We start from the raw sequence: 51,552 nt of genomic DNA, 5'->3' as shown, positions 1-51,552 counted from the left end.
TTCCGGGTCGTTAGCCGACTATGACGATGACGCTCTGGACGCCCTATTGCGGACCCGCGCCCGATCCCGTGGATGTGCTGGGACGCTGGAACGGCGATCCGGTGCTTCTGGCGGCGCTGGGCCTTTTCATCGCGGCCGGTGGGTTCCTGACGATGAGGCGGCGCCCCGGATCGCCCTTCTTGCTGGGCGCGGCGGGGGTGCTGGTTCTCGTCTTCATCTCGCCGCTGTGCGCGTTGAGTTCAGCCCTGTTTACGGCCCGTACGCTGCATCATCTGTTGCTCCTGCTCGCTGCGGCGCCTTTGCTGGCTCTGGGGCCGCCCAGGCTCAGGGCGCCGCGACTGGCCTTGGCGACGGCTGTCCAGGCCGTCGTCTTCTGGGCCTGGCACGCGCCTGATCTCTATGCTGCGGCCCTGTCGAACGACCTGGTCTATTGGGTCATGCAGCTGACCATCCTGGGCAGCGCCGTCTGGTTCTGGGCGGCTGTGCGCGCGTCGAACGCCGCAGCGGCGGTGGCGGGCCTGCTGGCGGCCATGCTGTTGATGGGCTTGCTGGGGGCGTTGATCGTCTTTGCGGGTCAGCCGCTCTATTCGCCTCACTTCGCCACGACCCTGGCCTGGGGCATGACCCCGTTGGAGGATCAGCAGGCGGCGGGCCTGATCATGTGGGCGCCGGCGGCGGCGGCCTATCTTCTGGTCGCCCTGTGGCGGGTCGCCGGCCTGTTCCAGAGGCGCGAGACGGCGCGGCCGGCATGATCGACCGGCTGATCGCGCAGGCGCTGGAATGGGCGGCCGGCCATCATGACGAAGGCCGCTATTCGCCGGTCGCCATCGTCTTCCACTGGACCATGGCGGGCCTGGTGGTCTTCCAGCTCGGGTGGGGATGGTGGATGGGGCGGCTGCCGGTCGGCGGCGCGAAGGCGGCGGCCTATGAAGTCCATTTCGCCATCGGTTTGCTGATGCTGGTGCTCGTCATCGGCCGGCTGTCGTGGCGGCTGTTCGCCCCGAATCTGGTCAATGACGCGGACAAGCCGGGTTGGGAGGGCACGGCGGCGCACGTCACCCACTATGTCTTCTACATCTGCCTGTTCGGCCTCCCCCTGTCGGGCTGGGCCATGATTTCCGCCACCGCGCGAGACACGCCGCTCGCGGCGGCGGGGGTCATCCCCTGGCCCCTGCTGCCGACGCAGGATGTCTCGAACACCCGGCTATGGGCGATCGAGGCCGGCGCGGAATGGATGCACTGGGCCATGGTGGCGGCCTTGCTGCTGATGATCCCGATCCACGCCGGGGCGGCGCTCAAGCACCATCTGATCGATCGGGACGACGTGTTTCACGCGATGCTGCCGGTCGCGCCGCAGCTGAAGCCGAGACGGACGCGCTGGCAGAGGCGCTGGCGGGCGCTGGAGAAGCGGGTTGGCCGGACAGCCACCGGGCTATGGCGCGCGCTTCTGCGTCCGTCAGTCTCTGGACGGCGGCGGCCATGACGCCGCGTGGATCGTTGCGGCGCTTGCCCGACTTCCAGCGGTCGATCTGCTCCAGCGTATAGGCGGCGGGCTGGCCCGCGATGGCCGGCTGGCCTTCGCCCGCGCCTTGGCCAGCGGCGCCGTGGCAGGCGGAGCAGGCGGTGATCCCGCGGCTCGCATCTCCGGAGAACCAGATGGGCGGGGGCGAGGCGGGGGGCGCAGGCCGCGCCTTGTCGTCTGCGGGCAGACCGGCGTACCAGGCCGCCACTGCATGACGGCTGTCGGCGTCGAGACCCTTGGCGATGCGCCTCATCACGTCGTCGGGCCGCAGGCCGCTGGCGTAGTCCTCCATCTGTTTCTGCAGATAGCCCGCATCCAGCCCCGCCAGTCGCGGCGTCGAGACGCCGTCGCCCTGACCCTGCAGTCCATGGCAGGTGAAGCAGGCGTTCGCCGCTCCGCCCGCGCCGCCGCCCATGGCGATGACCTGGCCGGATGCGGAGAAGGCGCGGTCGGTCTCGCCGGGCGTGGCGTCGCACGCGACAAGCCCGGGGCTGGCGAGAATGAGTCCGAGAAGAGCGAAGGAAGGGAGGGCGCGCACCCTGTCCCAACACCGCCTTATGGTCCCGGTTCCAGACGGGGAACCCCTCCGGCTGCGAAGGATTGGGTCCTGGTGAAGCTGGGAGGGGCGGGATGGGATCATGTACGAACGATGCGGACCATAGGGGCCTTGCGGCTGTCGATGGCACTGTGCTTCGCCACGACGGCCTGCGCAGACAAGACGAATGCGCCGCGTCCGCTGGCCCAGGCGGACGCCGCCGAAGGGCTGAGGCTGATCGAGCGTCATGGATGCGGGGCCTGCCACGCCATCCCGGGAGTCCGGTGGCCCCAGGGGCGAACCGGCGGGGATCTCGCGGGTGTGGCGGCGCGACCGATGATCGCGGGACGACTGCCCAATCAGCCGGCGGTGATGGCGGCCTTCGTTCGGGACGCGCCGGCCCTGCTGCCCGACACGGGAATGCCGCCCATGCCCCTGACCGACGCCGAAGCCCGCGACGTGGCGGCCTATCTCTATACGCTCGATGACGATTGAGACGCCCGTCGTTCTGAGCGGCTGGCCGCCGCCTGTGCTGGACCCGGCCGGCCCCTTCGCAGGGCCGGTGACGACGGTCGCCTGGGTCCTGTTCGTCATGGGCGCCATGGTGCTGACCCTGGTGCTGGTCGCGCTCGGCCTCGCCCTGTTCGGCCCGCGTCGGTGGAAGCGCCGCGTCGCGGGCGAGAAGCTGGTGTGGATCGGCGGCCTGGCCTTTCCCGTCGTCGTTTTGACCGGCTTGTTGATCTACGGCCTGAGCGTGACGGCCCGCGTGGCCGACGCGCCGCGTCCGGGCGAGATGCGGATCCGCGTCACCGGCGAGATGTGGTGGTGGCGGGTGGCCTACTTGGATGATCGGGGACGCGAAATCGTTCAGGACGCCAATGAGGTCCATATACCCGCCGGTCGTCCGGTGGTGCTGGAGCTTGAAAGCGCGGATGTGATCCACAGCGTCTGGATCCCGCGTCTGGGCGGCAAGACGGACATGATTCCCGGCCGGCGAAACTTCATGCGTCTGCAGGCAGACGCGCCGGGGGTCTATGCGGGCCAGTGCGCAGAATACTGCGGCGGACCCCACGCCCTGATGGGACTGGTGGTGGTGGCCCATTCGCCGGCTGATTTTGCGGCGTGGCGTCTCAGACAGGCTGCTCCAGCGGCGATGTCGGGCCTGCCCGGCGCCGCGGTGTTCACCGCCTCGGGCTGCGGCGCTTGCCACACGATCCGGGGGACGGAGGCCAATGGTCTGGCCGGGCCGGACCTGACCCATGTGGGGTCGCGGCAGACGCTGGGGGCGGGCATCCTGCCCAATAACCAGGGCACGATGGCGGGTTGGATCGCGGACAGCCAGGGCATCAAGCCCGGCAACCGCATGCCCTCCTATTCCGTCCTGGGCGGACAGGAGCTGCGTGACGTGTCCGCCTATCTGGAAAGCCTGAAATGACGTCGGAAACCGGCTTCGACGTCGACAGGTACGACCGCTTTCCGACCAAGGAGCCCCGGCCCGAGGGAGAGCTGGAGCAGCTGGAACAGGCCTGGTGCGGACCGCGGTCGCCGTGGGAATGGATCACGGCGACCAACAACAACATCATCGGCGTCTACTATGTCGGCGCCGCCATGCTCTTCTTCGTACTGGCCGGGGTTCTAGCCCTGCTGATGCGGACCCAGCTGGCCCTGCCGATGACCGGCTTCCTCGCCCAGGAGACCTACAACCAGATCTTCACCATGCACGGCACGGTGATGATGTTCCTGTTCGCCGTCCCGGCGGTGGAGGCCCTCGGCGTCCTGCTCTTGCCGCAGATGCTGGGCGCGCGCGACCTGCCGTTCCCGCGCCTGGGGGCCTACGCCTTCTGGGCCTATCTGATCGGGGGACTGGCCTTTTTCTGCTCGCTTTTCTTCGGCCTGGCGCCGGACGGGGGCTGGTTCATGTATCCGCCCCTGACCAGCATGACCTATTCGCCCGGCATCAACGCCGACTTCTGGCTGCTGGGCATCGGCTTCATCGAGATCTCGGCCATCGCCGGCGCCATCGAGATCATTGTCGGGGTGCTGAAGACGCGCGCGCCCGGGATGACCCTCGACAAGCTGCCGGTCTTCGCCTGGGCCATGCTGATCTTCGCCTGCATGATCATCATCGCCTTCCCCTCCATCATCCTGGCGACACTGCTGCTGGAGCTGGAAAGAGCGCTCGGATGGCCCTTCTTCGATCCGCTCAAGGGCGGCGATCCCGTGCTGTGGCAGCACCTCTTCTGGTTCTTCGGACACCCGGAGGTCTACATCATCTTCCTGCCGGCGGCGGGGGCCATGTCGACCATCATTCCGGCCATGGCGCGCACGCCTCTGGTCGGACATCCCCTGGTGGTCATGGCCATGCTGGCGACGGGCTTCATCAGCTTCGGCGTCTGGGCCCACCACATGTTCACCACGGGCATGCCGCAGATCAGCATCAACTATTTCAGCGCGGCCTCCATGGCGGTCAGCGTGCCGGCCGGGGTTCAGGTCTTCGCCTGGATCGCGACCATGGCGGCGGGCAGGATGCGGTTTTCGACGCCGGGCCTGTTCGCCGTCGGCGGCATGGTTATCTTCGTCATGGGCGGGCTGACAGGCGTCATGGTCGCCATGGTGCCCTTCGACTGGCAGGCCCACGACAGCTATTTTATCGTCGCCCACCTGCACTACGTCCTGATCGGCGGCATGGTCTTCCCCCTGTTCGCGGCCATCTACTACTGGCTGCCCATGTCCAGCGCGCGGCCCCTGAGCGAACCTTGGGGGAAGTGGATCTTCTGGCTCATGTTCGCCGGGCACAACCTGGCCTTCATGCCCATGCACCTGACCGGGCTGATGGGCATGCCGAGGCGGGTCTACACCTACCTGCCGGGGAGAGGCTGGGATCTGCCCAACTTCATCTCGACCATCGGCGCCTTCATGTTCGGGCTGGCGGTGCTGCTGTGGGGCATCGACATGATCCGCAACTTCCGGCCCTTTGGTCCGCGCGAGGCCGGCAACATCCACGACGGCCCTGGCCTGGAGTGGCTGCCCAGCGGATTCTATTCGGTCCGGTCGATCCCGGTGGTGAAGAGCCTCTATCCCTTGTGGGACCAGAGGGGGCTGGCCAGGGACGTGGCGGCGGGCCGCTACCTCCTGCCGGGCGCGGCCCGGGGCGAGCGCCAGACCCTGGTCACCAGTCCGCTGAACGCCGAGCCGCAGTATGTGCTGCGGATCCCCAGACCATCGGCCTGGCATGTGTTCGGGGCGGTCTTCACGGCGGGCTTCTTCCTGATCCTGACCATCCAGGCCTATGCGGCCGCCGTCGTCAGCGGCGTGCTGGCCGTCTACTGCATCATGCGCTGGTGCTGGTTCCTGGACGCGCCTCACGCCCGCAAGACGACCGACATCGGGGCGTCGATCCGCGTGCCCAACTATGTGTCAGGTCCGTCCAGCCACGGATGGTGGGCCATGGTGATCGTCCTGGTCGTCGGCGCCATGGTCTGCCTGCTGGCTGCATTCTCCTATGTCTTCCTGTGGAGCCGACGGCCGGACCTGTGGCAGGCCCCGCCGGCCATCAGCTCGTTCATGGCGTCCGTCAGCCTGCTGGTCGTGGCCGGGCTTTGCGCCGGCGCAGCGCCGCGGGCCGTGCGATTGGCGCGAGAAAGAGCGGTGACGGCCGCAGCCGGCTTGCTGGTGCTGGCCTCCGCCGCGGCGATCGCAGCGACGATCCTGGAGGGAAGGGCGTGGTGGGCGACCGGATTGCGGCCGGAGGCTTCCAGCCAAGGGGCTTCGGTCTACGCCCTGCTCAGCTGGGCCGGGACCTTCGCGGCCATCGGCGGCTTGATGGGGGTCTATGTCATGCTGAGGCGCCTGTTCGGCCGTCTGGCCGCTGAACGCCCTGCGACGGTGGACCTGATCAGCCTCTTCCTGGCCTTCACCGCAGCCCAGGCTATCGGGGTGATCCTCCTGGCCCGCCTCTTCCCGGGCGGTGCGACATGACCCGCTGGCTGAGGATGACCGGCGGCCTGCTGATCTGGGCCGCGCACTTCGTCGGGGTCTATCTGATTTCCAGCGCCGCCGACGTCTGGTCGTCAAGCGAGGCCGGGAGCGCGCGCTGGATAGGGCTGGCCTTCAGCATGGGCTGTCTGTTCGCCATCATCGCCACGGCGGTGTGGCTCTGGAGAGGGCGAGGCGATGTCTCCGGTCCGGTGGCATGGGAACAGCGGGTGGGCCTGATGGGGGTTCTGGTCGCCGGGATCGGCGTTCTCTGGCAGACGGCGCCGCTGGCATTCTAAAGCTCACGGCCACGGCGGCCCGTATCGACGACCAACGGGCGCGCCGGCTGGACTGGCGCGTCTGGGCGCGGCCGGATCGGGGTGAGCGGGGAGGGAGAAAGGCTGTCGCCCTGCCGACGCTCCATCCCTCCTATGTCTTCGGGCTGGTTGATCCAGAGGCGTGTCAGCGTACGCGGGCGACCCTTGCGGAAGACATGCGGAGCTCAGGCGGCCGCGACCCCCGCATCCCGTCAGTCTCCTGCGCCCCCGGGCGCCCGTCTGCGTATAGCAACGGGCAGAATTATACGTACGGCATGCCTCTGGATCACGTGCGTACAGATCATCAGATATCGCCGCCTTCGAGTCGCGCGACGCGAGATCCGAGGCGCCTGTCGCGGACAGTCGAGGTCTCAATGTCCGCGTCTGCCTGCCGGCGCCAAGGGCTTCGAACTTTCCACACCGCCGAGAACTGCAAACGGCGTCGTTATGTGGCTGGCGCCTGCCTGGACAAGCCGTCTCGCCAACCTGGAGCCGTCCGGATCGTACCGTGAAGATCGACCAGTCAAGCTGGGACTGGACGCTACCTGCCTATATCCCATCCTCAATCACCTAAACGGAGGCGATCATTCATGGCTGGCGGCTGGACCCGGGACGGCGCTGTCCTCGACCAGATTCACGACACCGTGGTCGACGGCGTCCTCACCGCTCGCGCGCGCATGCCCGCCGGACCCGGCAGGGCGTTCTGTCTTGAATGCGGCGACCCCATTCCAGAAGCTCGCCGGCGGGCCATGCCGGGCGCGGTGACCTGTATTTCCTGCCAGTCCGGTCGGGACGGGCGAATTGTGACTGGAGGCGTCAATCGGCGTGGAAGCAAGGACAGCCAGCTGCGCTAGGGGCGCTTGTCACGCCGTCAACGCTCGGACAGTCGGGCGTCGGTGGCCGCTATGGGCGGTCGGCGGCTGTGTCCGGTATCGGCCACTTGCGACCGGGGCGGCCTTCCAGACGTAGATGCCTCCATGGCGACCTATGATTTCATCCTAAGCGGCGTGGACCCGGAGATGGCCCTTCAGGGCGCGGCGTCCACGGATGCTGAAGCCTGGCGGGAGGCCGTCCTCTTCCTTTCGGAGATCCTGCGCGAAAAGCCAGCCCGGGAGGGCGGCGTCTTCTCGCTCGAGGTCGTCGTTCGTCAGGAAGGGCGGGAAGTGTGCCGGGTCGGGGCGTCTTCCTATTGAAATCCGGCTGAGCGACGGCGGGAAGAAGACGGCCGGTTACGCCAAAGGGGGCTATCACGAAGCCGGCCGTCTGCCGATCTTCCCGAGAAGAATCCGCATTCACACAACGTCGGCTTCGGGGCGCTCGCTCCTTCAGTCGGGTTCCGGACTTTGCGGCGCCGATCAAGGTGTTTGGAGGGCCCGGACGGAGCGGGGCGAGGGGCGTGGCGTTGCTTCTGGGTTGCAAGGAGCAGGACCATGAGCATGCACGACCAGACCTTCCGGACCGTGGAACTCCCGGCGCTTCCCGGAAAGCTGGGCGAGATCGACGCCCTTCTGCAGGCGGCGAGATCGTCCGGAACGACAGGGGGCGAACGGGCCGTCCTGGATGAAATATCCCGGATCATAGCCCGGTCCGCCGAAGGCGAGATCTACCAGAAGCCGCTCGGCTGAGATCGTTGTTGCGCCTGCGCGGGCGGACGATTTCAACCCGCGCGGCAAGCCCTCTATTCCGGCGCGGATCCAGGCCGAGCCCGACGCTCGCCCGTCAGGAAAACCGCCGTCGCCGCGGGCCACCTGCGTCTCCCTTTGTCGACGATCGCCAGTGTCGTCCAGACGACAGTCTCGGCCACAACGCCGGTCGCGACGTTATGGGCTCTGAAAGGCTGGAGACATGGGCGTCGTCGTTTCTTTTCCCACCAAGGGCCGGGCAGTGGGCAGGCGTCGCGCCTGGATCCTGGCGGCCGCCGGGGCGGGCGCGGCTTTCCTGACTGCTATCGGCGTCGTGCTGGCCGGCCAGGATCTTCTGCGCGGCGCCCAAGCTGACCCGCCGCTCGAGGCGGAGGGACGTCTTTCAAGGCCCGTCGCCGCGTCCCCTGATCAGGCGGCCGTATCCTGGAGGGGCGCGTCGCGCGCGATCCAGCTGGGGGACTCCGCCGGACGCAGTGAGGCGGTCGTCGCAACTGGGGCGGACGCTCCCTGATCGCCGCAGCCGCAGGAAGCGGCCCGCAGTCCGGCCAGATTCAGAATCTGAACCTTTCCGCGACCGAAGCGCACGAGACCCTGGGCCTGGAGCCGTCCCGCGGCGGCGTTGACGCTGGTCCTCTGGACGCCGAGCATGGCGCCGAAATCGGCCTGGGTCAGGCGGAGAGGCGCGCCGTTGGCCCCGCAATGCAGCCGGACCAGCCATTTGGCCAGCCGCTGCTGAACCAGATGGGAGGCGTTGCAAGCCGCTTCGGCGGCCAGTCCGCTCAGGCGACCGGATGACTGCCGGGCGACCAGACGAGTCAGCCAGTCGCGGCCGAGGTTCTCGACAACGCAGTCGGCGGGCACGCGGCAAAGGGTGGTGTCGATCAGGGCGCGGGCCAGGGGGCGGTCGCCGTCGGGTTCCAGGGCCTGATCCCAACCGTGGACGGACCCGGCGACAATGGTCGCGACGCAGATGCCGTCGCCATTGGGGAAGAGACCCAGAACACCCGCCAGAACAAAGGAGAGAAAGCCGTCTTCCTCCAGGGGCTGGCCGGCAGGCAGGCGCGTGAGGTTGCGCCGGGCCAGAGCGGCGGATTGAAAGCGGTCGGGAAGCGCCTGGAAGACAGGGTGGTCGTGCAGGTCCAGGTGCGGACGATGAAGACCGCAGCCTGTATTGGCGAGGCTGATCATAGTTTGCATGTCGGACTCCTGAGGACAAGGTGACGCCCCGGGCGCGAACCGCACTTACATGGGTTAGGAAAAGCGAGAGGAGTCTGGAAAGACGCTTGCAGCCCGCGGCCTGTTTGCGGTCAGAGTCCGGCTCTGTGCACAAGGAACGACGGGCGAGACGCCGAATTGAGCTTCCGGAACAGGAGGCGACATGGCCCTTTACACCGTCTGCTACAGCGCACGCGGGACTGGCGTGCTGAGAACCGAGACCGTCGTCGCCGATGAGGCGCAGGCGGCCGTCGCACAGGTGAAGCGCCGTCTGGGCGGGAGCCGGACATTCCAGGAGGCCCGGGTCTTCGAGGACGGGGAACTGCGCTTCAACGTCTCGTCGGACGCCAGGGGCGTCGCGCCGGCGGGGGGAGAGATCAGCCCGAGACACTGAGAGACAGCCGGTCCCGTCACGGAACGCGTCTCCCGCCCGGGGCTTATACAGGCGCGCCATGCACCGAGGAGACCGTCCTGATCAGCCCCCTGATCCAGAAGCTGTCGCGTCGCGATGAACTCTCCGGGCGAGAGGAGGAGGTTCTGGAAGGGCTTCTCCAGCCTCCGATCGTCATACCGGCGGGGCGGGACATCGTCAGGCAGCATTCGTCGCCGGGGGTCAGCACCCTCGTCCTCGACGGCTTCGCCGCCCGCTATGTCATGCTGACGAACGGCGCAAGGCAGATCACGGAACTGAACGTGCCAGGCGACTTCGTCGATCTTCACAGTCTGATGATGAGCCCCATGGATCATGGAGTGGTCGCTCTTACGCGTTGTACGGTCGCCCAGTCTCCGCACGACGGCCTGCGTCGGCTGACGGAGAACCAACCCCATCTCACCCGCCTGCTCTGGCTGGACACCCTGATCGACGCCGCCGTGCACCGGCAATGGGTCGCAGGCCTGGGGCGCCGGACCGCGGTGGCGCGGCTCGCCCATCTGCTGTGCGAACTCTACCTCCGCCTGGAGATCGTCCATCGCGCAGGAGGCGGCAGAATGGAGGTGCCGCTCAGCCAGGCCGTGCTCGCGGACGTCCTCGGTCTGTCCGACGTCCACGTCAACCGGTCCATCGCCCAGCTTCGTAGTGCGGGACTGATCAGGTGGGCGGGACGCGTCGTCGAGATCGGCGACTGGGACGCCCTGGTCAGGCAGGCGGAGTTCGATCCTGCCTATCTGAGGCTGACGAGGGCGCCGGTCTAGGCCTGGTCGAACTCGAGGCCGTCGAGGACGAGGCCCGAAGGGCGGCGGTGGTTGCGGAATTTCCACAGGGAGACCGGCTCCGGAACCGGCACGTCCGAAAGACCGTCCAGCCCGGCCAGCCGTTCTTTCAGGTCGGTTTCGCCATAGTCGTCGCGAGGGAGGGAGCCTAGCCGCTCAAGCGGGCCGTTCGGAGCCTCCTCGAGGGCGGCGTGGTCCCGCCATAGACGCCGCCATTGCCGGATCCAGGCGCGGGTCGCCAGAATCTCGGACGGCGTCGCGGTCTCCACCTCGCCTGCGATGACCCGCATCAAGTCCATGATCGCGATCAGGTCGTCCACGACCGGGCGGTCGATATCGACATAGCGGGGGTAAAGCAGTTCCTCGCGGATGATGGAGACCATGGCGAACAGCCGGCAGAGTTCGGCAGGGCGTTCAGCGCCCGTTTCTGATTCAAGATGGTCCTTGAACCGACTGTCGAGATAGCGGAGCCCGGCGAGCATGATCAAACCTCCTTCTTTGCGGCGCAGGGACGGGACTGAAAGCCCCTCGTCCGGGCCGCGGCGCCCAGAGTCCGCTTTTGGTCACTGGCGCGAAAAGAGATCAGGCGGACCCCATGAAGCCGGGCCGTCAGGCGCGGCGCCGGTCCTTTCGCAACCCCTGCAGGAGGCGGGGATTGTTTCAGGATGCAGAACCAGATCGTCATCGTGGGCGGGGGCGCGGGCGGCCTGGAGCTGGCCGCTCTCCTTGGGCGCCGGCTGGGCCCTCGCGAAGGGCCGCGGAGGGTGCTCCTCATAGACCGGGCGGTCTTCCACCTTTGGAAGCCCTCCCTTCATGAAGTCGCGGCAGGCTCGCTGGACTCGAGACAGGAAGGTCTCGACTATCTGATGCTCGCGCGCCGAAACCACTTCAGGTTCGTGCTGGGCGAGCTTGAAGGTCTCGATCTCGCGGCGCGCCGCCTTCACCTGGCCGAAACCCGGGACGCCGACGGCGGCCTCCTGATCGGGGCGCGGTCGCTGGACTTCGAGCGCCTGGTCCTGGCGACGGGCGCCGGCAGCCATCTGTTCGACACGCCGGGCGCGGCGGAACACGCCTGTCTGCTGGAGGATGTGGCGGATGCGGAGGCCTTTCATCGTCGGCTCGCCGCGCTCTTCCTTTCATCGGCCTATGACGGTCGCCGCCTGCTCCGGATCGCCATTGTCGGCGCCGGGGCGACGGGGGTCGAACTCGCCACCGAGCTTCTGGAAGGACATGCGGTCCTGTCGGCGGCGCTCGACCCGACCGAGCGATTCACGCTCGAGGTGACGGTGGCGGAGGCCGCGCCGCGCATACTCGGCGGTCTTCCCGAGACGGTCGCCGACAAGGCGGCCCGCGCCTTGCGGGCGCGCGGCGTCCGGCTCGTCGTCGGGGCGCGGGTGACGCGCGTCCGGGCCGACGGGCTGGAGACCAGCGCCGGCGACATTCCGGCCGACCTGATCGTCTGGGCCGCCGGGGTCAAGGCGGCCGAGATCAACAGGCGGCTCGGCCTGGCCACGGGGCGCCTCAACCAGTTCATCGTGGACGATCGGCTCCGCGCCTCCTCGCCGGGCGTCTACGCCATGGGCGACTGCGCCGAGGCGCCCGGCCCCGACGGGCGCGCGGTGCCGGCAAGGGCCCAGGCCGCCTCGCAGGAGGCCGCCTATCTGGCAAGGGCGCTCACGCGCCCGGGTGATCCCGGGCCCTATCATTACCGCGACAGGGGATCCCTCATCTCCCTCGGCCCAGGCCACGGGCTGGGCTCCCTCATGGGCGGACTCGCCGGGCCTGACTTCCTGATCGAGGGCCTTATCGCCCGTTGGGCCTATATGGCCCTGCACCTCCAGCACCACCACGTCGTCGTGGGCCTGCGCAGGACCGTCCTGCTGGCTCTGAGCCGATTGTTCCATCGCCGGGTTTCGGGACGGCTCAAGCTTCATTGACGACAGGACGACGGACTGAGAGGCGCTCAGCCGCGCCGGGTTGGAGCCGGTCGCCGGGGCGCCGCTTGACGCCGGGCCCCGCCCGAGCGTCGCATCAGCGGCGTACCGCCCAAGAAGAAGGCCAGCAACCGGCCAAGAAGGCCGCCGCGCCTTTTCGTTCCGGATCCCGCTCTGGACATGTAGCCATCCTGGCCCTGGGTGCAGGGGCGCCCAACAACATGGGTTAGGAAGACGGGTCTCCCTCAGCGCGGGGAGTCCACCCTTGCCGCAGGGAAAAAGCGAGCCCGCCCCGATGTCGCCAGTGTCCCACGATTTGGGCCCGGGTGCGGAGGCACCGCGCCGATGCATGGTCGGGGACCGCAGGCGGCGCAATCTAGGTTCGGGTCGAGGCCGCCGCGGAACGGGTGTCGCCGCCCGCGTTCTGTCCGGCGCGGAAGATCTTGATGGGCTTGTTTTCCTCCAGACCGTCGGTCCGTCCGTCGGTCCGGGCCGGCGCGGTTACCGTAGGGTCGGTGTTCTCCTCGGGGTCGGGTCGGGTCGGCTTGTCAGGGTTTCGGGTCATGGCGTCCTCGCGAGCGGGCTTGAGGTTCAACCTCTCCTCGACCGGCGGGTTCCCGCCGCGCGGGCCTCATACGGCCGAGGGAATGAGCGGCCCGCAGACCGCGCTGAGATTGGCCGCCTGGACGAGACCGGGCAGGTCCTGCAGCAGGGTGCGTCCCGTGCGATAGTCGACGAGGACGTCGCGCCGGAGTTGCTGGAGCGTGCGGTTCATGTGGACCGTGCTCAGGCCGAGGATGTCGGCGAGCACGTCCTGGGTCAGGGGAAGGTGGAGGGCGCCGCCGTGCGCCGTTCCCAGGCGCACCTGGCGTTCGTGCATTTCCAGCAGCAGGTGGGCCGTGCGTTCGTAGGCGTTGAGCCGGCCGAGCCGGACGACCTGGCGCGCCATGCGCAGCCGCTCGGCCGTCCGGCAGCGCCGCCAGGCCTCGCTCAGGGAGGAGGCCTGGGCGCCGGGTTCGGAAAGCGTGTTCCAGAAGGCGGTGGCGTCCACCGTGACGACGTCGGTCAGGGCCCAGACCAGGAGATCGGCGTCTACCGATCCCGAGGCCACGATCACGTCGCCGGGGAGGCTGAGACCGATGATCTGGCGTCGCCCGTCGTTCAGCATGGCGCCGCGCGCGATCCAGCCGCTCGCCACCAGCCTGGCCTGGTCACGTTCGGGATCCATGAGAACGGCGGCGCCCGACGGCTGGTGCTGGGGCGCGCCGGTGAAGCTGCGACGGATCAGGTCCCTGCCTTCAACTCCTACCGGAGCGAAGCTGGCCAGCATAAGCTCCAGGGGGGCGGTGAGCCGCGCTTCAGGACCTGTATCCGACTGATTCTTCATGGCCTTCGACCAACAGCACGGCTTCGGCGTCCAGTTCTTCACATAGGTTGGTTTTCGCGCATTTCGCCCGAGCCCGTGGAGGAAATCAGGCGTGGTTCGAAGCGCCGCCGGTCCAGAAGGCGGCGTCGAGGTCGGCCGCGGGGCGGGTGTCGGCGCCCAGGCCTTCCGAAAGGATCTCCAGCGCCGGCGCCAGCCGTCCGGGACGGGAGGGCACCAGAGCGTCGCGAGGCGTCCAGAGGTCGTAGGACCGCATGTGGGCGTCGGCGGCCGTAAACAGGACGCAGAGATCCGCGGCGAGACCCACCAGGACCAGGCGGGTGGCGCCGAGGGAGGGCAGGAGCACCGGCAGACCTGTGCCGTAGAAGCCCGACTGCTGGGGTTTGATGACGAAGACATCGTCGTCGGCGGGGGCCAGCCGGCGGGAGATCGACGCCCCCCGCGCCCCGGCGCGGCAGGCCCGCTCGACGATCTGGCGGCGGTCTTCGGACCAGCGGTCGAAGTTGTCATTGACGTAGACGACGGGCGCGCCGCAGCGACGGGCGGTCGCACGAAGGTCGTGGATGACGAGGCTCGCGGCTTCGGCCTGGTCCAGGATCGCCGCGGCGCCGTCGAATTCCAGGTCGTTGATCATGTCTATGATCAGCAGGGCGGGACGGTCCCCCGCGGGATGTCCGCGATCCGTGGACGACATCAAGGGTCAGCCGCCCACATAGCGGTCGAACTCCTGAAGATAGCGCATCTTCAGTCGCTCCTGATCCCCGGCATGGGCCTTCAGATGGAGAAACCAGCCGTGCTCCTCCTCGTACATATGGGTCAGGACGGCGCCTTCGACATGCTCCCACTTGTTGAGCCAAGCTTGGGAGTCCGGCGGGATGGTCTCGAGTTCCGCCATCTGCAACTTGGCGGCGGTCTGCTCGCCATAGGCCAGACCGGCCTGGCCCTTTTGTCCGTGGCGGGCCATGGCCGGATAGAGCACCAGTTCCTCCGCCAGGCTGTGGCCGTTGAGGACGAGGGCGAGGGCGTCCCGCGCCGCCAGACGCTCCTCGCCCGGAGCCGCCTCTCGTCCGGACCGGAACGCCGCCCGGATCGCCTCATGATGATCCAGGGCCGCGGACAGCCAGTCTCCGGGTGCGGCGGCCTCCCGCGCGGCCGCCGTGGCCTCGGCCCGCTTTTCCGCCGAGGGCGCGGGCGTGATGGCGGCGAGCGCCTTGTCGATGACGGACATGCCTTTCTTCTCCCTGTGACGTCGGTCAGGTCCTAACGTTCCGCGGACAGGTCGGCCGGTTGAGACCGGAAGCCGACACAGAGGCCTGGCCGCGGATCAGACCGCGATCACCGCGCCGACGGCGGCGATGCGTTCGACCTCGGCGTAGGAGGGGCGGGCGAGGCTGGCGCCGAAGACGTCAGGATCAATCTCCTCATAAACCAGCCGGGCGCCGCGCCGGCGGGTCAGGTCGGCGAGGGCGGCGCGCACCAGGTCTTCGCCCGCCACGACCGGGGCCCCGGTGTAGAGCACGAAGCGTCCGCCGGGCGCGAGACGGGACAGAGCTTCGCGCGCCCAGTCCAGCGCGACCGCCGCCCCGTGCAGGCCGCCGCCGTCGCGGTACAGCCGCCCGCCGCGGCCTTCCATATAGGGCGGATTGGCCGTGATGAGGTCCCAGGCGCCGTCCGCGGGAAAGCCGCCGAGGCGAAGATCGATCGCGAGACCGGCGTGCCGGGCGTTGAGGCGGCTGAGGCGCAGGGCCCGAGGGTTGATGTCGGTGGCGACGACGGAGGATTGGGGATCGAGGGCGGCGATCGCGAGGGCTCCGGCTCCCGCGCCGACTCCGATCTCGAGCGCTCGTCGCCAGGCGGAGCCGGGCAAGGTCTGGCCAAGGAAGCGGACGTAGCGATAGCTGTCCGGTCCCAGGAAGACGGCCTGTTCCTCCGCCGAGGAGGCGGAATGCAGGTGCAGCCTGCCGTCCAGACGACTGACGCGGAGCCGGGAGCGGAGCCCGTTCCCGTCTTCCTCCAGAGCCCCGGCCTTTGTCAGGACGTCCAGAAGCCATGCCGGGGCGAGCGGCGGATCGAAGGCCCGGCCCCAGCCCAGGATGTCCCGGAGGAGGTCGGGCGCTTCCGCCCGGCGCCGTCGGGCGACCAGGCCATGCGTGGCCGGGGTGGGCGAGACGAAGTCGTATCCGGCGGCTTCCAGGCGGGAGAGCAGATCGAGGAGGGCGGCGTCGGCGGGCGAATGGACCTGCGACCTCACGCGGAGCGACGCAGGGGGGCTGCGCCCCAGAGATGGGCCCGGTAGGCGTCGAAGCAGCGGGCGCCGGCCATGAGCCGCATGATAGCGCCTTCAGCCAGAGCGCGGACGCACTCCGGGCGCTCCGCGACGAGGGGGCGAAGCACCTCCTCGTTCCAGGCCTCGGAATGGGCGATGTCCAGGGTGGCGTGAAGGGCGAAATACTTGCGCTCGACGCCGACCCCGAGCCGCTTCAGGCCCTCGGCCACGTGAGCGGCTCTCCATGGCGCGGTCAGCTCGACCGCCCCCAGGGCGCCGAGGGCGTGATAGGCGTAGCGCCTCTGGGTGGAGAAGGCGACCAGGGTGTTGCCAAGGGCGAGGGACGGCCACGCCGTCTCATCGATACGGGGATGCAGGTTGAGCGCCATGGCGAGACGGTCCAGCATGGGACCGTGCATGCCGGCTTCCGACCCGCGGCCCATTTCGTCCCAGTAGTTGCGCGCCAGTTCGAGCTTGGGACGGGCCGGCATCTTGACCTGGGCCATGGCCACGAGATCCTCGAACCCGGCCTCGCCCGCCACCTCCTGCAGCAGGAACCAGCGCATCTCCTCCATCGTCGCCGTCTCGGCGAGCCAGGGGAAGAGCGGGTCCGCCTCCCCGGGGCCGGAGCCCTTGAGCCCCTCGAACCAGGCGACGAAGGCGTCGGCCGTGGTCGGCAGGTCGGCCAGCCAGGGCGCGGCCTCGGTCCGGGCGCGTTCGACGAAGTCGCCCTCGACCAGCATCATCTCCGCATCATGGCGGAGATCGTCGCGCCAGGACGGTCGCGGCGTGGCCGGGGCGAGGCGGCGGTGGTTCCAGTGCGCCAACCGACGATGAAAGCCCGCCGGGTCCGAAGGTTCGGGGGCGGGGAGCGAGGCTGGACGCTCTGACGACATGAAAGGCTCCTGTGATCGGGACTGCCATACGTCCTGTCGCTACCCCGGGTTCCCGCGAGGTCCGGAGGCGGCGAAATCCCGGGCTCCGTGTCCGGTTTCGGACAGTGGAACTGCCTTCGGGACCGTCGGTTCATCCAGTCCTTCAGGGAGGCGTCGCATGGATGAGACTGGATTTAACTGGACGATCAGCCGGGTCGACGAGGCCTGGACCTGGGCCGTGACGGACCCGGCGGACGGGGCGGCTCTTGTCGCCGGCCAGGCCCCGTCACGCGCCGTCGCCGCCGCCATGGTGGTCCGCGCCCTCGTGCGCGGCATGACCGAGGAAGCGCCTCGCGAGTTGGCCGCATGAACGCGACGACGACGAGCGGAGCGCGGGCGATGCAGGTCCTGGAGCGGAGCCTCTATCGCGGTCCCCATCTTTACAGCGCCCGGCCCATGGCGCGCATCCGCCTCGACCTGGGTCGGATGGAGGACTGGCCGACGGATCGGCTCGGCGATTTCACGGCGCGCCTGCTGGAGGCGCTGCCGGGCCTTGAGCGGCACGGCTGCTGCTATGGCGAGCCGGGAGGGCTGGTGCGTCGCCTGCGTGACGGGACCTGGTTCGGCCACGTCGTGGAGCATGTCGCGCTCGAACTCCAGACCCGCGCCGGAACCCCCGTCACCCGCGGCAAGACGCGTTCGGTGCGCGGCCAGCCGGGCGTCTACGACATCCTCTACATCTATCGCGACGAGACCACGGCCCTGCTGGCGGGACGCCTGGCCCTTCAGGTCTGCAACGCCCTGCTGCCCGAAGCGCTCGCGGGGATCAGCGACTTGGACCGGGTCTGCGCGGACAGCCTTGATGCGCGCCTGCCGGGCGCCGTCAGCGCCGATGAAGCCGGGACCATTCTCCGCGAGGCGGTGCGCCGGACGGCCTTCGGACCCTCCACCCAGGCCCTCGTCGACGCGGCGAGACGCCGGGGGATTCCTGTCGAACGTCTCAATTCCGGCAGCCTCCTGCGTCTGGGCTGGGGTGCGCGGCAAAGACTCCTCCGCGCCAGCGTGACGGATCGCACGGGGCTGATCGCCGCCGAACTGGCGGGGGACAAGGCCCAGGCCAAGACCCTGCTCGAAGCGGTCGGTTGTCCGACGGCGCGGGGCGAGGTGGCGCGCACCGCGGACGAGGCGGTCGCCGCCGCCGCCCGCCTGGGCGGCAGGGTTGTGGTCAAGCCGCTTGACGGCAACCACGGACGGGGCGTGACCACAGGCCTGGACACGTCGGAAGCCGTCAGGAAGGCCTTCGCCCTGGCCGCGCCCCACGGACGGCGGGTCATCGTCGAACAGGAGCTTCCGGGGCGGGATTACCGGGTGCTCGTGGTGGACGGCAGGGTCGTCGCGGTCGCCGAGCGCCGGCCGCCCTGCGTCGAGGGCGACGGACGTCGTTCGGTCGCGGAACTGGTCGAGGAGGTCAACTCCGATCCCCGCCGGGGCGTGGGCCATGAAAACAGCCTGACCCGGATTCGCCTCGACGAGGAGGCGCTGGCGCTTCTGGCCCGCCAGGGCCTGTCGCCCGAAAGCGTTCCGGAGGCCGGCGTCAGGGTCCTGCTCCGGACCGCCGCCAACCTCTCGTCCGGAGGGACGGCGACCGACCGGACCCAAGAGATTCATCCGGCCAACGCCGCCATAGCGCGGCGGGCCGCCCTGGCCCTTGGGCTCGACGTGGCCGGGGTGGATCTTCTGGCCCCGGACATCCGCCGTTCGGTGCGCGACACCGGCGGCGGCGTGGTCGAGGTCAATGCGGCGCCGGGATTGCGCATGCATCTGTCGCCTTCCGAAGGCGAGGCGAGGGATGTCGCCCGGCCGATCGTCGAGATGATGTTCCCGCGGGGCGTCCGGTCCCGCATTCCCGTCATCGCGGTGACCGGCACCAACGGAAAGTCGACCGTGGGCCGGATGATCGCCCATGTGCTGCAGGCGGAAGGACGGACCGTGGGCCTGACCAACACCAGCGGCGTCTATGTCGACGGAGAACGAATCCGCGCCGGCGACGCCAGCGGTCCGCGCAGCGCCAGGATGGTGCTCAGTGATCCGGTCATCGACGTCGCAGTGCTCGAGTGCGCCCGGGGCGGCATCCTGCGCGAGGGCCTCGCCTTCGACCGCTGCGACGTCGGCTGCGTCCTCAATGTCCAGCCCGACCACCTGGGCCTCAAGGGCGTGGACACGCTGGAGGACCTGGCGAAGGTGAAGTCGGTCGTAGCCGAGGCGGTGTCGCGCAGGGGGCTCAGCGTCCTCAACGCCGATGATCCGCTCACCCTGCGCATGGCCCGCCATGCGGGGGGACGGGTCTGCTGGTTCTCCATGCGGGGCGGCGCCGAGACGCCGGGCTTCCTGCTCAAGCACGTGGCCGAAGGCGGCGCCGCAGTCCTCTATGACGCCGCAAGCGGAGCGATCGAGCTTCACGACAGGGGCGAGCGCCGCCGGCTGGCCCATGCGGCCGAACTGCCCTCGACCCTGGGCGGGGCGGCGGCCTTCAATGTGGCCAACAGCCTGGCGGCTGCGGCGACCTGCTACGGCGTGGGCGTGCCTCCGGAGCGGATCGGCCGGGCTCTCGCCGGCTTCACGTCCAGCTACGAGCAGAATCCCGGTCGCCTCAACATCTGCGACCGGCACGGCTTCCGGGTCATCATGGACTACGCCCATAATCCGGACGGCCTCCGGGCGCTCGGCGGCCTCGTGGCCGCGATCCGTCCCGCCGGGGGACGGACCATCGCCATGATCAGCATCCCCGGCGACCGGCGGACGCAGGAGATCGTCGCCATGGGCGAGATCAGCGCCGGCTTCTTCGACGAGGTCGTCTTCCGGGAGACGCCCGACAACCGCGGCCGTCCCGCGGGAGAAGTGATCCGCCTGCTTGGCGAAGGCGCGCTGCGGAGCGGAGCGGACGCATCGCGTTTCCGCGGCGTGCAGAAGGAGGAGGAGGCCGTGGCCGCATGTCTTGAGGCGGCGCGACCCGGCGACCTTGTCGTCCTGACGCCGACCCGCATCGAGGCGGTGTGGGCGCAAATCCAGGCCTTCCGCCCCGCCTTGCCGTCCTCGGCCCTGGGCCTGAATGCGCCAAGCGTCATCCTGGAGCCTCCTCATGGGTGAGGGCCCTCTGATCATCATCGGCGGACATGAGGACAAGACCGGCGAGCGGGTCATCCTCAACGAGGTCGCGCGGCGTCTCGACGGCGGCAAGCTGGTCATCGCGACCATCGCCTCCCATGAGCCCGAGGGCTATTTCGACAGCTATCGGGAAGGCTTCAGGGGCCTCGGCGTCGGGGAACTGATCGAACTCTACGTCGAGGACCGGGCGGAAAGCCACGAACAGGACCTTCTCGCCTTGCTCGACGGCGCCGCAGGCGTCTTCTTCAGCGGCGGCGACCAGCTGAGGCTGGCCAGCCAGATCGGCGACACGCCGATAGAGCGACGAATTCGTGATCTCCATGCGCGTGGCGGCGTGATCGCGGGGACGTCGGCGGGCGCGTCGGTGATGAGCGAGACCATGCTGGTCAAGGGACCCAGCGCGGAATCCTATCGGATCGGCGAGGTGCATATGGCCCCGGGCTTCGGTCTGCTCCCCAATGTCATCATCGACCAGCATTTCGCCGAAAGGGGAAGGTTCGGCCGCCTGCTGGGCGCGGTGGCCCACAACCCGCGGCTCATGGGGTTGGGCGTCGACGAAAACACGGCTGTGGTGGTGGAGCAGGGGCGGTTGAGGGTGATCGGAGACGGCGCCGTCTATGTCGTCGATGGAGAGGACGCGACCCACTCCAACATCTCGGAAGGCGGCGCCGAGGACGCCCTGTCCATGTTCGACGTGCGTCTCCACGTGCTTGCTCGGGACGACGGCTTCGACCTCGCCGGCCGTCGTCCGCAGCGCGCGACCCCCGAAGAGACGGGCGGGAGCGGCGATCCGCAGTGACCTGAACCCGACACGCCGGTCCCGGCGCTCGTCGCGGGGGTTAGCCTCCTGAACCGACTGCAAGGAGGGACGCCGACATGACCAATGCAGACGACGTCTGGCGCGACGTCTTCGTCACGGGCCTCAAGAACGCCCATGCCGTGGAAAACCAGGCCCTGGCCCTGATGGATCGCCAGATCGACCGCGCCCGAAACTTCACCGAGGTCGCCGACCGGTTGAAGGCCCACCGTCATGAGACCGAGGGACAGATCCTCCGTCTGGAGACCCTGCTAGACGGCTTCGACGAGAAGCCGTCCGGGCTAAAGGACGCTGCGCTCTCGCTCGGCGGCAATCTGGCGGCCATGAGCCACAGCTTCGCCGAGGACGAGATTCTGAAGAACGCTTTCGCCAACTACGCCTTCGAGAACTTCGAGGCGGCCTCCTACCGGGCCCTGATCCTTCTGGCTGAGAGCGGGGGCTATTCGGCGGCCTACGACCCCCTCGCCGCCACCCTGGAGGAGGAGGTGCGCATGGCGCGCTGGGTCAACGACAGCCTGCCCATGCTGGTCGAGAAACACCTCGAGCTCAGGCGCGCCGGCGAGAAGGCCAGCCGCTGAGCTATCAGGCGAATTCTGAACCTATTTTCCTTTTTATCAATCGGATGACGACATCATGTTCATGCATAACAAGAAGCTGATGTATACGGTTCGGGTCGCCGAACCTAACCCGGCCCTCGCCACGCTGATGCTCGAACAGTTCGGCGGACCCCAGGGGGAACTGGCGGCCGCCATGCGCTACTTCACTCAGGGGCTGGCCGACGAGGACGTCGGTCGTCGCGACATGCTGATGGACATCGCCACGGAGGAACTGAGCCACCTGGAGATCATCGGCTCGATCGTCGCCATGCTCAACCGCGGGGCCAAGGGAAGGCTCGCCGAGGCCGCCGAGGAGGAAGCGGACCTTTACGCCGGCATGACCTCAGGCGGCGAAAGCCACACCATGTCCATCCTCTATGGGGGCGGCACGGCTCTGATCAACTCCGCCGGCGTGCCCTGGACGGCGGCCTATATCGACTCCATCGGCGATCCGGCCTGCGATCTGCGCTCCAATATCGCGGCCGAGTCCCGGGCCAAGATCGTCTATGAGCGGTTGATCAACGTCACCGACGATCCGGGGATCAAGGACGCCCTGACCTTCCTGATGACGCGCGAAGTGGCCCACCAGAAGTCCTTCGAGAAGGCCCTCTACGCCATCCCCGCCAACTTCCCGCCCGGCAAGCTTCCGGGCCATCCGGACTTCGCCGACAAATACTACAACATGTCCCAGGGGGAGGGCGATGCGAGAGGGGCCTGGAACGAAGGCGAGCAGTGGGAGGTCGTCGATGATCGCGACGCCCAGGCGGCGGTGGACGGCGGCGCGGGGGACGCCTCGGTCAAGCTGTCGGCGGCCGACAAGAAGACGGTGCAGGCCTTTGCGGCCCGCACCCGGTCCGACCCTTCGGCCGATCCGATCACCGGAGCCGATCTCGGCGCCGGCCCGGGAGCCGGGCGAACCACGCCCCTGGAAGCCCAGTCCTGATTGCGGATCCAGGCGTGCTGCGGGGCGCCCTCGCCAGGGGCCTCGCGTAGGCCTCAGACCGGCCGCCCGCCGCGCGCAAGGTCTCGGCGGTCTCAAGGGAGCGACGACAGGGTGAAGCCAGCACGACTTCGGGGCGTTCGTGAGCGGGAAGGTTCGCGAACCAGGTTTCGGGGGCGCGGGCCTGCACAAGGCCTTGGGGGCTCAGCGGTACGTCCGCGTCCCGCATTTCAAGCTGGATGCGATCATGGCCGGCGGCCTCAACCGCGACATCGCCGACGCTTGCCCGTGGCGAACCAGCCAGAGGGCTGCGGATCAGCGGGACCGGTCAGCCCTCGCGGCCGGTGTCGCCTTGGGGGGAGATCGGCGAGCCTGAACCTCGGCCGCCGCATCTCGCCCGCTCGTGGAGGAGCGCCGGTGCGGCTCGACGGTCTCAGGCCGCCTCGGCCAGCGCAGGGACGGCCGGGGCGGACTGGACGACGTCCTGACCGCATTTGTTCGGAAGAGGGTCCGGCGCAACCGGTTCCGGGCGCTTAGCCGGAGCCGCCGCAGGGCAGGGCGGCGACGTGAAGACATAGAAGCCGCGGTCGGCCATGGCGGCGAAGAAGTCCTGATCGTAGACGCGATCCGCAAACATCGAAGCTGACAGTCTCCCTTCTGTTCATCGGGAGGGCGTAACGAGACCCATGCGGCGGCGTTCCATGGGTCCGGCTTCCGACTCTTTGAGCGCGAACTTCAATCGCCTGCAGCTCGCTCAAGGGGCGCCTCGGCGCCCGTCATTCGCGGGTCGGGTCGCTTTTCCTGATTTCTCAGAAACCCGGTCAATGCCGTGGCGAGGTAGACAAGGGCCAGGAGCAGAAGGAGGAGGCCTCCGAACTGCAGGAGGCGCCGGGGGTTGCGCAGGACTGGCGGCTTGTCGGCGGATTTCATCGGAGCGCCTTCCTTCTGGCCGGGTGTTCGTGGGTTCAAGCGCCCGGAGCCCTCGCCTGTTCCCGGGGGAGCCGCTGGCTCGCCGATCCGCCGTTTCGAGGACGCCTCCGGAACGCGTGGGCCGCCGAAGCGCTACCCGGGAGCAGCGAGCGGCCGGACGCCCAGGTCCTTCGCGGTCGTACAGACAATCCCGAGCCAGGTGAGGAATGGACATGAAATTCTATGAGATCGTCGTCGCCGACGCCCATGGCGCCGAGCGCAAGCTGAGGGTGCCTTCTCCGACGGACGCCCAGGCGGCGGACGCCGCCGCCCCGCTGTTGAACAGCGGGGACTCCATTCTTTCGATCCGCGAGACGCCCGACGACGGCCTTCAAAGAACCGATGGTCCGCCCCCCAAGACCCAGGCGGAGGAGCTCGCGCCGACCACGCCCGGCATGGCGGCCCGTCGCGATGCTTCGTGATCCATGCAGGCCGCCCCGGCGGAGACCCCCGGCGAGATGAAGCTTCGTGTCGGCACGGCGGGCTGGGCCATACCGGCCGGGGTGAGAGACCGGTTTCCTGTCGAGGGGAGCGGGCTCGAACGCTACGCCGGCCGGCTCGGCGCCGTGGAGATCAACTCCACCTTCTACCGCCGCCACCGGGTCTCGACCTTTGAGCGCTGGGCCGCCGCCACGCCGCCGGATTTTCGGTTCGCCGTCAAGGCGCCGCGCGAGATCACGCACCGTCGCAAGCTGGAGAACTGCGAAGGCCTGCTCGCGGACCTGGCCGCCGATCTCAGGGGGCTGGGCGATCGCCTGGGGCCCGTCCTGATCCAGACGCCGCCCGGCCTGGCCTTTGACGAGACCCGGACAGGTTCCTTCCTGCACGCCTGCCGCGCCCTGCTCGAGGCGTCGATCGTTCTGGAGCCGCGACATCCTTCCTGGTTCACGGCCTCGGCGGATGACTGGCTCGCCTCGCGCCAGGTCGCGCGCGTCGCGGCCGATCCGGAGCCGGAGCCGGCGCCGGGCGCGGGCCGGCCTGGCGGCGCCGCAAGCCTGGTCTATTTTCGTCTTCACGGCAGTCCGGACATGTATCGCTCGGCCTACGGGGGCGAGCGGCTCAAGGCCATCCTGCAAAGGGTCATGGCGGCGGGCACCGCCGGGGCCGAGCGCTGGGTCGTCTTCGACAACACCGCCTCGGGCGAGGCCGCCGCGGACGCGCTGGCGCTCGCTGCTCTGGCGGGCGCCGCCTAGTCGCCGGTGTGGTCGTGGGGGGCGGCGACCGGCTTGGATTCGGGCGACTCGCGCTGCCTCAGGAAGATCGACAGGACCACCAGCACCGCCGTGGACAGGAACTCGCTCTGCCAGTTCTGGAAGGACTCGAACCAGAGCTGCGGGTCGGCGAGATAGGCGAGAGCGCCCTTCGCGGCTTCTCCATGCTGCCGCGCCTCTTCGCCGGCCGCTCGCGCGCTCTGGGTCCAGTGGACGAGGAAGGAGAGGATGAAAAGCAGGATCAGCGCCAGACCCAGGGCACGTGCGTAGACCGCGCGTGAGAAGGCGCCCCAGCGCAGCGGCGCGGGCGCGCCCGGCTTTCGGGCCTGGGCCGCCAGGTCGGCGTCGCGCGGCGGAGCCTCGGGATCCCGGGATTCGGACGAGCCCTTCTGTATCAGGAAGGCCGTGAGGACCACATAGGCCGCCATCTGCAGGAACTCGCTCTCCCAGTTTTCGAAGACGGTCGACAGGAAGGGGGCGCTTCCCAGGTATGCCATCAGCGTGCCGCCGTCCTGACCGTGTCGCAGGGCCTCCGCCGTCTCGACGCGCCAGCCCGCGAGGGCGTGGCCCAGGATGCTGAGGGCGAAGAAGAGCGTCAGGACAAGGGTCAGGCTGTTGTCTCGCAAGAAACGCATGGGGCCTCCGGTTCCTCCATGAAAGACGTCGCTTGACGGCCAGGGCTCCTCTGACGCGCCAAGCGCCGCAAGGGCTCCCTGTGTCGGGTAGAGAGCGTGTGAAACGGACCTCTGCGACAGGGATAGCCCTGTCTCACCGCTAGGACGCCCCTCATGAACGCCCAGCAGTCCGGAGCGCTTTCGCTCGCCTCCATCGCCCTCAACCTGACCCTGCTCGACACCCTCGTGGAGAAGGGACTTCTCGACCAGGAGGAGGTGCGGCGCCTCTTGCTCCAGGCGGACGACAAGGTCGGGAAGAGCCCGTCCATGGAGGTCACCCGGGGCTTTCTCGCCGGTCTCCGTCGTGATCTGGGGCTAGACCAAGCCTAGGAGCCCCGCCGCCGCTCGAACGGGGCGACGGGGCGAGCGCAGGCTTCGCCTTGGCGCTCTCGGCGGACCGAGACCCCCAGCGCTCGGCCGGCGGCTTTCCAACGGACACGCCCCTGCGCAGGTTCCGGCGGGGCGCAGGCGGTGGATGGGCCTTGTGTCGCCTTTCCGACAGTGTCGGGCAGCCCCGCTGCGCGGGGCTCGCAGGGGCCTCGTCGTGACCGGTAGCGGTCGCTGGAAACCCCCCGGCCCGACGTGCGCTTCGTCTGTCACATCCACAAGGAGCTCATGACCATGCGACACGCCCCGACCTTCGCCGCCGCCGCCGCCGCCGCCGCCGCCGCGCTTCTGTCCGCATGCAGCCCGCAGGGCGGAAACGAAGCGGTCGACAAGGCCCAGGACGCGGTCTCCGCACCCGTCGGCCAGACCTCGGCCGCGACCATGGGGAGCAACCTCGTCAGCGCCTATGTGCCCGGCGCGGCCATGGGAGACATGTATGAGATCCAGGCGGCCGACATCGCCCTGGAGCGCGCCAAGCGGGCCGACGTCAAGGCCCTGGCCCAGATGATCAAGACCGATCACACCGCCGCCGCCGCCGCCCTCAAGACGGCCGCCGCCTCCGCGGCTCCGGATGTCGCGCCGCCCGCCGAGCTGGATCAGCGTCGCAAGGGCCTGCTGGACAATCTGAGATCGGCGGGCGTGGCGGACTTCGACAAGGTCTATATCGACCAGCAGGTGGCGGCCCACCAGGAGGCCGTGACCCTGCATCGCGGATTCGCCGACAATATGGATGCGCCGGCCCTGGCGGCCCACGCTCGGACCGTCCTGCCGAAGATCGAGGCTCACCTGCAGAAGGCCCAGGAGATCCAGGCCGCGATTTCCGGCTAGGCGACATGGCGCCCAGGCTGAAGGTCTTTGAATGGTCGGACGGGTTTCACCGTTTCACGGTGGCCGCCCCCTCCCGACCCAAGGCCCTGGCCGCCTGGGGCATTCAGCAAGACATCTTCGCTTCCGGGCTCGCCAGGGAGGCGCCCGAAGCCGAGGACGCCGAGGCGGCTCGGGCGCGCCCTGGTGAGGTCGTCGAGCGGGGGCTGGCGGTTGATGTCGGCCAGGCCGGTCCCCGGGCGGCGCGGCGGAAGGCGCGCAAGCGACCGACCGCGGCGGAGCAGCGTCGGGTTCGGAGCCTCGAGAACGAACTGGAGGCGCTTGATCGGGCTCACGCCGACAGCGCGGAGGCTGTTCGCGCCGAGATGAAAAACCTTGAAGCGCGGGCCGCCGATGAGAAGGCGCAGTTTGACCAGACACGGACCAGGCTTGTTCGCGAGCTGGCCAAGGCGCGCGGGAAACTATGATGGGCGGAGGCGGCCGCGCCTCCCCGGAACCGGAGAGAAATCATGCAGACGCAGCCGACAAGCACTGACGCGGACATGGCGTCGACAGGCTTTCTGAACCAGGACGTCCATGACGGGGATCATGCCTCCTCGTCCATACAGGCCGTCATGATCAACCGGCCCCGATCCGAGCTCTACGCCTTCTGGCGCGAGTTCCGGAACCTTCCTCTTTTCATGGCCAATGTCCGGTCCGTCAGCAGCGACGGACGCGACTGGGTCATAGCCGGGCCCGGCGGCATGGATGTCGAACTGGAAACCGAGATCGTCGAAGACCGGCCGGGCGAGAAGATCGCCTGGCGGTCCACGGAGGCGGCGGACGTCGATCACGAGGGCTGGGTCGAGTTCCGCGACAACGCCTTCGGGCGAGGGACCGAGGTCCGCGTCATGATCAGCTATGACCCGCCCGCCGGCGCCGTGGGGAAGCTGGTGGCCAAGGTGATGCAGCGCGAACCGCGCATCCAGGCCCGACGCGAGCTTCGCCGCTTCAAACAGCTGATGGAGACGGGGGAGGTTTCCACCTCCCAGGCTCCCGCCGCCGCGCCCCGCGGCTGAACCTCAAGGACGAATTCCATGCGCGCACTGACCTGGCACGGCAAACACGATGTCCGGGTGGACACGGTCCCCGATCCCGAGATCGTCAATCCCCGCGACGCCATCATCAGGATCACCGCCACCGCCATCTGCGGCTCGGACCTTCACCTCTATGACAGCGTCATCCCCGGCATGCACCGCGGCGACATCCTCGGCCACGAGTTCATGGGCGAGGTGGTCGAGGTGGGGCGCGGAAACACCAGCCTGCGGGTCGGGCAGAAGGTGGTGGTCCCCTTCGTCATCGCCTGCGGCCAGTGCTTCTTCTGCGGAAAGGAGCAGTATTCCGCCTGCGACAACTCCAATCCGGCCGACAAGTCCGACGCCTCCGAGGTCGCCTACGGCTACCCGGCGGCGGGGCTGTTCGGCTATTCGCACCTGACCGGCGGCTATGCGGGCGGGCAGGCGGAGTACGCCCGCATTCCCTATTCGGACGTCGGACCTATCGTCGTGCCTGACGGTATCGAGGACGAGAGGGTGCTCTTCCTGTCGGACATCTTCCCCACCGGCTGGATGGCGGCGGAAAACGCCGGGATCGAGCCGGGCGACACGGTGGTGGTCTGGGGGTGCGGGCCCGTCGGCCTGTTCACGATCAAGAGCGCCATCCACATGGGCGCGGCGCGGGTGATCGCCATCGACCACCATCCGCGCCGTCTCGCCCTGGCGAAACAGAACGGCGCCGAGGTGCTCAACTATCATGAGGTCAAGGTGCTGGAGGCCCTCAAGGAGATGACGGCGGGCATCGGCCCTGACGCCTGCATCGACGCCGTGGGCATGGAGGCGCACGGTTTCGCGTCGGACAACATCATAGATGCGGTCAAGCAGGAGACGAAACTGGGCACGGACCGCCAGCACGTCCTGCGCGAAGCCATCATGGCCTGCCGCAAGGGCGGCCGCATCTCCATGCCCGGTGTCTATGGCGGCATCGGCGACAAGCTGCCGATCGGCGCCTTCATGCAGAAGGGGCTGACCCTGAAGACGGGGCAGACCCATGTGCAGAAATACCTGCCCAAGCTGCTGGAGCTGGTGATGGACGGTCAGATCGACACGACCGACCTCATCAGTCATCGCCTTCCCCTCGAGGAGGCGGCGACGGCCTACAAGAACTTCCACGACAATCCCAATGAGTGGACCAAGGTCGTCCTCAAACCCTGAGCCGCCTCAGTACGCCCGGCTCGTCGGGCGAACAGGACGAAGGCCCGTCTCCGGTGGAGACGGGCCTCGATGGCGGAGCCTTGCGGCTCGACGCGGTCGGATGAAGGCGGGCGGTCGGGGCTAGTCCGGGCTCAGGCGACGGGCCCAGCGGGCTTCGTCGCTCGAAGGACCGAGGCGTTTACTGGCGATTGTCGCGTTCATGGCGCTTCTCCTCGCTGGACGCCTGCCGTGTCGAACGCGCCTCGGCCGAATGACCCTTGTGCACATCCTTCTCGCCTCCGCCGCCCGAGACCTGGCTGCGAGGCGACAGATGATCGGGATCTTCGGCGTCCTTCACCACGGGATCGGGCTGCGGGGCCTGCCGGTTCTGGTGACTTGAGCCCGGGCCGCCCCAGCGGTCGGCGTCCTTGTCTCGGTCCATTGACGTGTCTCCCTCTGTTGATCCACGCCTGTCGAACAGCCGGCTGGAGGCCGCGTTCCTACTGTCCGGCAGCGGGCGCAATCAGCCTTTTTGGAACCCGTCCCGGACATGCGTGGGGGCTCCGGCGCGGGGCCGGCGAGGAATGCGGCGGCTGCGAACAGCGGGTGGGACCGTATCCTGGCATGGCGCCTGATGTTGAAAACGCCATTGTCAGGCGGGGATGTAGTTCCTGATTTGTTCTTTTTCTGCTAGGCGTGGCGCATGGACGTCGCCGCGCCTCGCAAGATCATCCATGTGGACATGGACGCCTTCTTCGCCTCGGTGGAGCAGAGGGACGATCCCGCCCTGCGCGGTCGTCCCGTCGCCGTCGGCCACGCCGCTTCGCGCGGCGTGGTCGCCGCCGCCAGCTATGAGGCGCGCAGGTTCGGCGTGCGGTCGGCCATGCCGTCGAGCACGGCCTTGCGGAAATGCCCTGAGCTGATCTTCGTACCGCCCCGGTTCGAGGTCTATCGCGCCGTCTCGGCGCAGATCCACGCCATCTTCGCCGACTACACACATCTGATCGAACCCCTGTCGCTCGATGAGGCCTACCTCGACGTCACCGCCAATATCCGGGGACTGCCGACGGCCTCGGCGACGGCGGAGGAAATCCGCGCGCGCATCCTCGAGAAGACGGGCCTGACGGCCTCGGCCGGGATTTCCTACAACAAGTTCCTGGCCAAGCTGGCCTCGGACCAGCGTAAGCCGAACGGCCAGTTCGTGGTCCCGCCCGGGCGAGGAGAGGCCTTTGTCGAAGCCCTGCCGGTCAAGCGTTTCCATGGCGTGGGGCCGGTCACGGCGGAGAAGATGAACCGCCTGGGCATAGAGACCGGCGCGGACCTGAGGCGTCAGTCCCCGGCCTTCCTGCAGCATCACTTCGGCAAGTCCGGCGCCTGGTATCATGGCGTGGCGCGGGGAGAGGATCAGCGCCCGGTCAATCCGGATCGCGAGCGCAAGTCGAGCGGATCGGAAACCACCTTCGCCAGGGATCTGGTCGATCCGGCGGCGATCGAGGCCGGTCTGGACGAGATGGCCGACGATGTCTGGGCCTGGTGCGAAAAGGCCGGGTCGCTCGGCCGGACCGTGACGGTGAAGGTCAAGTGGGCGGACTTCCAGCAATCGACCCGGAGCCGCTCCTTCAATGAGCCGGTCGCCTCGAAGGCGCGGTTGCGCGAGATCGCCCGCCTGCTGGTGCGGTCCCTCTATCCTCCGGCCAGGGGCGTGTGCCTGGTCGGGGTGACCCTGTCCAATCTGGAGAAGGCCTCGGCGAAGCCTGACTTGGGCGAACTGGCGCTGTGACGGTCATGCCTCAGGCCGATCTGTTCGGCCACGTGTGCGCGCCTGCCGTTCCACCGGGCTTCGACTACTGGCCGGAGGTCCTGACCGGGGCGGAGCAGGCGGCGGTGGTCGAGCAACTGCAGGGGCTGGACTTCAGCCCCTATGAGCACATGGGCTACCAGGGCTTCCGGCGGATCGCCGCCTTCGGACGTCGCTACGACCTGGAGCGGGGCCGGCTGGAAGCCGCGGATCCCTGGCCGGCGTTTCTGCAAGACCTGCTGCGACGTCTGACGGGACGGCTCGATCTGGACGAGGCGGCTTTCGTCCAGGCTCTGATCAATGAATACGCTCCCGGGGCCGGCATCGGCTGGCACCGGGATCGGCCGATTTACGGGGAGATCCTCGGCGTCTCCTTTCTCGCGCCCTGCGTCATGCGCCTGCGCCGGAAAGACGGGACGGGATGGCGTCGGTCAGCCGCGCCCCTGGCGTCTGGATCGGCCTATCGACTGTCAGGCGAGGCGCGGAGGGACTGGGAGCATTCGATCTCGCCGATGACGGCCCTGCGCTATTCGATCACCTTCAGGACCCTGGCCTGACCGCAGAGCCTAGCTGGCCAGGATGTCGGCGGCTTCGGGATAACGCTGGGCCAGACGGGAGGCCCAGTCCGCAGACATCGGGCGAGCCTGGCGCGCCTCGCGGGGGCGCGCCAGGACGAGGGCGGCCGCCTCCCTGTGAGCGGGCCAGTCCATCAGAAGACGCATGGCGGCCTCGAAGTCAGGGTGGCTGGAGGCATGGGCGAAGGCGCGGTCCAGGGCCTCGACGTCGTCGAAATCGGGCAGGCGCGAGAGGTAGTCGCGCAGAACCGGGGCCGCCAGGTCGCGCTCGAACAGGGTCCACCGCAGGTCCTGGGCCTCCTGGCGGTTTCCTTCGGCCTCGAGCACGTCGATGGAGGCGGCTTCCCAGGCCGGGGTCAGACGGGGCGCGCCCTCCTTCGGGTTATGGCCGAAGGTCCAACGCCGGTTGAGCGGGGAGGGGCGCAAGGGGGCTTCCAGGGCGGCGCGGGCTTCGGCGACGCGGCCGGCGTCCAGAAGGCGGCGGGCGATGTCCGCGGCTATGTCGGGCGAACCGGCCTGTTCGGGGGTGACGAGGGACAGCCAGAGATCGAGGTCCCCGGCCCTGTCCGCGAGGCGGCGCAGCAGGTTCCGGCCTGCCGGGGTCTTCCTGGCCGAGGCGTCCAGGCCGTCCAGCAGCCGGCGCGCCGCGACGGGGCCCAGGGCGTCGCTTGCAGCGGAAATCCAGCGTCCATAGTCCTGCGGACGCCGTTCAAGGGCGTCGACCAGATCCTGCAGGGCCTTGTCGCCGCCAGCCTCTGCGAGCGCGAAGAGATCAGGCGCGGCCGCTTCGAAGGCGGCGGGGAGTTCGCCCCGTGTGTCCTTCACGCGGGCGGCCAGGCCCGGATAGAGGTCGAACCAGCGGATGAGGACGGCGAGCGCCTCGGCCGGCGCCTCCGGCGACAGACGCTCGACGGTCATCCGGAAGTGGGCGTTGAGGTCCTCGATCAGCTCGCCGCGCTTGCGCCATGACACGCGGGTGCGGGCGGCGGCGAGAGCGGTGATACGCTTGTCGATCTCCAGGGCCAGGACATCAGGCCCCGCCTCGGCCGCCAGTTCGAGACGAAGGCGGCGCTTCAGGTTCGGGTTTCCGGCGCCGGCCTCGATCAGCAGGTCGGCCAGGCGCGGCGCGCCGAGGTGGACGAGGCTTGCGGCTGACAGCCGCGTCGAGAGTCTTGATTGACGCGCCATGAGGTCCTTTGCGAGGAGGGCGAACCTGCCCGAACCCTTATAACATGCTCATCCAGACGCTTGCCGAAACGGGAGAGGTCGGGTTCGGCGAGGGGTCTTTTAGCGAGATATCCGTTCCGACGGCTTCATGGCGCCGCCGGCCCACTGAAGGCCCGCTCTGATGGTCGGCGCTCAGGCGTGGAAAGTCGACCGTTCCGCGGCTGAGTCGCCGGAAGCCTGGACCGCCCGCTCGATGGCCGCGTAGAGGGTTTCGGGTTGCACCGGCTTGCCGACGAAGTCATCCATCCCCGCCGCAGCATATTCTTCCCGCTGATGCTGCAGGGCGTTGGCCGTCAGGGCGAGGATCGGCGTGCGCCGTCGTCCAAGGAAGGTCTCTTCGGCGCGGATCGCGCGCGTGGCGGCGATGCCGTCCATGACGGGCATCTGTACGTCCATGAGGATCACGTCCCAGTGGCGCTGCCGCCAGGCCTCGAGGGCCTCCAGGCCGTTTTCGACAAAATGGCATTCCACATCGACTGGTTCGAGAAGAAGCTCGAGGACCTTGCGATTGATCGGGTGATCCTCCGCCGCCAGGATTTGCAGCGAAACGGGCCGGTCGCCCGGCGGGGTTTCGCAGATGGCGGCCGCAGGCCGGGCGGGTTCCGCCTCTTGCCGAGGCCGCGGCGGGTTGCGTTGTTCGGGCAGCGGGAGGACGACTTCAAACCTCATGCCCGCTTCCGGAAGACGTTCGGCGCGAATGTCGCCCTTCATCAGCGCGACCAGATCGGCGCAGAGAGAAAGGCCCAGACCGGCGCCGCCGTGACGGCGCGTCGGGGACTCGTCGAGCTGCACGAACTTCTGGAAAAGCAGCGCCATCTGGTCGGCGGCCACCCCGGGCCCGGTGTCGGACACCGCCAGCCGCAAGCCCTGCGGGGCGGGGCGAGCCTCGACCAGTATCCGGCCATGGTCAGTGAATTTGACGGCGTTCGAGATGAGATTGGCCATGATCTGGCGCACCCGCGTTTCATCGCCGACATAGACCTCCGCAAGGTCCGGCGAAGCGGCCAGACGCAGCTCCAGACCCTTGGCCGCCGCCGCGGGTTCGAAGAGGCGGACCAGACGGTCGAGCAGGTCGCGCAGGGCGAAGGGGCGGGAATCCAGAACGAAGTGACCGGCCTCGATCTTGGACAGGTCAAGCATGTCGTTGAGCAGGACCCTGAGCGCTTCGCCGGATTCCAGCAGCAGCAGACTCTGCTCGCGCTCGCGCGGCGGCAGGTCGGCGCCCGCGAGCGCTCGCGCCAGACCCAGGACGCCGTTGAGCGGCGTCCTGATTTCATGGCTCATATTGGCGATGAAGGCGCTCTTGGCCCGGCTGGCCGCTTCCGCCTGACGGCGCGCGGCGACCGCCGCCGCCTCGGCGGCGCGCTGGCGCGCCATGGTCCTGGACAATCCCCTGACGGCGGCCACGGTCGCGGCCGCCAGCAGAATGCCGGCCACCAGGAGCTGCACCGCCGCAAGCGGCGAGTCATAGCTGAGGTAGAGGAAGAGCGGCAGGCTCAGGAGCAGTCCGATATGGGGAGCCAGGGCCGCCAGGGCGACAGCGCGCGAGCCGCCGGTCGTCATGGCCCCATTGATGAGGGCTCCCGAAGCCAGGACCGCGGCGCAGACAAGGCCGAGCGTGTCCAGCGTCATGGCCTGGCGCAGGGCGAAGCTGGCGAAGACCAGGTTGCCCGCCAGGACCAGAGCCAGACCCGGAAACGTCAGACGTCGCCGGAGCCGGGGGGAGGCGCTCCACAGGGCGGTCAGGAAGCGCTCGCCGGCCTGGACGAGAAGATAGGTCCCGGTCCAGGCCAGGGCGAAAAGGGAACCCGTCATGGGCCAGAAGACCAGGGCGATCAGCAGGCCGAACCCGATCCGCGTGCGCCACTGCTCCGCGCGCCGCCTCAGGGCCTCTCCAATCCACCGTCGCTCCATAGGGGTCATGCCGGTCTCTCCTGACCTCGAGGATGGTGGGACGGTCTTCGTCAACAAAACGTTCGGCGTCTGTGTGAAGCGGAACAGAGCATGGCCCTTGATCATTGCCGCTACGGAGCTGTGATGCGCTCCATCCTTCGGCGGGCGGACGTCGTCGTCGCAAGGCGCGCGGCGTCCGCCATCCGCCGTTGGAAAGTCCCCCGGTTCCCGGTCGGGGGCGCCGCCAATGTCGGGACTGTCCTGTGTCGGGCATCCGACACAGGGAGACGGCGGCCGGCGAGAGCGCTTGACGAAGGAGGGGAGCCGGGAGCGATCCATGTCCTATCTGGTCACCTATGAAACCGGCGAGAAAGACCTCGCCACCTGCGTGTCCGACGACCGCGCGGCCCTGCGCCTGGCGGCGTTGTTCGAGGCCCAGGGGCTGACGGGCGTGATCATTCAGGATGGGGGAACTGGAGAAGTGTTTTCGCCCCTGGCCTTCCGCCTTCGATGCGGGCGGGACGCAGGAATGCAGGGCCGTGGACTGAAAGCGCTTTGAAATGCGCGGCCCGCCGGTGACGTCCTGGCATCAGGAAAATGAAAGCTCGGCGCGCTCGGCGCCCTGCCGCGCGACAAGGCGCGCCGAACGGCCTCTCACCCGGAGGCGGTCGATCCTGACAGCCTCCCAGCCGGCCGGGAGGGTGATCGGGCGGCGGGCCCAGGTATCCGGCTCGCCGTCGTCCACCACCAGTCCTGTCAAACCGTAGCAGAGACCGAGAAGCATGCCGCCGAGATTGGCGAAGAAGGGCCCGGCTGCGGGCCCGTTGGCGTGATCCAGCCGGTATTCAAGGCACTGGTGAAACCGGGGTCGGTCGTAGGCGGCGAAGCCTTCCTCAAACAGCTTGAGCGCCAGGTCCCGGTCGCCGGCCATCGCCGCCCAGACGCAGTAGAGGGCGGGCAACATGGGCGATCCGACATAGTCGGGCCAGAGCTTGAGGTAGAAGGCCAGGGTCTTGCGGCCCACGGAGGGCGAGGCCGGGAAGTCATAGGGAAACAGCCCGGCCAGGGGGGAGGGCGTGGCGCCCTTTTCCTCGCGGCGGTCATAGTCGTCATGGGCGGCGATGACTCCGTCGGAGCGCATCGGCAGGTAGAGGTCGGCGAGCACCGTCTTCCAGGCGTCGGGCGCGGGCCGCCGCAGGCGTTCCGAGACGCGCAGGGCGCGCTGAAGCACGTCGGCGCCGGCCATAAGACTGAAGGCGTCGTTGTCCGGGGGCGTGGGGACCTCCGCAGGGCCCATGGACCTCAGAAGCTCGAATCCCCGACCTGTCCGGCTCACGCGGCTCACGAACCAGTCGGCCACCCCGCTGAGGACCGGCCAGGCCTCCTCTTCCAGAAATCTCTGGTCGCCCGTGGCGTCGGCGAAGAGGGAGAAGGCGCGGGCCACATGCAGGGAGACATGGTCCTCGTGATGGGCGGCGTCGCCGGCGCCGGGCGCCGCCTCCTGGCCGGTGCCGGGCGCGGCTTCCCAGGGATATTGCAGCCCCTGACGGTCGGAGAGGCGCGCATTGGCCGCCGCCGCAGGCCGTCCTCGACTCCGGAAGGCCAGCATGGCGCGCGCCGCGTCGGGCTGCATGAGGACCAGGGGCGGAAGGCAGAAGGCGTCCACATCCCACATCACATGGCCGTAGTAGTAGTGATAGTCCCGCCATGTCGCCAGGCCGAAGATCGAGGTGGAGGCCGGAGAAGCGGGGTGGGCGGAAGCGTTCAGGTAGTAGAAGGCGGCGTCGATCAGCGCCTGATGCCGCGCGCTTGCGCCGACAATGACGATTCGACCCTCCCATATCTCCGCCCAGGCTGCGCGGTTGCATCGTCTCAGCACGTCGAACCCGTCCCGGGACGCTCGCGCCACGCGCCTGACGGCCTCCTCGTCAGGCCGGGCGTGGAGGACGGAGGGGATCAGGGCCGCCAGTTGCCGAAAACGCGCGGGTTTTCCTGAAGCCAGCCCGATCTCATGCTCCGTGCAGAGAGGGCCGGCGTCGCACCAGGTCAGGACCTGACGACGGGCGGCCGCGGGGGCTTCGGTGGTCAGGGCCAGACCGCACTGTCCGAGGGCTTCGGCCGTTTCCCACAGGAGGCTGCCGTCACAGGCGGGCTCGGGTTCGCCGGGCGTATCCGTGCGCCGTCTTGCGACCCGTCCGGTCAGTCCGGCGATCGACACTACAGCCCGGAACTTCAGGTCGCAGGGGCCGTCAGCCGTGGCCCGGACCTCCTGGGCGACGATCGAGGGGGCGGTGCGGCTGGCGAAGGCGACGACCTCGACCGAAAGGCGCCGCGCCCCGACCTGATAGGTAAAGGCGGAATGGAGTTCGGCGTTCGCGAAGTCGTAGGATTGACGGAGATCGCTCACGGCCCAGGGCTGCTCGCTCATCCAGACCCCGTCGATCGCCAGGTCACCGGACAGAGGATAGGGCGCGGCGGCGGCGGCCTCTATCCCGCGCTCGGGGTGGGCGCCGGCCAGCCCGCTGACGAGGACCATGCCGGCGAAGAGGGGGACCTCGCGGACCCTCAGGCCGATCAAGCCGTTGCCTAGATAGGGCGGCAGGTCGCCGTCTCTCGGCCCGAAGACGGGCTCTGGATTGAGCGGCGGCGCTGTACGGTCAGCCATTCGGCGGACGCTCCTCCGACGTCTTGTTGCCGGTCTCTCTCGACCGCCGTCGATCGGGCGGCCTCTTGAAGATGTCGCCGACTTCCGTCGCATCCGGGCCGTCCGGACCGGCGCGCCGGCGGGACTCGCGGCCAACGCGCTCCACGGCCTCGTCGGATTCGTCGGCCTCCGGCTTGCCGTCGGGCGTCGCGGCGTTGCGCGCCCGTCTTCGGGATTGCTCGGATGTCATGGTCGTGCTCCTGCCCGCCTCCCATACAGACGACCTCCCGACAGGAATGGTTCCTTTCCACATGCGAGACCCAGCTTGTGTCGGGCTTCGGTCTCAGTGGCCTGGCTCCCGGATATCGTCTGCTACGACGACCTGGTCTCGGATGCGCTCGTCCGTCTTTCGCCCGATACCCTGTCCCGCGGACGCGCCTTCTATCGACTTCAGGGGGAACCGGGCGGCTCGGCCGCGGGGCGGCGTCGCCTGGGTCAGGCGCAGGTCCACGCCTGCATGGCTAACGCGTTTTCTGCGAACGCGCCTCTGGGGCGGGAGTGGCGGGGCGCATTCAAGCAAGGTGGTCCGGTCGATCTCCCCAACATCGGCCTGATCGACGCTGAGGGCGCCCTGCATCCGAAGGATCGCAAGTCCGCCATGATCCTCTCCGGCGGCTGACGTCTGCTTGCGACGCTTGCGCCCAGCCCAGGGCGAACAGGTGAACGGGGCGTGCGCCGGGTCTGATCCAGCCCTGGGCCAGGCCAGGCGTCTTGGGACCGGAGGGAAGGAAAGGGCGTTCTGGGGCGCTCCGCTCGGGAGCGCAGGGAGGAATACGCCATGACTTCGCTCGTTGCTTTGGACTGCACCATTCCGGCTACGCCCTATGAGGAGGCGGCGGATCTGGACCTGTTGTCGGCCCTCCTGGAGCGGGACCTGCCGGGTGCGGGGCGGGACGCCGCCGCCGCCCTGATCACCGCCTTTGGGGGCCTGGCGGGGGCGGCGGCCGCGGACGCAGCCGCCCTGGCGCGAGCGGGTCTGCCGCCCGGGGCTGTGGCCAGTTTCGGCAACATCAGGGCCCTGGCCCTGGCCATGGGCCGGGCCGAGGCCTGCAGACGACCCGTCCTCTCGTCCTGGAGCGCGCTCCTGACCTACCTGCGCATCGCTTTGGCCCATGCGCCGCGCGAACAGTTTCGCGCCCTCTACCTCAACAAGCGCAACATCCTGATCCGGGAAGAGCTGCGGGCGGACGGTACTGTCGACCACGCCCCCGTCTTCAATGCGGGGCCCGCGCGGGTGGAGCGTCTGGGGCGGGTTCCGGAAATCCCGGAAACCGAGGCCTACGTAGACCTGGTCCTGTCCTGCTATCTGGCCCTGGCCGCAGGTCGGGATGTCCGGTCCGCCCGGGACTGCCGAAGCCGGGAGAGAAGCCCATGATTGCGGAGCCAGGTCGAGCGGCGCCGGACGACGGGGCGGAGGATCTTCTGACGCGCAAGGAGGCCTCCGCCTTCCTCGCCGCCCTGGGCGTGCGCCTGAAACCGGCCACTTTGGCACGCCTCTGGTCCATGGGCGGGAACGGACCGCCATGTCTTCACGTCAGATCGCGTCCCTTTTACCCCCGCGGACTGTTGCGGACCTGGGCCCTGGACCAGATTTCCGAAGTCCGCACGTCGGCGCCGGCGGCCGCCCGGGCGCGTCGCCATGGCTGAGGAAGGGATTTCGTGCGAGGAGGGCCCTGCGCCCGAGGGGCGTTTGCTGGTCTGGTCCGAGGTTCGGGCCCTGGTCGGCGTCAGCCGGACCACGGCCTGGCGTCTGCAGCAGACAGGCGGTTTTCCAGCCTCTGTCGCCCTTTCGCCCGGCCGGGTCGGCTGGTGGGAGAGCGAGCTGGAGGCGTGGCGGAAGAACCGCGACAGACGGCGTTGGCGCAGTCCTTCCAGCCCCCGTCTCAAGGGAATGGACCGACGCAGCCGAAAACCCTGTGAGGAGAGCCTGGCTTCGGAGTGTGAGGCGATGAAGCCCAGGGCGACTTCGCGACCCTCGCGAAGGACGCCGAGGTCCGCCGTCCATCCTGATCAGATCGACTTCGGCTTCTGATGCGGCCGCGGCAGGCTGGAACGGCCACAGCCTAGCGGTTATGCGCGGCGGGGCGCGCTCGGCTTCCTGACGGCCGGGCGGCGCCGGCTTGCGTCCGCGCCGGTTTCAAGGTCACTGGCGCCATGGGGAAATATGATCCGCTTCGCGACTACCTGAAAAGACAGAAGGTCGACGCTCTCGAGTTGAGCTTCGCCGAGATCGAGCTCAGGCTGCGCGCCATGCTTCCCAAGGGCGCGAGCCTTCCGCAGTGGTGGGCCGACGAGGCCGAACCGACGCCCCGTGATGTTCAGAAGGACGCCTGGCGAGCAGCCGGATTCGACGCCTGTCTCATCCCCGGCAAGGAACGGGTGAGGTTTGTGCGCAGACGCTGATCACCAGGAAGGTTCGGCGCCTGCCGCCGGCAAGAGGGCCTTGCCGAAAGCTTCGCGATCGATGCCGCCGAAGAAGGGGTGTTCGGCCTCCGGCTCGCGGGACGTCTCTACCGATCCGACCGAGCGATCGCCGTCGAAGACGTAGCCGGTGCGGCCGCCGAAGCGGAGGGCTCCAGCCTCCTGCATCGCCTGGTCGTCCTCGACGGCCTCCAAGACCTTCATTTCGACGTCATGCCGGTCGTCGCCCTCGATGAAACAGAAGTAGATCATGGTTTCTCCTGGGCGAGCGGTTCAGCGAGCGAAGCGACGGCCGGCTTCAGCGCGGGGTTCATCGATCCGCAGGGCTCGGGCGAAGGGGGCGACCTGCCAGAGACCCGAAAGCCCGACGAGGACGTAGACGCCGCGGGTGATCGCCGAACCGTCGCCGAAGAGGGCGGATACGAGGTTGAAATCGAAGGCGCCGACGAGGCCCCAGTTCACGGCTCCGATGATGATCAGGAGAAGGGTGATGAGATTGACGGCTTTCATGGTCTGTACTCCGTGTGACGTCGATTAATCGGGCCGGGCCCCGCCCTTGTTCCGGCAAGACCGGTATCGGTCACAGACGCAGGCGTTCGCGAAACGCCGAGCCGGCCGGCCGGCCGGCCGGCCGGCTCATGGTCCGATCCGCACATATCGAACTCCCGGGCGAGGTCAGGGATTGATGTCGTGGGACCGAACTGGATGGAGACGCAGACCCATGATCACGAACCATGAAACCGACGACACCCGGCACGGCGATCAGCGCGGCCCGCACGCTCCAAAGGCCGGTCATCAGGGCCCGGCCGAGGCGGTCGATAGTCTGGCCGACGACCAGGCGGAAGAACTCCTGATGGACGGTCAGGAGGAGGTGTTTTCCCGAACGGAGATCGAGAGCGGCCGTATTGAACATCATGTCGGCGAGGAGGGGGCCGCCCCCGTGTCGTCTTCCCGACCCAAGTCCGCCGCCTAGGAACCTCGGGCCGGGCCATGGTTTCAGATCCCATGCCCCATCCCCTTCAGGAAAAGGACGCCCAATGGCGTCGACGCGGCCAGGGCGCCAGGCCGATCTTCGATCCCGGCACGGCGCCGGCGGGCGCCGACGAAGAGGCCGGAGGCGCCCGCTCGTTCGCCCCTTCCGAAGAGGGTCCTGAGACCCCCTTGCCCACGGAGCCTGTGTTCCAGCCGGGAGGCCCGCGTCTCACCCCGACCTTCTGGTACGGATGTGCGGCCGCCATCGGCGTGGTCATGGCCGTGCTCGGTCTCTTGAGCCTTTGAACAGGCGGACCTGAACGAAGTTTCGACTATCGGTCGAGCGGTCCGCGCCCCCTTGCCCATATGAAAAGGACCAACATGCTCCCGAATCCCCATGAAGCCTCGGCCAGGGCCGTGCGGAACAAACGGCCGGTCGAGGCCCAGTACGTGCGCCAGGGCCGAAAAGGGTCGCGGATCATGGCGGTTCTCCTGGGAGGCCTGGTGCTGACGGCTGTCGGCTTCGCCGTGGTCTGGGCCTTCTGGGCGGGGCCTTTCGCCTCCGCTCCCGTGGATAACGGCTCCCAGGTCGAAGACGCCGCAGCCTTCCAGGATGAGGTCGGCAGGCGGCTGACGACGGAGGCGCCTGTGACGGTCGCCGGCGACTCCGCGCCTTCCCGGACGAACGGGGCGTCGCGCGGCGCATCGGGCGCCGCCGCGACGGCGTCACGCTGACGCCGAGATGCAGAGCTTCCTCTTCGAGTCTGACGCAGGGCCTGACGGCAGGACGTTCAGGTGGCGATCGAGCCTCGCATCGGTGGACGAGGCCCGGGTGGAGGCGGTGCGCACCCTGGGCGAGCTTCTTCGGGACGACGGCGCCGCCTTCTGGAGTTCGCGCGAGGCGCGGATGACGGTCTCATCCCCTCGGGGCGAGATCCTGTTCCAGCTGGTGCTGAGCTCCGCCGGGGCGCCGGCCCTCACGGATGACCAGAGACGCGAGGATCCGGACGCCTGTCGAAGAGCGCTGTGGGAAATGCGCGAGATCGCCGCCGCCGCCGCGCTCCAGGACAGTCCCATGACTGATCAGGAAGCTCTGCACACCCTCGCCGCCATAGCGGCCTGGGTGCAGATCGAGGCGCCGGCCGACGGCGCGGCCTGCGGGACTGTGATCGATCTCCTGGTCGATCTCACCGCCGGGATCGATATCGACGCCCTGGACGACGCCCAGGCCATGACGCTGTTTCGCCAGATCGAGAAGAGCTTGGTCGTCTGACGGTCGTGGATACCGTCAGTCGGCGAGTTCGATCCAGGTCGGAGCGTGATCGCTCGATTTTTCCCAACCTCGGACCTCGCGATCGACGTTGGAGGCGCGGAGGCGATCGACGAGGGAGGGGCTGACCAGAAGATGGTCGATGCGCAGTCCCGCGTTGCGGGCGTAGGCGTTCCTGAAATAGTCCCAGAAGGTATAGATGGTCGCCTGCGGGTGGTGCAGGCGCAGGGCGTCGGTCCAGCCCTGGTCGAGCAGGCGGCTGAAGACGCGCCGCGCCTCGGGACGAAACAGGGCGTCGTCCGTCCAGCGCTCCGGCTTGTAGACGTCCGCGGGGGTCGGGATGATGTTGTAGTCGCCCGCCAGCACCACCGGCGCTCCGGTCTCGATCAGCCGGGCGGCATGGGCGATGAAGGCCTCCGCCCAAGCGAGCTTGTAATCAAAGCGGGGGCCGGGCGCCGGATTTCCATTGGGCAGATAGAGGCAGCCCACGAGAACGCCGTTTATCGCAGCTTCGATGTAACGGCTCTGGCTCGGGTCAGGGTCGTCGGGAAGGCCGCGTCGGGTTTCGTGGATGGCCATTCCCTTCGCCAGAACGGCGACCCCGTTCCAGCTTTTCTGACCCAGCCATATCGCCTCATAGCCGAGGTCGCCGAGGGCCTGGGCGGGGAAGTTCGCCTGCTGGGCCTTGAGCTCCTGCAAGCAGACGACGTCCGGGCGGGTCGCCTCCAGCCAGCGGAGCAGCACCGGCGCCCGACCGTTGATCCCGTTGACGTTGAAGGTGGCGATCCTCACCGCGGAAGCGTTCCGCGTCGAGAAGGGTGCCGGCGCCGATCATCTGAGGGGACCTTGGGACGGAGGACCAGGAAGACCATGGTCTTTAAAGGCGACTGGCGCACAGCTGTTCCGCCATCGGCGGGGACGCCTCAGGAATGGGTGTCGGGCTTGGCGGGGGCCGTGACGGTCACGCGCCAGATCTCGCGGCCGTCGGCATTCTGGACGATAAGGTCGAAGCCGAAAGGCGCCGGGAGAGCCGTAGACTGTTCAGCCAGCAACTCGGCGGCGAAGCGAACCCCTTCGCGGTAGGCGACATCGTCCGAGGCGGCCTCGTTCTCGAGCACCAGTTCCTTGTCCGGTTGGGTGACGATATATCTGTAAAGCGCCATGACGGACATCTATACGCGGGAGCGTGAAAATCGGATGATTTCGGGTCAGACGCCGACACAGGGGCTGATCGCCAGATTCGAGCGGCGGGACAGGATCAGTCCCGCCGAGCGGGTCGCGCTTGAACAGGCGCTCGACGCCCCCGTCCTGCATCGCGCGGGCGAAATGATCCTTCGTCCAGGCGCCCGGCTTTCGGACTGCCGCCTGCTCGTTTCCGGGCTCGCCGCCCGCATCAAGGTTTTCAGGAGCGGCGCGCGCTCCATCACCCAGCTCAGCGTTGCTAGAGATTTTCTCGACCTGCACGGCCTGGTCATGAAACAGGTGGACCATGGCGTCCTGGCGGTGACCGACTGCATCACCGCGGCCCTGCCTCACCGCCCTTTGGCGGATATGATCGAGACCCATCCGCACCTCGGTCGGCTGTTCATGCTGGAGCTGGCCGTCGACGGGGCGATCCAGCGCGAGTGGTTTCACCGACTAGGCCGCCAGGATGCGCTCGGGCGGATGGCTCATCTCCTGTGCGAGCTCGACGCCCGGATCGCTATGGCGGGGCTGGGGAACGATGACGGATTCAGCCTGACCATGACCCAGGAAGATTTCGCGGACTGCCTCGGGCTTTCATCGGTGCACGTGAACCGGACGCTCGCCGAGTTGCGCTCTCGCGGCCTGGCGTGCTGGCGGGCCGGATGGGTCGAAATCCATGACCGTGCCGGGCTCGTCGCCCTGGCGGGCTTCGATCCGAACTATCTTCGTCCGGACGCCGCGCCGATCTAGGAAGCGCGGCGGATCAGTCGGTCTGGGCGATCCTCAGTCTGTGGCCTGGAGCGACGCCCCGCTGCAGATAGGCCGGCTCGAAATCGGCCAGACCGACCAGCTGTTCCCAGTCCAGGACCTGAGCGGACCGGCTCGCCAGTGTCGCCACGGATCGGAGGGCCTTCAGAGTCCGGTTGACGTGGACGGAGGTCATCCCCGTCGCGTCGGCGATCTGGTTCTGGGTCAGGGGAAACTCGAAAGAGTCCGCCCCGTTTTCGCGGACGCCCTGGCGCGTCGCGATTTCGCAGATGAGATGGGCGATACGCCCCACGGCGTCCCGCCGACCTATGTTCACGATCCACTGCGACAGGACGGCGGCGTCGACCATGCAGTCCCGCCAGAAGGCTTCGGCCAGGGCGGGGTGCCGGGCCGCCGCCGATCGCAGGGCCTGGTGAGGGATTTTGAGGACCTTCGTCCGGCAAAGGGCCTGCAGGGCGGAGGTCGCGCGGGGCTCCACGACGGACTGCAGATTGGCCATGTCGCCGGGAACGTGAAGCGCGGTGATCTGCCGGTCTCCGCGGGCGTTCTGGCCGAAACGTCCCAGCGCCCCCGTGACGACCAGGCTGGCGAATTCCGTCATCTCGCCGAGGGCGACATGGTCGATGTTCGCCTCCAGCTCGGATGGAAAGGCGGGCAGGTCCAGTACGGCCTGCTGTTCGACGGGCGTGAGCTGGGAGCGAAGGTTGAGACGGTTCAGAAAAACCTGAAGCCCGGCGCGGTTCTGATGAGGCAAACGATCACTCCGCCATGCAGCGGGAACGTGCGCCCACGGCTGTCGAGGCCTGCGGGCTCTTCTCGACAGTGAGTCACCATGATCTGCGGGAGAAGCGGCCGCACTAACCTATGATATAAAACGCCTGGCGTCGGAAAGCGGTGAGCGGCAAATCGCCCGAACGCAGATCTGTTCGTCAGAGGCAGGCTCAGGGTGAAAATCAGACCGTCCGGTTCGAAGCCCAGAAGGATCCCGCCGGAGCGCGACGGCGCCTCCTCATTGCGGCCCGACTGCACGCCGGAGCGGGGAGGGATCAAAGGCGCCCGGCCAAGCTCGGGCTTAAGCAGGCAAGGAGAGGACAAGGCGCGTCGAAGTGTCCGGTACCGGACACCAAGAACCGTCAGCGGAAGAGGACATTTACAGTCGGCAATCACTTCGGGAGGTGAATTGTAATGCGGCTCGGCGACGTGTCAGCCCCTCTTCGGCGCGTCCCGGGCCGCATTTTGCGGGCGAACGCGGGAGGGCGGGGGTGTTGAGGAAATCGGCTATCGAGAGGGCCTTCGAACTGGCGGATTCGGTTCGCTTCGCAATCCCCAGCGCAATACGAAGGGCCATGATCTCCGAAGGCTATACCCAGTCGGATGTCTTCACCCTCGAAGGTCGTGCGACCTGGACGCAGCTTCGCCGTCGGTGTCTGGCCGCCGGTAAACCTGGCGCGCGCTCCGGCAGCGCCTCCGCCGAGGATTCCAGCAATCCCGGTCGAGGAGCGGCGGCTTCACGGACGTGACGACGGCGCGCCTGCGGCGGCCGGCTTTTCGAAGTCGCCCGTCTTCTCAAACTCCGGCGTTCCCTCGGTCTTCCCGGAAGCTGCTCTGTAAGACGGCGGGGGCGCAAGATTGTCCGAGGACCTGACCTGGCGTGATCCCGACGACACGGCCGGATGTCGAGGAGGAGCGGCGGCGTGTTTTCAGCAGGATCCGATCCGGTTCGTCATCATGGGCGCCGCATCGCCCTCCATCAGAAGTTCGCCCACAATCCTGCCCGTGCTTCTCAGGGCGTCCAGCCTCTCTTCGGCCTGATCCCATTCGCCTGCAGTCAATCGGCAGGAGAGGGTTTTGCCCAGCCATTCGTAGTCGATGAGGAAGGTCTTGTCGGCCATGATGGTTCTCCCCTGGGGGTGACGGCGGTGAAGCGGCGATGCGTCCGGACCGAAGGCCGGACGCATCCCGGCTTGTCAGCGGCGGTTTTCCCAGCCTCGACGGGAAGCCTCGGAATGGCCGCGGGAATCGCCGAACCAGCCGCCATGCCCGCGATCCGAACGTCCCGAGCGATCATCGTCGTCGCGATCTGAACGACCTCTGCTTTCCCAGCCGCGACGCGCCGCTTCGGCATGGCCGCGAGAGTCTCCGTACCAGCCGCGGCCGTCGCCATCATCGTCGTCGCGTCGGCGGTAGGACCGCTCATCGCGGTCGCGGTCCGAAGACGAACTGCGCCCGCGCCCGCCGCCGCCGGAGCGGTCGTCGTCGCTCATGAAGCGGCCCTGGTCGTCACGGTCCCGATCGAAGGAGGCGTTGCGGCCACGTCCGCCGCCGCCGCGACCTGACCGATCGTCGTCGCTCATAAAGCGGCCCTGGTCGTCACGGTCCCGGTCGGAGGAGGCGTTGCGGCCGCGTCCGCCGCCGCCGCGACCTGACCGATCGTCGTCGCTCATGAAGCGGCCCTGGTCGTCACGGTCCCGGTCGGAGGAGGAACTGCGCCCGCGTCCGCCGCCGCCGCGACCGGAGCGGTCGTCGTCGCTCATGAAGCGGCCCTGGTCGTCCCGTTCCCGATCGTAGGAGGAACTGCGCCCGCGTTCGCCGCCGCCGCGACCCGAACGATCGTCGTCGCTCATGAAACGGCCCCGATCGTCCCGGTCGCGGTCGTCATCGCCGCGCATGGACCGGCGTTCGTCCCAGCCGCGCCGAGCGGCCTGGGCATGACCGCGGGAATCCCCGTACCAGCCCCGACCGTCGCCATCGTCGTCGTCGTCCCGGAAGCTGCGACCCTCGCCACGGCTGCGCGCGGCCATGGAGTGGCCCTCGGAGTCTCCGAACCAGCCGCCGCGACCACGGCCTCGATCATTGTCGTCCCCGCGGTCGTCGTCGCGAGACCGCGAATAGGATCCGCCGCGGCGATCATCATCGTCATCGCTGACGAAACGGCCGCGTTCGTCTCGTTCCGGACCTTGATTTCTGGGCATGCCATACTCCTGGGTTGGGCGATTTTCGCCTTGAAGTTGATGAAAAGACACGAGGTGCGACGGGCGCAGCCGGTCGGCCTCCTTCAACAGCCGACGCTTCCGTTCCAGAAGTCGGCGGCCCAGCGCGGCTGTGTCGACGCCGGCTGACTTCGCCTTGGCGAAGACGCCTGTCCGGGGCGCCTCCTCCTCAGCGACATGGCGTTTGATCTGCTCGGCGAGGACCTTGAACCGAGCGGCCTGGAGCGGATCTTCCTGGCTGCTCGCCAGCAGTTCGATGATGAGGAGCTTGGCGCAATCGTGCTCGACCTGGGCTTCGTCCAGAGCGTCCTCGGTCTCCTGGCCGTCCGCTGCGCGGCAGGCGGGGTAGAAGATCTCTTCTTCGAGCAGGGTGTGAAGCGTCAGTTCCGTGCAGGCCTCGCGGATGATCGCGGCCTTGCGCCGGTCGGGGGCGGACTCGAACTCCGCGAACAGGGCCTCTACCCGGCGATGATCAGCCTTGAGCAGGTCGACGGCGTCGGCCTCCGGATCGGATGGGAGCTCCGGGGTCTTGCCGGTCTTGGGCGTTTGACCGGGTTTCCCCTGGTTCGCGGCGGCCGACGACCCGGCTTCCACCCTGGTTTCGCCGGGAGGGGCCTTGGCGCCTGCAACGGACTTTCCCGACGTCGGGGAGGATGCAGCCGCGGCTGCGGGCGTCGGCGGTTTTGCGGTTGGAGAAGGGGCGTTTTCTTCCGGCGTCTGCATGACGGCTCCTGTCGAAAGGGGACAGGGGGCAAATCGGCCTTGTGGATGCGAGTTCCGGTCATGCCGTCCTGGACCGAGCCGGGATCGCGCGCGCAGGTTTCAGTCGATCTGCCGGATTCTCTACTGCCCTGCATGCGCGGCTTTGCCGGTGGAATTCCGGTCTGGCGGGCTCAGGCGCCACAGCTTGACGTTGTTGTCGGCGTCCGCGCTACGGGGTTCTCGTCAGGGCCTCGCGCCCCGAGACGGCTTCGAAATTATTCGTCGGTCGAGGCTCGCCGGAGACCTTAAGTCGCATAGGCGTCTCATCAGAACGGGACGTGAAAGCGGCCGCCGTCCCAGTGCGCCCCAGGTATTGGTCGCGTCCCCTCGAGGCCGGCCGACTCCGGTGCGACTGTGAGCGCTAGGATCGCGCTGCGCGGGGACCGGTGTCCCTGAAGCGCCATTTCATCAACAGCACCCCCGACGCCATGGCCAGGGCGCAGGCGTTCGCGATCGTCACGGGCCAGGCCTCGGTCATGACGCCGTAGACCACCCAGAGGACGAAGCAGGTGACGGTCAGCCCATAGGTCTTGAGGCTGACGGCCGAGGCGTCCTTCTCCTTCCAGATCTTGAAGCCTTGGGGCGCGAAGCTGGTGATGGAGCAGACGGCGGCGGCAGAGCCGACGATATTGGCGACGAGTTCACTCATACGGCCGCAACGTCAGGCGTCATCTGCTGTTCCTTGAGGTTCGGGTGCGCATGCGGCGACGACTAGGACCGGCTTTGCTCTCGAGCGTGGCTTGCTCCTGCTCGCGCAGCCAGTTGTGCGCCCTGGTGGCCGCCACGGCGCCGTGGCCCATGGCCACGCTGATCTGATCCAGGCCTTCCACAAGATCTCCTGCGGCGAAGACGCCCGCGACGCGGCTGTCGAAGACGGAGTCGGGCGTCACGCAGCCTGCCTCCGTAAGATCAAGGCCGAGTTGTTCGGCCAGTAGTGAACGCGGTCTGCACCCCAGAGCCGGGTAGATGACGTCGAACGTCAACGGCGCGCCGGTGTCGAGACGGACGGTGATGTCATCGGCGCCGGGCTCGAGAGCGAGAAGGGCGCCGGTTTCCAGCCCTATCCCCGCATCGGCCAGGGCCCGGGCCTCGGCGGGGGAGAGTTCGGGACGGTTAAGCGGCATGAGAGTGACGTTCTGGGAATACCCCCGCAGGAAGAGGGCTTCAGCGGCGCCATTGGTGTCGCAGCCGATCACCCCTATCCGTTTGCCGATATGTTCATATCCGTCGCAGACCGGGCAGTAGCGCAGCACCCCCGCCCGGATCGCTGCCTCGTGGACGGCTTCGGGCAGATCGACCTGATTGAGATCCACGCCCGTCGCCAGGATGACGGCGCGGCTTGAGCGCGTGGAACCGTCTGCGAGATGAAGGCTGAATCCGCCGGCTACGGCCTCGACAGCCGCCACCGCGGCCTCCTGGATGGTCGCGCCGTATTGAACGGCGTGGCGGGTCATGCGTGCGATCAGATCCGGTCCCCGAACGCCCTCAGGAAATCCCGGAGTATTGTGCGTGAGGGGAATGCGCAGGGCCCGGCTCTTGCCGTCGTGCAGCACGAGAACACTCCGGCGGTATCGCGCCAGATAGAGGGCTGCGGTCAGGCCCGCGGGCCCGGCGCCGATGACGACGACATCGGGTTCAGAGGTCGGTTCTGTGTCTGCGGCCATGGTTTCGCTTCGAGGAGGCGCTCCATCCGAACAGATGACAAGGTTCGGCGTTCCATCCCGGCCCTTCGAGGACCGGGGCGACGAAAGCCGTCGGCCGGAGTGCGGCCGCAGAGAGTTCAGCGAGCGGAAGCGATCAGGGAGCCGCAGTCTGCGTCCTCGGCCAGGCCGGGATCGATGAAGCCAAGGAGGGCCGCGACCGGACTGACGAGGGTGGCAAGGGCGCCCACCAGACCGCCCTGCGTCGCCACCGCCGAGGCGTCCACGCCGAGGCGCGGGGAGGCGAGGGGGCCTTTGATGGTGATCGGCGCCCAGACGCGCAGGAGGCGCGGCTTCTTGGTTTCGCCGTCGATCCGGAGGTTCATGGTCTCGGCGCCGAGGTCGATGGTTCCCGAACCCTGGGCCAGGACCACGTCCGTGTCGATCACAAGGGTGCGAGAGGTAGCGACGCCGCCGGCCACCTTGAAATCCGCAACCGCGCAGCGAATGCCGGACGTGGACTGGTCCCCGGAGAGCAGCTTGCCGAGCCCGGCGCCGACATTGATGCCCAGCAGTTCGGCGAAGGCCGATCGCATCTGACCCTGGGGCGCCACCAGGCTGATGGATCCCTTGGAGTTGGCCGCCAGGTCGTGAATGGATGCGCCTGGCCCCTCCAGCCTGGTCCGCCCCAGGGCGCGTCCCGTCACTGTCGGGGCGCCCCCGCGCGCTGGGATGATCGACTCCAGGGGATAGCCGCTCAGGCGGAAATCGACGACGCTGTAGGGAATGGACTTGCGGGCGTCGATGCGGGCCGTACCGTTGAGTTCTCCGCGATTGAAAGCGAAGGCGACGGGGTCGAGCTTCAGGATCCCGTCCTTCAGGTCGGCCCCGAGGCTGACCTGCCGGATGTCGAAGGCGTTGGTCTTGACCGTACCGGCGCGGTAGGAGAGCGACCCGTCCATGGCGCGGAGCCGTTCCGTCCGCAGCGGGGCGTCGGGCAGGAGCTTGCCGGGCGCGCCCGAGGTTGCGACCGTCCCCTCGCCGGTGACCTGTGGTCGGGCGCCCAGGACGGCGGCGAGGTCGTCGATGTCCAGGGTGCGGGAGGTCAGTTTCGCGTCGACGCGGCGGCGCTCGCCGACCTTGTTCACCTCCAGGCTTCCGGACAGGTCGGAGGATCCGACCCGCCCGCTGAAATCGGCGAAGCGGAACAGGGCGCCGTCCCGGCTCAGATCGCCCTTCAGTCTGTAGGGCGGCGTGTTGGGCGTGGTGATCCCGGTCAGGAGATAGATGTCGGCCAGGTCCTGGCCCTCAAGCTCCAGCACCGCATTGAACCGCCCGAGGTCGAACGGCCGGGTGACTTCGCCCTCGGCCCTAAGTCTCGAGCCGGCGCCCGCCAGATCGGCGGTGAAGGCGTAGGGTCGGTCGCGGCGAATATTGACGAAGGGGCCGCCGGTTACGCGGAGAGTGAGCGGCGCGCCGTTCATCGTCCCCTTGCCGTCAAGCAGAAAGCCGCTTTCGCCGTCCTCGGGCGAGCGGGCCTCGCGCGCCGTGATCATGGCGTCGAGCTTCATGCCCCGTCGCTGTTCGTCCAGCGTCAGGCGGCCGTCCTTGATGACCAGGCGCTGGATGACCGGCAGTTTCGCCCCGCGACCGTCGTCGGGCCGCTCGGGGTGCAGGTCCCAGCTCCGGCGACCGTTCCCGTCCACGACAAGATGGACCGCCGGACGGGTCATCACCAGGGAGGACACCTCCACCTGACCCAGGAAAAGCCGTCGCAGCCGGACGGAGACGTCCAGTTGTTCGACTTCGGCCGTGTTGCGATCGTGCGCCCAGGCGGGGCCGCCTATGCTGAGGCGGCGCACCGTCGCCGAGGGCGTCCAGCTGAACAGCCTGACATCGAGGTCGCCGTTCAGCACGACCTCGCGACCCGTGGAGGCGGAGGCCGCCCGGCTGATCGGCCCGCGCAACCAGTTCCAGTCGAACAACATCAGAAACACCAGAGAGCCCGCGATCAGCCCAAGAGTGATCGTGGCCGCGATGATCTCCGCCTTTCCCGGACGCCGGACGGCCGACCAGACAGGATCCTGATCGAGGACATAGGTCTTGAGCCGGGCTGCTCTCGCCCTCATCCCGCGCCGGAGGGAGGCCGCGGCGGAGCGCAGGGCCTGCAGAGCGGATTTGTGGCCTGGTTCGTCGATCAAGGTCGCCTCCGGTGAAGCTGGTCAACGCCTGAGACCGCAAAGGGCGCCATGGGGCTGAGCCTGGGCGGAACGAGCCCTGCGACACGGACATTAGGTCGGCATGCCCGAGCGCGCCTGATGCAGGCCGCGCGCCTTCAAAGGAAGACCCATGTCCGATCGCCTCGCCATGCAGGATCCGCGCAACCAGTATCCTCGACCGCCCTTTCCCCGTCAGCCTCAGCCCGAACCCGGTCTGGCGGGCCGGATGATCCCGCGGCCCGACCATGGTGAGGACAGCTATGTCGGACATGGCCGTCTGAAAGGGCGCCGGGCCCTGATCACCGGCGGAGATTCCGGGATCGGGCGGGCGACGGCGATCGCCTATGCCCGCGAAGGCGCCGATGTGGCCATCGCCTATCTGCCGTCCGAGGAGAAGGACGCGCAGGAGGTGGTCGCCCTGATCGAGAAGGCCGGGGTGAA

General features: G+C 68.4%; 64 protein-coding genes and 1 pseudogene (1 of these 65 cut by a window edge). 37 read left to right on the top strand and 28 right to left on the bottom strand.

From position 1 onward, the window contains the following. The first annotated feature begins 26 nt into the window (after nucleotides 1-26). Entirely contained in the window at nucleotides 27-752 is a 726-nt protein-coding gene (locus B3K53_RS05585; RefSeq protein ID WP_292083123.1) for a cytochrome c oxidase assembly protein, read from the top strand. Next, nucleotides 749-1,483: a cytochrome b gene (locus tag B3K53_RS05580; protein ID WP_292083122.1), complete on the top strand. Its 735-nt coding sequence runs from the start codon at nucleotides 749-751 to the stop codon at nucleotides 1,481-1,483. Before B3K53_RS05585 ends, B3K53_RS05580 begins: the two co-directional genes overlap by 4 nt. On the opposite strand, the pseudogene B3K53_RS16175 reads toward B3K53_RS05580, so the two are convergent. Beyond that, nucleotides 1,479-1,937 (bottom strand): annotated as a pseudogene (locus B3K53_RS16175) (c-type cytochrome); the annotation flags it as partial. The gene B3K53_RS05580 and the pseudogene B3K53_RS16175 overlap by 5 nt on opposite strands. Before the next feature lie 264 nt (nucleotides 1,938-2,201). Here B3K53_RS16175 and B3K53_RS05570 point away from each other — a divergent pair. From B3K53_RS05570 to B3K53_RS05540, 7 genes are all read left to right on the top strand, one after another. Then, nucleotides 2,202-2,552, top strand: coding sequence for a c-type cytochrome (locus B3K53_RS05570; RefSeq protein WP_292083121.1), 351 nt, complete (start codon nucleotides 2,202-2,204; stop codon nucleotides 2,550-2,552). Beyond that, nucleotides 2,542-3,492 (top strand): cytochrome c oxidase subunit II, encoded by a 951-nt coding sequence (gene coxB / locus B3K53_RS05565; RefSeq protein WP_292083120.1) that lies wholly within the window; start codon nucleotides 2,542-2,544, stop codon nucleotides 3,490-3,492. The genes B3K53_RS05570 and coxB overlap by 11 nt, the downstream gene beginning before the upstream one ends. Further along, a complete protein-coding gene (locus B3K53_RS05560) occupies nucleotides 3,489-6,035 on the top strand; it encodes a cbb3-type cytochrome c oxidase subunit I (protein WP_292083119.1) in 2,547 nt (848 codons plus the stop codon). The genes coxB and B3K53_RS05560 overlap by 4 nt, the downstream gene beginning before the upstream one ends. Then, nucleotides 6,032-6,331, top strand: a complete 300-nt coding sequence (locus B3K53_RS05555; protein WP_292083118.1) for a hypothetical protein — start codon at nucleotides 6,032-6,034, stop codon at nucleotides 6,329-6,331. The genes B3K53_RS05560 and B3K53_RS05555 overlap by 4 nt, the downstream gene beginning before the upstream one ends. Nucleotides 6,332-6,939: 608 nt before the next feature. Further along, nucleotides 6,940-7,203, top strand: a complete 264-nt coding sequence (locus B3K53_RS05550) for a DksA/TraR family C4-type zinc finger protein (RefSeq protein WP_292083116.1) — start codon at nucleotides 6,940-6,942, stop codon at nucleotides 7,201-7,203. Between the two features lie 123 nt (nucleotides 7,204-7,326). Further along, a complete protein-coding gene (locus B3K53_RS05545) occupies nucleotides 7,327-7,542 on the top strand; it encodes a DUF6894 family protein (protein ID WP_292083115.1) in 216 nt (71 codons plus the stop codon). Between the two features lie 243 nt (nucleotides 7,543-7,785). Next, nucleotides 7,786-7,974 (top strand): hypothetical protein, encoded by a 189-nt coding sequence (locus tag B3K53_RS05540; RefSeq protein ID WP_292083114.1) that lies wholly within the window; start codon nucleotides 7,786-7,788, stop codon nucleotides 7,972-7,974. Between the two features lie 426 nt (nucleotides 7,975-8,400). On the opposite strand, the gene B3K53_RS05535 is transcribed toward B3K53_RS05540, so the two are convergent. After that, nucleotides 8,401-9,189 (bottom strand): Crp/Fnr family transcriptional regulator, encoded by a 789-nt coding sequence (locus B3K53_RS05535; RefSeq protein WP_292083113.1) that lies wholly within the window; start codon nucleotides 9,187-9,189, stop codon nucleotides 8,401-8,403. A 181-nt stretch (nucleotides 9,190-9,370) separates the two neighbouring features. Between B3K53_RS05535 and B3K53_RS05530 the strand changes: the two genes are divergently transcribed. Together B3K53_RS05530 and B3K53_RS05525 are read left to right on the top strand one after the other, a co-directional pair. Continuing rightward, nucleotides 9,371-9,601, top strand: a complete 231-nt coding sequence (locus B3K53_RS05530) for a hypothetical protein (RefSeq protein ID WP_292083112.1) — start codon at nucleotides 9,371-9,373, stop codon at nucleotides 9,599-9,601. Then, entirely contained in the window at nucleotides 9,496-10,398 is a 903-nt protein-coding gene (locus B3K53_RS05525) for a Crp/Fnr family transcriptional regulator (protein ID WP_349680924.1), read from the top strand. The genes B3K53_RS05530 and B3K53_RS05525 overlap by 106 nt, the downstream gene beginning before the upstream one ends. On the opposite strand, the gene B3K53_RS05520 is transcribed toward B3K53_RS05525, so the two are convergent. After that, a complete protein-coding gene (locus tag B3K53_RS05520; protein ID WP_292083111.1) occupies nucleotides 10,395-10,898 on the bottom strand; it encodes a hypothetical protein in 504 nt (167 codons plus the stop codon). The genes B3K53_RS05525 and B3K53_RS05520 overlap by 4 nt on opposite strands. A gap of 183 nt (nucleotides 10,899-11,081) precedes the next feature. Between B3K53_RS05520 and B3K53_RS05515 the strand changes: the two genes are divergently transcribed. After that, nucleotides 11,082-12,353, top strand: coding sequence for an NAD(P)/FAD-dependent oxidoreductase (locus tag B3K53_RS05515; RefSeq protein ID WP_292083110.1), 1,272 nt, complete (start codon nucleotides 11,082-11,084; stop codon nucleotides 12,351-12,353). A 373-nt stretch (nucleotides 12,354-12,726) separates the two neighbouring features. Here B3K53_RS05515 and B3K53_RS05510 read toward each other — a convergent pair whose 3' ends face one another. From B3K53_RS05510 to B3K53_RS05485, 6 genes are all read right to left on the bottom strand, one after another. Beyond that, entirely contained in the window at nucleotides 12,727-12,915 is a 189-nt protein-coding gene (locus B3K53_RS05510) for a hypothetical protein (protein WP_292083109.1), read from the bottom strand. A 66-nt stretch (nucleotides 12,916-12,981) separates the two neighbouring features. Then, nucleotides 12,982-13,737: a Crp/Fnr family transcriptional regulator gene (locus B3K53_RS05505; protein WP_292083108.1), complete on the bottom strand. Its 756-nt coding sequence runs from the start codon at nucleotides 13,735-13,737 to the stop codon at nucleotides 12,982-12,984. An 85-nt stretch (nucleotides 13,738-13,822) separates the two neighbouring features. After that, nucleotides 13,823-14,428: a cysteine hydrolase family protein gene (locus tag B3K53_RS05500; protein WP_292083107.1), complete on the bottom strand. Its 606-nt coding sequence runs from the start codon at nucleotides 14,426-14,428 to the stop codon at nucleotides 13,823-13,825. Between the two features lie 6 nt (nucleotides 14,429-14,434). After that, a complete protein-coding gene (locus B3K53_RS05495; protein WP_292083106.1) occupies nucleotides 14,435-14,962 on the bottom strand; it encodes a hemerythrin domain-containing protein in 528 nt (175 codons plus the stop codon). A gap of 96 nt (nucleotides 14,963-15,058) precedes the next feature. After that, nucleotides 15,059-15,985 (bottom strand): methyltransferase, encoded by a 927-nt coding sequence (locus B3K53_RS05490; protein WP_292083105.1) that lies wholly within the window; start codon nucleotides 15,983-15,985, stop codon nucleotides 15,059-15,061. Continuing rightward, nucleotides 15,982-16,896 (bottom strand): iron-containing redox enzyme family protein, encoded by a 915-nt coding sequence (locus B3K53_RS05485; protein ID WP_292083103.1) that lies wholly within the window; start codon nucleotides 16,894-16,896, stop codon nucleotides 15,982-15,984. Before B3K53_RS05485 ends, B3K53_RS05490 begins: the two co-directional genes overlap by 4 nt. Before the next feature lie 157 nt (nucleotides 16,897-17,053). Here B3K53_RS05485 and B3K53_RS05480 point away from each other — a divergent pair, with 157 nt between their 5' ends. From B3K53_RS05480 to B3K53_RS05460, 5 genes are all read left to right on the top strand, one after another. Next, nucleotides 17,054-17,245, top strand: a complete 192-nt coding sequence (locus B3K53_RS05480) for a hypothetical protein (RefSeq protein WP_292083102.1) — start codon at nucleotides 17,054-17,056, stop codon at nucleotides 17,243-17,245. Continuing rightward, a complete protein-coding gene (gene cphA, locus B3K53_RS05475) occupies nucleotides 17,242-20,022 on the top strand; it encodes a cyanophycin synthetase (protein WP_292083101.1) in 2,781 nt (926 codons plus the stop codon). Before B3K53_RS05480 ends, cphA begins: the two co-directional genes overlap by 4 nt. Then, nucleotides 20,015-20,839, top strand: coding sequence for a cyanophycinase (locus B3K53_RS05470; protein WP_292083100.1), 825 nt, complete (start codon nucleotides 20,015-20,017; stop codon nucleotides 20,837-20,839). Before cphA ends, B3K53_RS05470 begins: the two co-directional genes overlap by 8 nt. A gap of 77 nt (nucleotides 20,840-20,916) precedes the next feature. Further along, a complete protein-coding gene (locus tag B3K53_RS05465; protein WP_292083099.1) occupies nucleotides 20,917-21,435 on the top strand; it encodes a ferritin-like domain-containing protein in 519 nt (172 codons plus the stop codon). Nucleotides 21,436-21,490: 55 nt separating this feature from the next. Then, complete coding sequence (locus B3K53_RS05460; protein ID WP_292083098.1) at nucleotides 21,491-22,396, top strand: manganese catalase family protein; 906 nt, start codon at nucleotides 21,491-21,493, stop codon at nucleotides 22,394-22,396. Here the strand turns inward: B3K53_RS05460 and B3K53_RS16190 are convergent. The 3 genes from B3K53_RS16190 to B3K53_RS05450 form a co-directional block, all read right to left on the bottom strand. Beyond that, complete coding sequence (locus B3K53_RS16190) at nucleotides 22,329-22,622, bottom strand: histidine phosphatase family protein (protein ID WP_409515767.1); 294 nt, start codon at nucleotides 22,620-22,622, stop codon at nucleotides 22,329-22,331. The two genes, B3K53_RS05460 and B3K53_RS16190, sit on opposite strands and share 68 nt — an antisense overlap. A 204-nt stretch (nucleotides 22,623-22,826) precedes the next feature. Then, on the bottom strand, nucleotides 22,827-23,030 hold the full coding sequence (locus tag B3K53_RS05455; protein ID WP_292083097.1) for a hypothetical protein: 204 nt from the start codon (nucleotides 23,028-23,030) through the stop codon (nucleotides 22,827-22,829). Between the two features lie 98 nt (nucleotides 23,031-23,128). Continuing rightward, entirely contained in the window at nucleotides 23,129-23,323 is a 195-nt protein-coding gene (locus B3K53_RS05450) for a hypothetical protein (protein WP_292083096.1), read from the bottom strand. Nucleotides 23,324-23,535: 212 nt separating this feature from the next. Between B3K53_RS05450 and B3K53_RS05445 the strand changes: the two genes are divergently transcribed. Both B3K53_RS05445 and B3K53_RS05440 read left to right on the top strand, forming a co-directional pair. Continuing rightward, on the top strand, nucleotides 23,536-23,784 hold the full coding sequence (locus B3K53_RS05445; protein WP_292083095.1) for a hypothetical protein: 249 nt from the start codon (nucleotides 23,536-23,538) through the stop codon (nucleotides 23,782-23,784). Between the two features lie 3 nt (nucleotides 23,785-23,787). Then, on the top strand, nucleotides 23,788-24,555 hold the full coding sequence (locus tag B3K53_RS05440; RefSeq protein ID WP_292083094.1) for a DUF72 domain-containing protein: 768 nt from the start codon (nucleotides 23,788-23,790) through the stop codon (nucleotides 24,553-24,555). Here the strand turns inward: B3K53_RS05440 and B3K53_RS05435 are convergent. Then, on the bottom strand, nucleotides 24,552-25,208 hold the full coding sequence (locus tag B3K53_RS05435) for a DUF6766 family protein (protein WP_292083092.1): 657 nt from the start codon (nucleotides 25,206-25,208) through the stop codon (nucleotides 24,552-24,554). The two genes, B3K53_RS05440 and B3K53_RS05435, sit on opposite strands and share 4 nt — an antisense overlap. Before the next feature lie 153 nt (nucleotides 25,209-25,361). On the opposite strand from B3K53_RS05435, the gene B3K53_RS05430 reads away from it, so the two are divergent. From B3K53_RS05430 to B3K53_RS05410, 5 genes are all read left to right on the top strand, one after another. Next, complete coding sequence (locus B3K53_RS05430) at nucleotides 25,362-25,577, top strand: hypothetical protein (RefSeq protein WP_292083091.1); 216 nt, start codon at nucleotides 25,362-25,364, stop codon at nucleotides 25,575-25,577. Nucleotides 25,578-25,868: 291 nt separating this feature from the next. Further along, nucleotides 25,869-26,462: a DUF4142 domain-containing protein gene (locus B3K53_RS05425; protein ID WP_292083090.1), complete on the top strand. Its 594-nt coding sequence runs from the start codon at nucleotides 25,869-25,871 to the stop codon at nucleotides 26,460-26,462. Nucleotides 26,463-26,467: 5 nt separating this feature from the next. Beyond that, on the top strand, nucleotides 26,468-26,926 hold the full coding sequence (locus B3K53_RS05420) for a hypothetical protein (protein WP_292083089.1): 459 nt from the start codon (nucleotides 26,468-26,470) through the stop codon (nucleotides 26,924-26,926). Between the two features lie 75 nt (nucleotides 26,927-27,001). After that, nucleotides 27,002-27,517: an SRPBCC family protein gene (locus B3K53_RS05415; protein ID WP_292083088.1), complete on the top strand. Its 516-nt coding sequence runs from the start codon at nucleotides 27,002-27,004 to the stop codon at nucleotides 27,515-27,517. A gap of 18 nt (nucleotides 27,518-27,535) precedes the next feature. Then, on the top strand, nucleotides 27,536-28,708 hold the full coding sequence (locus tag B3K53_RS05410; RefSeq protein WP_292083087.1) for a zinc-dependent alcohol dehydrogenase: 1,173 nt from the start codon (nucleotides 27,536-27,538) through the stop codon (nucleotides 28,706-28,708). A gap of 178 nt (nucleotides 28,709-28,886) precedes the next feature. Here B3K53_RS05410 and B3K53_RS05405 read toward each other — a convergent pair whose 3' ends face one another. After that, complete coding sequence (locus B3K53_RS05405; RefSeq protein ID WP_184269176.1) at nucleotides 28,887-29,129, bottom strand: hypothetical protein; 243 nt, start codon at nucleotides 29,127-29,129, stop codon at nucleotides 28,887-28,889. A 261-nt stretch (nucleotides 29,130-29,390) separates the two neighbouring features. Between B3K53_RS05405 and dinB the strand changes: the two genes are divergently transcribed. Both dinB and B3K53_RS05395 read left to right on the top strand, forming a co-directional pair. Further along, nucleotides 29,391-30,467 (top strand): DNA polymerase IV, encoded by a 1,077-nt coding sequence (dinB, locus tag B3K53_RS05400; protein WP_292083085.1) that lies wholly within the window; start codon nucleotides 29,391-29,393, stop codon nucleotides 30,465-30,467. A gap of 5 nt (nucleotides 30,468-30,472) precedes the next feature. Then, entirely contained in the window at nucleotides 30,473-31,042 is a 570-nt protein-coding gene (locus B3K53_RS05395) for an alpha-ketoglutarate-dependent dioxygenase AlkB (protein WP_292083084.1), read from the top strand. A gap of 9 nt (nucleotides 31,043-31,051) precedes the next feature. Here the strand turns inward: B3K53_RS05395 and B3K53_RS05390 are convergent, their stop codons facing one another. After that, nucleotides 31,052-32,248 (bottom strand): DUF6880 family protein, encoded by a 1,197-nt coding sequence (locus B3K53_RS05390; protein WP_292083083.1) that lies wholly within the window; start codon nucleotides 32,246-32,248, stop codon nucleotides 31,052-31,054. A 171-nt stretch (nucleotides 32,249-32,419) separates the two neighbouring features. Beyond that, nucleotides 32,420-34,210, bottom strand: coding sequence for a response regulator (locus tag B3K53_RS05385; protein WP_292083081.1), 1,791 nt, complete (start codon nucleotides 34,208-34,210; stop codon nucleotides 32,420-32,422). Between the two features lie 307 nt (nucleotides 34,211-34,517). Between B3K53_RS05385 and B3K53_RS05380 the strand changes: the two genes are divergently transcribed. Next, the gene (locus B3K53_RS05380) at nucleotides 34,518-34,739 is read left to right on the top strand and encodes a hypothetical protein (protein WP_292083079.1); all 222 of its coding nucleotides are present in this window, start codon (nucleotides 34,518-34,520) and stop codon (nucleotides 34,737-34,739) included. A gap of 30 nt (nucleotides 34,740-34,769) precedes the next feature. On the opposite strand, the gene B3K53_RS05375 is transcribed toward B3K53_RS05380, so the two are convergent. Then, nucleotides 34,770-36,845, bottom strand: coding sequence for a glycoside hydrolase family 65 protein (locus tag B3K53_RS05375; RefSeq protein ID WP_292083078.1), 2,076 nt, complete (start codon nucleotides 36,843-36,845; stop codon nucleotides 34,770-34,772). Then, nucleotides 36,838-37,074, bottom strand: a complete 237-nt coding sequence (locus tag B3K53_RS05370) for a hypothetical protein (protein ID WP_292083077.1) — start codon at nucleotides 37,072-37,074, stop codon at nucleotides 36,838-36,840. Before B3K53_RS05370 ends, B3K53_RS05375 begins: the two co-directional genes overlap by 8 nt. A 96-nt stretch (nucleotides 37,075-37,170) precedes the next feature. Here B3K53_RS05370 and B3K53_RS05365 point away from each other — a divergent pair, with 96 nt between their 5' ends. The 4 genes from B3K53_RS05365 (at nucleotide 37,171) to B3K53_RS05350 (ending at nucleotide 39,287) form a co-directional block, all read left to right on the top strand. Further along, nucleotides 37,171-37,503, top strand: coding sequence for a hypothetical protein (locus B3K53_RS05365; protein WP_292083076.1), 333 nt, complete (start codon nucleotides 37,171-37,173; stop codon nucleotides 37,501-37,503). Between the two features lie 159 nt (nucleotides 37,504-37,662). Then, nucleotides 37,663-38,259 (top strand): JAB domain-containing protein, encoded by a 597-nt coding sequence (locus tag B3K53_RS05360; RefSeq protein WP_292083075.1) that lies wholly within the window; start codon nucleotides 37,663-37,665, stop codon nucleotides 38,257-38,259. A 264-nt stretch (nucleotides 38,260-38,523) separates the two neighbouring features. Continuing rightward, complete coding sequence (locus B3K53_RS05355; RefSeq protein WP_292083074.1) at nucleotides 38,524-38,916, top strand: helix-turn-helix transcriptional regulator; 393 nt, start codon at nucleotides 38,524-38,526, stop codon at nucleotides 38,914-38,916. 122 nt (nucleotides 38,917-39,038) lie between these two features. Continuing rightward, the gene (locus B3K53_RS05350; protein WP_312063129.1) at nucleotides 39,039-39,287 is read left to right on the top strand and encodes a DUF7662 domain-containing protein; all 249 of its coding nucleotides are present in this window, start codon (nucleotides 39,039-39,041) and stop codon (nucleotides 39,285-39,287) included. On the opposite strand, the gene B3K53_RS05345 is transcribed toward B3K53_RS05350, so the two are convergent. Together B3K53_RS05345 and B3K53_RS05340 are read right to left on the bottom strand one after the other, a co-directional pair. After that, the gene (locus B3K53_RS05345) at nucleotides 39,288-39,557 is read right to left on the bottom strand and encodes a hypothetical protein (RefSeq protein WP_292083072.1); all 270 of its coding nucleotides are present in this window, start codon (nucleotides 39,555-39,557) and stop codon (nucleotides 39,288-39,290) included. It abuts the gene before it with no gap. A gap of 21 nt (nucleotides 39,558-39,578) precedes the next feature. Beyond that, nucleotides 39,579-39,815 (bottom strand): DUF378 domain-containing protein, encoded by a 237-nt coding sequence (locus tag B3K53_RS05340; RefSeq protein WP_292083071.1) that lies wholly within the window; start codon nucleotides 39,813-39,815, stop codon nucleotides 39,579-39,581. Between the two features lie 211 nt (nucleotides 39,816-40,026). On the opposite strand from B3K53_RS05340, the gene B3K53_RS05335 reads away from it, so the two are divergent. The 4 genes from B3K53_RS05335 to B3K53_RS05320 all read left to right on the top strand — a co-directional run bounded on the left by B3K53_RS05335 (nucleotide 40,027) and on the right by B3K53_RS05320 (nucleotide 41,550). After that, nucleotides 40,027-40,278 (top strand): hypothetical protein, encoded by a 252-nt coding sequence (locus B3K53_RS05335; RefSeq protein WP_292083069.1) that lies wholly within the window; start codon nucleotides 40,027-40,029, stop codon nucleotides 40,276-40,278. Nucleotides 40,279-40,310: 32 nt separating this feature from the next. Beyond that, complete coding sequence (locus tag B3K53_RS05330; RefSeq protein WP_292083068.1) at nucleotides 40,311-40,583, top strand: hypothetical protein; 273 nt, start codon at nucleotides 40,311-40,313, stop codon at nucleotides 40,581-40,583. A 174-nt stretch (nucleotides 40,584-40,757) separates the two neighbouring features. Continuing rightward, on the top strand, nucleotides 40,758-41,012 hold the full coding sequence (locus B3K53_RS05325) for a hypothetical protein (protein WP_292083067.1): 255 nt from the start codon (nucleotides 40,758-40,760) through the stop codon (nucleotides 41,010-41,012). An 82-nt stretch (nucleotides 41,013-41,094) separates the two neighbouring features. Beyond that, entirely contained in the window at nucleotides 41,095-41,550 is a 456-nt protein-coding gene (locus tag B3K53_RS05320; protein WP_292083065.1) for a DUF6894 family protein, read from the top strand. A 15-nt stretch (nucleotides 41,551-41,565) separates the two neighbouring features. On the opposite strand, the gene xth is transcribed toward B3K53_RS05320, so the two are convergent. Next, the gene (gene xth, locus B3K53_RS05315; protein WP_292083064.1) at nucleotides 41,566-42,339 is read right to left on the bottom strand and encodes an exodeoxyribonuclease III; all 774 of its coding nucleotides are present in this window, start codon (nucleotides 42,337-42,339) and stop codon (nucleotides 41,566-41,568) included. A 131-nt stretch (nucleotides 42,340-42,470) separates the two neighbouring features. Further along, complete coding sequence (locus B3K53_RS05310; protein WP_292083063.1) at nucleotides 42,471-42,710, bottom strand: DUF6894 family protein; 240 nt, start codon at nucleotides 42,708-42,710, stop codon at nucleotides 42,471-42,473. Here B3K53_RS05310 and B3K53_RS05305 point away from each other — a divergent pair. Further along, nucleotides 42,709-43,482, top strand: a complete 774-nt coding sequence (locus B3K53_RS05305; RefSeq protein WP_292083062.1) for a Crp/Fnr family transcriptional regulator — start codon at nucleotides 42,709-42,711, stop codon at nucleotides 43,480-43,482. The genes B3K53_RS05310 and B3K53_RS05305 overlap by 2 nt on opposite strands. Nucleotides 43,483-43,495: 13 nt before the next feature. On the opposite strand, the gene B3K53_RS05300 is transcribed toward B3K53_RS05305, so the two are convergent. The 6 genes from B3K53_RS05300 to B3K53_RS05275 form a co-directional block, all read right to left on the bottom strand. Then, on the bottom strand, nucleotides 43,496-44,254 hold the full coding sequence (locus B3K53_RS05300; protein WP_292083060.1) for a Crp/Fnr family transcriptional regulator: 759 nt from the start codon (nucleotides 44,252-44,254) through the stop codon (nucleotides 43,496-43,498). A gap of 946 nt (nucleotides 44,255-45,200) precedes the next feature. Then, nucleotides 45,201-45,392, bottom strand: a complete 192-nt coding sequence (locus tag B3K53_RS05295) for a hypothetical protein (protein ID WP_292083058.1) — start codon at nucleotides 45,390-45,392, stop codon at nucleotides 45,201-45,203. Nucleotides 45,393-45,467: 75 nt separating this feature from the next. Next, nucleotides 45,468-47,084 (bottom strand): hemerythrin domain-containing protein, encoded by a 1,617-nt coding sequence (locus tag B3K53_RS05290; protein WP_292083057.1) that lies wholly within the window; start codon nucleotides 47,082-47,084, stop codon nucleotides 45,468-45,470. 529 nt (nucleotides 47,085-47,613) lie between these two features. After that, nucleotides 47,614-47,901: a SemiSWEET family sugar transporter gene (locus B3K53_RS05285; protein WP_292083056.1), complete on the bottom strand. Its 288-nt coding sequence runs from the start codon at nucleotides 47,899-47,901 to the stop codon at nucleotides 47,614-47,616. A gap of 19 nt (nucleotides 47,902-47,920) precedes the next feature. Further along, a complete protein-coding gene (locus B3K53_RS05280; RefSeq protein WP_292083055.1) occupies nucleotides 47,921-48,916 on the bottom strand; it encodes an NAD(P)/FAD-dependent oxidoreductase in 996 nt (331 codons plus the stop codon). A gap of 116 nt (nucleotides 48,917-49,032) precedes the next feature. Then, on the bottom strand, nucleotides 49,033-51,093 hold the full coding sequence (locus B3K53_RS05275) for an AsmA family protein (protein WP_292083054.1): 2,061 nt from the start codon (nucleotides 51,091-51,093) through the stop codon (nucleotides 49,033-49,035). A 148-nt stretch (nucleotides 51,094-51,241) separates the two neighbouring features. Between B3K53_RS05275 and B3K53_RS05270 the strand changes: the two genes are divergently transcribed. Continuing rightward, nucleotides 51,242-51,552, top strand: partial view of an SDR family oxidoreductase gene (locus tag B3K53_RS05270; RefSeq protein ID WP_292083053.1) — the 5' portion only. Its footprint extends 583 nt past the window's final position; the window shows 311 of its 894 coding nt (coding positions 1-311); the start codon lies at nucleotides 51,242-51,244; its stop codon lies beyond the right edge, outside the window.

Origin of the sequence: Brevundimonas sp. UBA7506, from assembly GCF_002479495.1 — a bacterium.
GTDB lineage: Bacteria > Pseudomonadota > Alphaproteobacteria > Caulobacterales > Caulobacteraceae > Brevundimonas.
Note: the sequence above shows the minus strand (reverse complement) of the source record. Positions and strands in the feature narration are given on the sequence as shown.

What these genes read in the sequence shown, in the direction of transcription:
- B3K53_RS05585 (WP_292083123.1), top strand. Translation starts at nt 27, where the DNA reads ATGACGCTCTGGACGCCCTATTGCGGACCCGCGCCCGATCCCGTGGAT.
- B3K53_RS05580 (WP_292083122.1), top strand. Translation starts at nt 749, where the DNA reads ATGATCGACCGGCTGATCGCGCAGGCGCTGGAATGGGCGGCCGGCCAT.
- B3K53_RS05570 (WP_292083121.1), top strand. Translation starts at nt 2,202, where the DNA reads ATGGCACTGTGCTTCGCCACGACGGCCTGCGCAGACAAGACGAATGCG.
- coxB (WP_292083120.1), top strand. Translation starts at nt 2,542, where the DNA reads ATGACGATTGAGACGCCCGTCGTTCTGAGCGGCTGGCCGCCGCCTGTG.
- B3K53_RS05560 (WP_292083119.1), top strand. Translation starts at nt 3,489, where the DNA reads ATGACGTCGGAAACCGGCTTCGACGTCGACAGGTACGACCGCTTTCCG.
- B3K53_RS05555 (WP_292083118.1), top strand. Translation starts at nt 6,032, where the DNA reads ATGACCCGCTGGCTGAGGATGACCGGCGGCCTGCTGATCTGGGCCGCG.
- B3K53_RS05550 (WP_292083116.1), top strand. Translation starts at nt 6,940, where the DNA reads ATGGCTGGCGGCTGGACCCGGGACGGCGCTGTCCTCGACCAGATTCAC.
- B3K53_RS05545 (WP_292083115.1), top strand. Translation starts at nt 7,327, where the DNA reads ATGGCGACCTATGATTTCATCCTAAGCGGCGTGGACCCGGAGATGGCC.
- B3K53_RS05540 (WP_292083114.1), top strand. Translation starts at nt 7,786, where the DNA reads ATGCACGACCAGACCTTCCGGACCGTGGAACTCCCGGCGCTTCCCGGA.
- B3K53_RS05535 (WP_292083113.1), bottom strand. Translation starts at nt 9,189, where the DNA reads ATGCAAACTATGATCAGCCTCGCCAATACAGGCTGCGGTCTTCATCGT.
- B3K53_RS05530 (WP_292083112.1), top strand. Translation starts at nt 9,371, where the DNA reads ATGGCCCTTTACACCGTCTGCTACAGCGCACGCGGGACTGGCGTGCTG.
- B3K53_RS05520 (WP_292083111.1), bottom strand. Translation starts at nt 10,898, where the DNA reads ATGCTCGCCGGGCTCCGCTATCTCGACAGTCGGTTCAAGGACCATCTT.
- B3K53_RS05515 (WP_292083110.1), top strand. Translation starts at nt 11,082, where the DNA reads ATGCAGAACCAGATCGTCATCGTGGGCGGGGGCGCGGGCGGCCTGGAG.
- B3K53_RS05510 (WP_292083109.1), bottom strand. Translation starts at nt 12,915, where the DNA reads ATGACCCGAAACCCTGACAAGCCGACCCGACCCGACCCCGAGGAGAAC.
- B3K53_RS05505 (WP_292083108.1), bottom strand. Translation starts at nt 13,737, where the DNA reads ATGAAGAATCAGTCGGATACAGGTCCTGAAGCGCGGCTCACCGCCCCC.
- B3K53_RS05500 (WP_292083107.1), bottom strand. Translation starts at nt 14,428, where the DNA reads ATGTCGTCCACGGATCGCGGACATCCCGCGGGGGACCGTCCCGCCCTG.
- B3K53_RS05495 (WP_292083106.1), bottom strand. Translation starts at nt 14,962, where the DNA reads ATGTCCGTCATCGACAAGGCGCTCGCCGCCATCACGCCCGCGCCCTCG.
- B3K53_RS05485 (WP_292083103.1), bottom strand. Translation starts at nt 16,896, where the DNA reads ATGTCGTCAGAGCGTCCAGCCTCGCTCCCCGCCCCCGAACCTTCGGAC.
- B3K53_RS05480 (WP_292083102.1), top strand. Translation starts at nt 17,054, where the DNA reads ATGGATGAGACTGGATTTAACTGGACGATCAGCCGGGTCGACGAGGCC.
- cphA (WP_292083101.1), top strand. Translation starts at nt 17,242, where the DNA reads ATGAACGCGACGACGACGAGCGGAGCGCGGGCGATGCAGGTCCTGGAG.
- B3K53_RS05470 (WP_292083100.1), top strand. Translation starts at nt 20,015, where the DNA reads ATGGGTGAGGGCCCTCTGATCATCATCGGCGGACATGAGGACAAGACC.
- B3K53_RS05465 (WP_292083099.1), top strand. Translation starts at nt 20,917, where the DNA reads ATGACCAATGCAGACGACGTCTGGCGCGACGTCTTCGTCACGGGCCTC.
- B3K53_RS05460 (WP_292083098.1), top strand. Translation starts at nt 21,491, where the DNA reads ATGTTCATGCATAACAAGAAGCTGATGTATACGGTTCGGGTCGCCGAA.
- B3K53_RS16190 (WP_409515767.1), bottom strand. Translation starts at nt 22,622, where the DNA reads ATGCGGGACGCGGACGTACCGCTGAGCCCCCAAGGCCTTGTGCAGGCC.
- B3K53_RS05455 (WP_292083097.1), bottom strand. Translation starts at nt 23,030, where the DNA reads ATGTTTGCGGATCGCGTCTACGATCAGGACTTCTTCGCCGCCATGGCC.
- B3K53_RS05450 (WP_292083096.1), bottom strand. Translation starts at nt 23,323, where the DNA reads ATGAAATCCGCCGACAAGCCGCCAGTCCTGCGCAACCCCCGGCGCCTC.
- B3K53_RS05445 (WP_292083095.1), top strand. Translation starts at nt 23,536, where the DNA reads ATGAAATTCTATGAGATCGTCGTCGCCGACGCCCATGGCGCCGAGCGC.
- B3K53_RS05440 (WP_292083094.1), top strand. Translation starts at nt 23,788, where the DNA reads ATGCAGGCCGCCCCGGCGGAGACCCCCGGCGAGATGAAGCTTCGTGTC.
- B3K53_RS05435 (WP_292083092.1), bottom strand. Translation starts at nt 25,208, where the DNA reads ATGCGTTTCTTGCGAGACAACAGCCTGACCCTTGTCCTGACGCTCTTC.
- B3K53_RS05430 (WP_292083091.1), top strand. Translation starts at nt 25,362, where the DNA reads ATGAACGCCCAGCAGTCCGGAGCGCTTTCGCTCGCCTCCATCGCCCTC.
- B3K53_RS05425 (WP_292083090.1), top strand. Translation starts at nt 25,869, where the DNA reads ATGCGACACGCCCCGACCTTCGCCGCCGCCGCCGCCGCCGCCGCCGCC.
- B3K53_RS05420 (WP_292083089.1), top strand. Translation starts at nt 26,468, where the DNA reads ATGGCGCCCAGGCTGAAGGTCTTTGAATGGTCGGACGGGTTTCACCGT.
- B3K53_RS05415 (WP_292083088.1), top strand. Translation starts at nt 27,002, where the DNA reads ATGGCGTCGACAGGCTTTCTGAACCAGGACGTCCATGACGGGGATCAT.
- B3K53_RS05410 (WP_292083087.1), top strand. Translation starts at nt 27,536, where the DNA reads ATGCGCGCACTGACCTGGCACGGCAAACACGATGTCCGGGTGGACACG.
- B3K53_RS05405 (WP_184269176.1), bottom strand. Translation starts at nt 29,129, where the DNA reads ATGGACCGAGACAAGGACGCCGACCGCTGGGGCGGCCCGGGCTCAAGT.
- dinB (WP_292083085.1), top strand. Translation starts at nt 29,391, where the DNA reads ATGGACGTCGCCGCGCCTCGCAAGATCATCCATGTGGACATGGACGCC.
- B3K53_RS05395 (WP_292083084.1), top strand. Translation starts at nt 30,473, where the DNA reads ATGCCTCAGGCCGATCTGTTCGGCCACGTGTGCGCGCCTGCCGTTCCA.
- B3K53_RS05390 (WP_292083083.1), bottom strand. Translation starts at nt 32,248, where the DNA reads ATGGCGCGTCAATCAAGACTCTCGACGCGGCTGTCAGCCGCAAGCCTC.
- B3K53_RS05385 (WP_292083081.1), bottom strand. Translation starts at nt 34,210, where the DNA reads ATGACCCCTATGGAGCGACGGTGGATTGGAGAGGCCCTGAGGCGGCGC.
- B3K53_RS05380 (WP_292083079.1), top strand. Translation starts at nt 34,518, where the DNA reads ATGTCCTATCTGGTCACCTATGAAACCGGCGAGAAAGACCTCGCCACC.
- B3K53_RS05375 (WP_292083078.1), bottom strand. Translation starts at nt 36,845, where the DNA reads ATGGCTGACCGTACAGCGCCGCCGCTCAATCCAGAGCCCGTCTTCGGG.
- B3K53_RS05370 (WP_292083077.1), bottom strand. Translation starts at nt 37,074, where the DNA reads ATGACATCCGAGCAATCCCGAAGACGGGCGCGCAACGCCGCGACGCCC.
- B3K53_RS05360 (WP_292083075.1), top strand. Translation starts at nt 37,663, where the DNA reads ATGACTTCGCTCGTTGCTTTGGACTGCACCATTCCGGCTACGCCCTAT.
- B3K53_RS05355 (WP_292083074.1), top strand. Translation starts at nt 38,524, where the DNA reads ATGGCTGAGGAAGGGATTTCGTGCGAGGAGGGCCCTGCGCCCGAGGGG.
- B3K53_RS05350 (WP_312063129.1), top strand. Translation starts at nt 39,039, where the DNA reads ATGGGGAAATATGATCCGCTTCGCGACTACCTGAAAAGACAGAAGGTC.
- B3K53_RS05345 (WP_292083072.1), bottom strand. Translation starts at nt 39,557, where the DNA reads ATGATCTACTTCTGTTTCATCGAGGGCGACGACCGGCATGACGTCGAA.
- B3K53_RS05340 (WP_292083071.1), bottom strand. Translation starts at nt 39,815, where the DNA reads ATGAAAGCCGTCAATCTCATCACCCTTCTCCTGATCATCATCGGAGCC.
- B3K53_RS05335 (WP_292083069.1), top strand. Translation starts at nt 40,027, where the DNA reads ATGATCACGAACCATGAAACCGACGACACCCGGCACGGCGATCAGCGC.
- B3K53_RS05330 (WP_292083068.1), top strand. Translation starts at nt 40,311, where the DNA reads ATGCCCCATCCCCTTCAGGAAAAGGACGCCCAATGGCGTCGACGCGGC.
- B3K53_RS05325 (WP_292083067.1), top strand. Translation starts at nt 40,758, where the DNA reads ATGGCGGTTCTCCTGGGAGGCCTGGTGCTGACGGCTGTCGGCTTCGCC.
- B3K53_RS05305 (WP_292083062.1), top strand. Translation starts at nt 42,709, where the DNA reads ATGACGGACATCTATACGCGGGAGCGTGAAAATCGGATGATTTCGGGT.
- B3K53_RS05310 (WP_292083063.1), bottom strand. Translation starts at nt 42,710, where the DNA reads ATGGCGCTTTACAGATATATCGTCACCCAACCGGACAAGGAACTGGTG.
- B3K53_RS05295 (WP_292083058.1), bottom strand. Translation starts at nt 45,392, where the DNA reads ATGGCCGACAAGACCTTCCTCATCGACTACGAATGGCTGGGCAAAACC.
- B3K53_RS05285 (WP_292083056.1), bottom strand. Translation starts at nt 47,901, where the DNA reads ATGAGTGAACTCGTCGCCAATATCGTCGGCTCTGCCGCCGCCGTCTGC.
- B3K53_RS05280 (WP_292083055.1), bottom strand. Translation starts at nt 48,916, where the DNA reads ATGGCCGCAGACACAGAACCGACCTCTGAACCCGATGTCGTCGTCATC.